Origin of the sequence: Arthrobacter sp. PAMC 25486, assembly GCF_000785535.1 — a bacterium.
Classification (GTDB): domain Bacteria; phylum Actinomycetota; class Actinomycetes; order Actinomycetales; family Micrococcaceae; genus Specibacter.
The window spans coordinates 745,050-802,247 of sequence record NZ_CP007595.1 but is presented as its reverse complement, the minus strand read 5'-3'; the positions used below and the strand labels follow the sequence as shown (position 1 = coordinate 802,247).

General features: G+C 64.6%; 52 protein-coding genes (2 of these 52 running past the window's edge). 31 read left to right on the top strand and 21 right to left on the bottom strand.

Annotation, left to right across the window (positions count from 1 at the left end):
- Together art_RS03815 and art_RS03810 are read right to left on the bottom strand one after the other, a co-directional pair.
- Positions 1-557: the 5' portion of an ABC transporter permease gene (locus art_RS03815; RefSeq protein WP_038462559.1), read on the bottom strand. It extends 241 nt beyond the left edge of the window; the window shows 557 of its 798 coding nt (coding positions 1-557); its start codon is at positions 555-557; its stop codon lies off the left edge, out of view.
- Entirely contained in the window at positions 554-1,264 is a 711-nt protein-coding gene (locus art_RS03810) for an ABC transporter ATP-binding protein (RefSeq protein ID WP_038462558.1), read from the bottom strand. Before art_RS03810 ends, art_RS03815 begins: the two co-directional genes overlap by 4 nt.
- Positions 1,265-1,396: 132 nt before the next feature.
- On the opposite strand from art_RS03810, the gene art_RS03805 reads away from it, so the two are divergent.
- Together art_RS03805 and art_RS03800 are read left to right on the top strand one after the other, a co-directional pair.
- A complete protein-coding gene (locus art_RS03805; protein ID WP_038462556.1) occupies positions 1,397-2,251 on the top strand; it encodes a sensor histidine kinase in 855 nt (284 codons plus the stop codon).
- Positions 2,248-2,946, top strand: coding sequence for a response regulator transcription factor (locus art_RS03800; RefSeq protein WP_038462555.1), 699 nt, complete (start codon positions 2,248-2,250; stop codon positions 2,944-2,946). The genes art_RS03805 and art_RS03800 overlap by 4 nt, the downstream gene beginning before the upstream one ends.
- On the opposite strand, the gene art_RS03795 is transcribed toward art_RS03800, so the two are convergent.
- Positions 2,895-3,302 (bottom strand): hypothetical protein, encoded by a 408-nt coding sequence (locus art_RS03795; protein WP_038462553.1) that lies wholly within the window; start codon positions 3,300-3,302, stop codon positions 2,895-2,897. The genes art_RS03800 and art_RS03795 overlap by 52 nt on opposite strands.
- A gap of 137 nt (positions 3,303-3,439) precedes the next feature.
- Here art_RS03795 and art_RS03790 point away from each other — a divergent pair, with 137 nt between their 5' ends.
- Positions 3,440-3,904, top strand: a complete 465-nt coding sequence (locus art_RS03790) for a GatB/YqeY domain-containing protein (protein ID WP_038462552.1) — start codon at positions 3,440-3,442, stop codon at positions 3,902-3,904.
- A 99-nt stretch (positions 3,905-4,003) separates the two neighbouring features.
- Positions 4,004-4,267 (top strand): hypothetical protein, encoded by a 264-nt coding sequence (locus art_RS03785; protein WP_038462551.1) that lies wholly within the window; start codon positions 4,004-4,006, stop codon positions 4,265-4,267.
- Here the strand turns inward: art_RS03785 and art_RS03780 are convergent.
- Positions 4,264-5,373, bottom strand: a complete 1,110-nt coding sequence (locus tag art_RS03780) for a hypothetical protein (protein ID WP_038462550.1) — start codon at positions 5,371-5,373, stop codon at positions 4,264-4,266. The two genes, art_RS03785 and art_RS03780, sit on opposite strands and share 4 nt — an antisense overlap.
- 181 nt (positions 5,374-5,554) lie before the next feature.
- Between art_RS03780 and art_RS03775 the strand changes: the two genes are divergently transcribed.
- From art_RS03775 to art_RS03760, 4 genes are all read left to right on the top strand, one after another.
- Positions 5,555-7,057: a flotillin family protein gene (locus art_RS03775; RefSeq protein WP_253901462.1), complete on the top strand. Its 1,503-nt coding sequence runs from the start codon at positions 5,555-5,557 to the stop codon at positions 7,055-7,057.
- A gap of 1,135 nt (positions 7,058-8,192) precedes the next feature.
- Positions 8,193-9,296 (top strand): outer membrane lipoprotein carrier protein LolA, encoded by a 1,104-nt coding sequence (locus art_RS03770; RefSeq protein WP_157875137.1) that lies wholly within the window; start codon positions 8,193-8,195, stop codon positions 9,294-9,296.
- Positions 9,293-10,300 carry an ABC transporter ATP-binding protein gene (locus tag art_RS03765; RefSeq protein ID WP_038462549.1) on the top strand — a complete coding sequence of 336 codons (1,008 nt, stop codon included), beginning with the start codon at positions 9,293-9,295 and terminating at the stop codon, positions 10,298-10,300. The genes art_RS03770 and art_RS03765 overlap by 4 nt, the downstream gene beginning before the upstream one ends.
- Positions 10,287-11,135, top strand: a complete 849-nt coding sequence (locus art_RS03760) for an ABC transporter permease (RefSeq protein ID WP_038462548.1) — start codon at positions 10,287-10,289, stop codon at positions 11,133-11,135. Before art_RS03765 ends, art_RS03760 begins: the two co-directional genes overlap by 14 nt.
- 38 nt (positions 11,136-11,173) lie before the next feature.
- On the opposite strand, the gene art_RS03755 is transcribed toward art_RS03760, so the two are convergent.
- Positions 11,174-12,106, bottom strand: coding sequence for a threonine/serine dehydratase (locus tag art_RS03755; RefSeq protein WP_038462547.1), 933 nt, complete (start codon positions 12,104-12,106; stop codon positions 11,174-11,176).
- A 161-nt stretch (positions 12,107-12,267) separates the two neighbouring features.
- On the opposite strand from art_RS03755, the gene art_RS03750 reads away from it, so the two are divergent.
- The 3 genes from art_RS03750 to hrpB all read left to right on the top strand — a co-directional run bounded on the left by art_RS03750 (position 12,268) and on the right by hrpB (position 16,461).
- Entirely contained in the window at positions 12,268-12,933 is a 666-nt protein-coding gene (locus art_RS03750) for an MBL fold metallo-hydrolase (RefSeq protein WP_038462546.1), read from the top strand.
- 487 nt (positions 12,934-13,420) lie between these two features.
- Positions 13,421-13,744, top strand: coding sequence for a putative quinol monooxygenase (locus art_RS03745; RefSeq protein WP_038462545.1), 324 nt, complete (start codon positions 13,421-13,423; stop codon positions 13,742-13,744).
- A 20-nt stretch (positions 13,745-13,764) separates the two neighbouring features.
- A complete protein-coding gene (hrpB, locus tag art_RS03740) occupies positions 13,765-16,461 on the top strand; it encodes an ATP-dependent helicase HrpB (RefSeq protein ID WP_038468570.1) in 2,697 nt (898 codons plus the stop codon).
- Between the two features lie 112 nt (positions 16,462-16,573).
- On the opposite strand, the gene art_RS03735 is transcribed toward hrpB, so the two are convergent.
- The 4 genes from art_RS03735 to art_RS03720 are packed head-to-tail and all read right to left on the bottom strand — an operon-like array spanning position 16,574 to position 19,483.
- Positions 16,574-17,452, bottom strand: coding sequence for an SDR family oxidoreductase (locus art_RS03735; RefSeq protein WP_052135969.1), 879 nt, complete (start codon positions 17,450-17,452; stop codon positions 16,574-16,576).
- On the bottom strand, positions 17,449-18,009 hold the full coding sequence (locus art_RS03730; protein WP_038462544.1) for a Dps family protein: 561 nt from the start codon (positions 18,007-18,009) through the stop codon (positions 17,449-17,451). The genes art_RS03735 and art_RS03730 overlap by 4 nt, the downstream gene beginning before the upstream one ends.
- Positions 18,010-18,047: 38 nt before the next feature.
- Positions 18,048-18,668 (bottom strand): L-threonylcarbamoyladenylate synthase, encoded by a 621-nt coding sequence (locus tag art_RS03725; RefSeq protein WP_038462543.1) that lies wholly within the window; start codon positions 18,666-18,668, stop codon positions 18,048-18,050.
- A gap of 44 nt (positions 18,669-18,712) precedes the next feature.
- Positions 18,713-19,483, bottom strand: a complete 771-nt coding sequence (locus tag art_RS03720; protein ID WP_038462542.1) for a YggS family pyridoxal phosphate-dependent enzyme — start codon at positions 19,481-19,483, stop codon at positions 18,713-18,715.
- Between the two features lie 207 nt (positions 19,484-19,690).
- Here art_RS03720 and art_RS03715 point away from each other — a divergent pair, with 207 nt between their 5' ends.
- Positions 19,691-22,105: a transglycosylase domain-containing protein gene (locus tag art_RS03715; protein ID WP_253901461.1), complete on the top strand. Its 2,415-nt coding sequence runs from the start codon at positions 19,691-19,693 to the stop codon at positions 22,103-22,105.
- A gap of 88 nt (positions 22,106-22,193) precedes the next feature.
- Complete coding sequence (locus art_RS03710) at positions 22,194-22,622, top strand: universal stress protein (protein ID WP_038462541.1); 429 nt, start codon at positions 22,194-22,196, stop codon at positions 22,620-22,622.
- 94 nt (positions 22,623-22,716) lie between these two features.
- On the opposite strand, the gene art_RS03705 is transcribed toward art_RS03710, so the two are convergent.
- Both art_RS03705 and cyoE read right to left on the bottom strand, forming a co-directional pair.
- Positions 22,717-23,271, bottom strand: coding sequence for a hypothetical protein (locus art_RS03705; RefSeq protein WP_157875136.1), 555 nt, complete (start codon positions 23,269-23,271; stop codon positions 22,717-22,719).
- Positions 23,272-23,453: 182 nt separating this feature from the next.
- Entirely contained in the window at positions 23,454-24,527 is a 1,074-nt protein-coding gene (gene cyoE / locus art_RS03700) for a heme o synthase (protein ID WP_052135966.1), read from the bottom strand.
- 221 nt (positions 24,528-24,748) lie between these two features.
- Between cyoE and art_RS03695 the strand changes: the two genes are divergently transcribed.
- Together art_RS03695 and art_RS20795 are read left to right on the top strand one after the other, a co-directional pair.
- Positions 24,749-25,294, top strand: a complete 546-nt coding sequence (locus art_RS03695; RefSeq protein WP_038462540.1) for a hypothetical protein — start codon at positions 24,749-24,751, stop codon at positions 25,292-25,294.
- Positions 25,295-25,484: 190 nt separating this feature from the next.
- Complete coding sequence (locus art_RS20795; RefSeq protein WP_052135965.1) at positions 25,485-27,872, top strand: HNH endonuclease signature motif containing protein; 2,388 nt, start codon at positions 25,485-25,487, stop codon at positions 27,870-27,872.
- A 100-nt stretch (positions 27,873-27,972) separates the two neighbouring features.
- Here art_RS20795 and art_RS03680 read toward each other — a convergent pair whose 3' ends face one another.
- Together art_RS03680 and art_RS03675 are read right to left on the bottom strand one after the other, a co-directional pair.
- Entirely contained in the window at positions 27,973-28,395 is a 423-nt protein-coding gene (locus art_RS03680; RefSeq protein WP_157875135.1) for a pyridoxamine 5'-phosphate oxidase family protein, read from the bottom strand.
- A 55-nt stretch (positions 28,396-28,450) separates the two neighbouring features.
- Entirely contained in the window at positions 28,451-29,545 is a 1,095-nt protein-coding gene (locus art_RS03675) for a LacI family DNA-binding transcriptional regulator (RefSeq protein ID WP_082000510.1), read from the bottom strand.
- Between the two features lie 245 nt (positions 29,546-29,790).
- Here art_RS03675 and art_RS03670 point away from each other — a divergent pair, with 245 nt between their 5' ends.
- The 3 genes from art_RS03670 to art_RS03660 are packed head-to-tail and all read left to right on the top strand — an operon-like array spanning position 29,791 to position 33,091.
- Positions 29,791-30,924 carry a Gfo/Idh/MocA family protein gene (locus art_RS03670; RefSeq protein ID WP_038468550.1) on the top strand — a complete coding sequence of 378 codons (1,134 nt, stop codon included), beginning with the start codon at positions 29,791-29,793 and terminating at the stop codon, positions 30,922-30,924.
- Between the two features lie 2 nt (positions 30,925-30,926).
- Entirely contained in the window at positions 30,927-32,186 is a 1,260-nt protein-coding gene (locus art_RS03665) for a dihydrodipicolinate synthase family protein (protein ID WP_082000081.1), read from the top strand.
- The gene (locus art_RS03660) at positions 32,183-33,091 is read left to right on the top strand and encodes a sugar phosphate isomerase/epimerase (protein ID WP_038462537.1); all 909 of its coding nucleotides are present in this window, start codon (positions 32,183-32,185) and stop codon (positions 33,089-33,091) included. Before art_RS03665 ends, art_RS03660 begins: the two co-directional genes overlap by 4 nt.
- On the opposite strand, the gene art_RS03655 is transcribed toward art_RS03660, so the two are convergent.
- From art_RS03655 to art_RS03640, 4 genes are all read right to left on the bottom strand, one after another.
- Entirely contained in the window at positions 33,081-34,253 is a 1,173-nt protein-coding gene (locus art_RS03655; RefSeq protein ID WP_173425217.1) for a sorbosone dehydrogenase family protein, read from the bottom strand. The genes art_RS03660 and art_RS03655 overlap by 11 nt on opposite strands.
- Before the next feature lie 156 nt (positions 34,254-34,409).
- Entirely contained in the window at positions 34,410-35,045 is a 636-nt protein-coding gene (locus tag art_RS03650) for a hypothetical protein (protein WP_038462535.1), read from the bottom strand.
- Between the two features lie 393 nt (positions 35,046-35,438).
- A complete protein-coding gene (locus art_RS03645) occupies positions 35,439-35,783 on the bottom strand; it encodes a hypothetical protein (protein ID WP_038462534.1) in 345 nt (114 codons plus the stop codon).
- 292 nt (positions 35,784-36,075) lie between these two features.
- On the bottom strand, positions 36,076-36,345 hold the full coding sequence (locus art_RS03640) for a GlsB/YeaQ/YmgE family stress response membrane protein (RefSeq protein WP_038462533.1): 270 nt from the start codon (positions 36,343-36,345) through the stop codon (positions 36,076-36,078).
- A 189-nt stretch (positions 36,346-36,534) separates the two neighbouring features.
- On the opposite strand from art_RS03640, the gene art_RS03635 reads away from it, so the two are divergent.
- The 5 genes from art_RS03635 (at position 36,535) to art_RS03615 (ending at position 42,463) form a co-directional block, all read left to right on the top strand.
- The gene (locus art_RS03635) at positions 36,535-38,283 is read left to right on the top strand and encodes a long-chain-fatty-acid--CoA ligase (protein WP_038462532.1); all 1,749 of its coding nucleotides are present in this window, start codon (positions 36,535-36,537) and stop codon (positions 38,281-38,283) included.
- A 103-nt stretch (positions 38,284-38,386) separates the two neighbouring features.
- A complete protein-coding gene (locus art_RS03630; protein ID WP_038462531.1) occupies positions 38,387-38,764 on the top strand; it encodes a VOC family protein in 378 nt (125 codons plus the stop codon).
- 143 nt (positions 38,765-38,907) lie between these two features.
- Positions 38,908-39,951 (top strand): LLM class flavin-dependent oxidoreductase, encoded by a 1,044-nt coding sequence (locus art_RS03625; protein ID WP_038462530.1) that lies wholly within the window; start codon positions 38,908-38,910, stop codon positions 39,949-39,951.
- Between the two features lie 93 nt (positions 39,952-40,044).
- A complete protein-coding gene (locus art_RS03620) occupies positions 40,045-41,280 on the top strand; it encodes a pyridoxal phosphate-dependent aminotransferase (protein WP_038462529.1) in 1,236 nt (411 codons plus the stop codon).
- Between the two features lie 109 nt (positions 41,281-41,389).
- Complete coding sequence (locus art_RS03615) at positions 41,390-42,463, top strand: LLM class flavin-dependent oxidoreductase (RefSeq protein WP_052135964.1); 1,074 nt, start codon at positions 41,390-41,392, stop codon at positions 42,461-42,463.
- A gap of 62 nt (positions 42,464-42,525) precedes the next feature.
- On the opposite strand, the gene art_RS03610 is transcribed toward art_RS03615, so the two are convergent.
- Positions 42,526-43,527 carry a pirin family protein gene (locus tag art_RS03610; protein ID WP_038462528.1) on the bottom strand — a complete coding sequence of 334 codons (1,002 nt, stop codon included), beginning with the start codon at positions 43,525-43,527 and terminating at the stop codon, positions 42,526-42,528.
- A gap of 292 nt (positions 43,528-43,819) precedes the next feature.
- Between art_RS03610 and art_RS03605 the strand changes: the two genes are divergently transcribed.
- A complete protein-coding gene (locus art_RS03605) occupies positions 43,820-45,223 on the top strand; it encodes an inorganic phosphate transporter (RefSeq protein ID WP_082000080.1) in 1,404 nt (467 codons plus the stop codon).
- Positions 45,220-45,474, top strand: a complete 255-nt coding sequence (locus art_RS03600) for a hypothetical protein (protein ID WP_038462527.1) — start codon at positions 45,220-45,222, stop codon at positions 45,472-45,474. Before art_RS03605 ends, art_RS03600 begins: the two co-directional genes overlap by 4 nt.
- A gap of 180 nt (positions 45,475-45,654) precedes the next feature.
- Here art_RS03600 and art_RS03595 read toward each other — a convergent pair whose 3' ends face one another.
- On the bottom strand, positions 45,655-46,113 hold the full coding sequence (locus art_RS03595; protein WP_038462526.1) for a hotdog fold thioesterase: 459 nt from the start codon (positions 46,111-46,113) through the stop codon (positions 45,655-45,657).
- A 115-nt stretch (positions 46,114-46,228) separates the two neighbouring features.
- On the opposite strand from art_RS03595, the gene polA reads away from it, so the two are divergent.
- Together polA and art_RS03585 are read left to right on the top strand one after the other, a co-directional pair.
- Positions 46,229-48,883, top strand: coding sequence for a DNA polymerase I (polA, locus tag art_RS03590; protein WP_301537961.1), 2,655 nt, complete (start codon positions 46,229-46,231; stop codon positions 48,881-48,883).
- Between the two features lie 16 nt (positions 48,884-48,899).
- Complete coding sequence (locus art_RS03585; protein WP_052135963.1) at positions 48,900-50,249, top strand: GNAT family N-acetyltransferase; 1,350 nt, start codon at positions 48,900-48,902, stop codon at positions 50,247-50,249.
- Here art_RS03585 and art_RS03580 read toward each other — a convergent pair.
- On the bottom strand, positions 50,246-51,034 hold the full coding sequence (locus tag art_RS03580; RefSeq protein ID WP_216699580.1) for an ABC transporter permease: 789 nt from the start codon (positions 51,032-51,034) through the stop codon (positions 50,246-50,248). The genes art_RS03585 and art_RS03580 overlap by 4 nt on opposite strands.
- A 269-nt stretch (positions 51,035-51,303) precedes the next feature.
- Here art_RS03580 and rpsA point away from each other — a divergent pair, with 269 nt between their 5' ends.
- The 3 genes from rpsA to art_RS22850 all read left to right on the top strand — a co-directional run bounded on the left by rpsA (position 51,304) and on the right by art_RS22850 (position 54,071).
- A complete protein-coding gene (gene rpsA / locus art_RS03575) occupies positions 51,304-52,782 on the top strand; it encodes a 30S ribosomal protein S1 (protein ID WP_038462525.1) in 1,479 nt (492 codons plus the stop codon).
- Between the two features lie 137 nt (positions 52,783-52,919).
- On the top strand, positions 52,920-53,222 hold the full coding sequence (locus art_RS03570; RefSeq protein ID WP_038462524.1) for a hypothetical protein: 303 nt from the start codon (positions 52,920-52,922) through the stop codon (positions 53,220-53,222).
- 213 nt (positions 53,223-53,435) lie between these two features.
- Positions 53,436-54,071: a DUF805 domain-containing protein gene (locus art_RS22850; protein ID WP_052135961.1), complete on the top strand. Its 636-nt coding sequence runs from the start codon at positions 53,436-53,438 to the stop codon at positions 54,069-54,071.
- Positions 54,072-54,123: 52 nt separating this feature from the next.
- Here the strand turns inward: art_RS22850 and art_RS03560 are convergent, their stop codons facing one another.
- A complete protein-coding gene (locus art_RS03560) occupies positions 54,124-54,843 on the bottom strand; it encodes a YigZ family protein (protein WP_038462523.1) in 720 nt (239 codons plus the stop codon).
- Between the two features lie 87 nt (positions 54,844-54,930).
- Between art_RS03560 and art_RS03555 the strand changes: the two genes are divergently transcribed.
- A protein-coding gene (locus art_RS03555) for an AAA family ATPase (RefSeq protein WP_052135960.1) crosses the window boundary here: on the top strand, positions 54,931-57,198 show its 5' portion. It continues 897 nt past the right edge of the window; 2,268 of the gene's 3,165 nt are visible here — the first part of the coding sequence; the start codon lies at positions 54,931-54,933; its stop codon lies off the right edge, out of view.

The window sequence follows — 57,198 nt, the reverse complement described above, 5'->3', positions numbered from 1 at the left end:
ATGCCGCTCCTGGCCAGCGCCGTGATGGAGAAGGCGAGCAACCCCATCAATGCCCAGTACAACGCTGTGCCCAATGAGCGGTTGACGGCTTCGGCAGTCGTCACCGTCTCGGTTCCCGCGTCCCCGATGATGGCCTGCGCCAGGGCGATGTTGCCGGGAATCGTGACGAGGGCGGCCAGGACGACGAAACAGAGAACCACCGCGGCCTTCGCTGTGAAGAGCATCAGGCGTTGCGGGGCGACAGCCAAGGTGGTGCTGATCTGCCGGGCGCCGCCGGATTCGGCCCGGTCCGCCGTGTATTCGCTGCCGATCGCCGTCACACCGATCACCACGGCACCAACGACGCCGACAATCGGCATTGCGGTGAATCCCGCCTCGAAGGCAGAAGTGTCCGCAACCATCTCGGGCGTGCCCGCTGCAACGGCACCGCGTACGGTGAATGCGTTGAGCACGGTGATGGCCACCGAGCCGAGCAGTGCCACGGCCACTCCGGCCCACGCCGCGGGCAAGGTGGCCGTTTTGCGGAGTTCGGCCAGGAAGAGATTTCCGATTCTCACAGCTGTTCCTCCGCCCCGCCGGTGAGGCCGAAGAAGGCATCTTCAAGCGAAGCAAAGCCCGCGGTCACCTGCGAAACCGCTCCGGCAGCGACGACTCGACCGGCCGTGATGATGACAAGGTCGTCCGCAATCTCTGTCACCTCAGCCATGAGGTGGCTGGACAACAGCACCGTGCCGCCCGCATCCGCCTGGCCGCGCAACAGCCCGCGAATCCAGCGGATGCCCTCCGGATCCAACCCGTTGACGGGTTCATCGAGCACCAGAGCCGCCGGTTCACCGAGCAGCGCCGCTGCAAGGCCGAGGCGCTGGCCCATGCCCAATGAGAACTTGCCGATCCTTGTGCGTCCGGAGCCGGCAAGTCCCACTTGCTCCAGCACCTCGTCCACACGGCGTTGGGGGATGCCGCCGGTGCGGGCCACCCAAGCCAAATGGTTACGGGCGGTGCGGGAGCGGTGGGCGCCTGAACCGTCCAGCATGGAGCCGACAGTTCGCAGTGGATCGTGCAACTTGCGATAAGGATGGCCGTTGACGAGGGCTGTGCCAGATGATGGGCGGTCCAGGCCGAGCAGGATGCGCAGGGTTGAGGACTTCCCCGCACCGTTGGGCCCGAGGAATGCCGTGACCCGCCCGGGCAGCGCCTCGAACGTGACATCGGAGAGTGCGGTATGGGAACCATGGCGTTTGCGCAGTGAGTTGAATTGAAGCATGGTTCCATCCAATCCCGGCCCGGCAACCAGGTCACCGGACCAGGGACTGCACTTCTCCAGCTGTCCTCGGACCCTGGTCCCTCAGACCCTGGTCCGATGCCCGGCTGCGGAACGGACGGCTAGCATGGTGGGATGGAAAATGACCGGCCCCTGTGGCGTTCACGCACTGGGCTGGTGGCGGCGGCACTTTTGCTTGTCCTTGGACTGTTCATGCTGACGATCGGCATCGACAGCCCTGCCGCGAGTGCTGCCGTCCTGGCCGCTGCGGTCATCGCCGGTATTGCAGTAATTGTCTGGACGCAGTTGCGTATCCGGACAGAACGACGGCTTCACGAAGATGCCGTCGCCACCTGGGCGGCCGAGCGTGCAACACAGGCTGAACGCCTGCGGATTGCGGCCGAGCTGCACGACCTCGTCTCGCACGGCTTGGGGCTGATTACTGTTCGCGCTGCCGCAGCCCGCAGTGTGCAGGGTCCGGCGGGGGTGCTGGAACGCTCGGACGCGCTGGCGGACATTGAGCATGCCGGGCGTGAGACCACCACGGAGCTGCGCCGCATGCTCAACGTGCTCCGGGACCCGGGTGCAGCACCGTTGCGCCCGGCCGAAACCCTGGCGGACCTCCCCTCGATTATTCAGGCAGCGGAAGACGGCGGCCTTGTGGCAACCCTGAACATGGAGAAGATGGGTGACGTGGCACCTGGCGTCCAGCTCACCATCTGTGCCGTGGTGCGCGAAGCACTCAACAACTCACGCCGGCATGCCGGCCCGACCCGCGTGGTGGTGGAGGTACGGCGTGAAGGTGAGATGGTCGTCGTCGTGGTTCAGGACGGTGGCCCCCAGGGAGGCTGGCAGCCTCAGCCCGGCGCCGGGCACGGCCTCGAGAACCTGCGCGAACGACTCGCCCTCCTCGGCGGGACACTCCACACTTCCACCACCGGACAGGGATTCACGCTGACCGCCCGCATCGCAGACCAGGGGAATCCATGACTGCCGAGCTTGCTCCACCGGACATCCGCGTGCTGATCGCCGACGACCAGCCGCTGCTGCGACACAGCCTGGCACTGCTCATCGGTGGCGCCCCGGGCATCGCCGTCGTCGGAGAAGCGGCCACCGGCCGGGAGGCCGCAAGCGTCGCCAGGGAACTTGTGCCTGATGTGATCGTCATGGACATCCGCATGCCCGACGGCGACGGCATCCAGGCGACCCGGGAAATCACCGCGGATCCCACGCTGTCAGGCTGCCGGGTCTTGGTGCTGTCCATGTTTGAACTGGACGAGTACGTGTACGGCGCGCTGCGGGCCGGTGCCAGCGGTTTCCTGCTCAAGGATGCCCACCCGGACCAGCTGCGGGACGCGATCCGGCGCACGCACGCGGGGGAGTCGTTGTTTGCGCCCGCCATCCTCACCCGCCTCGTGGAGCATTACGTCAGCCGTCCGCATGCCGTCCCTGCGGCGGAGCTGGGCGGGATCACCAGCCGCGAAACCGAGGTGCTCACGCTGGTGGCCCGGGGACGCTCGAACGACGAGCTCGCCGCGGAGCTGTTCATCTCGATCAAGACGGTCAAGACACATATTGGCAGCCTCCTCGCAAAGCTTCATGCACGCGACCGTGCCGGATTGGTCATCGCAGCCTACGAACGGGGCTTGGTCACGGCGGAACATGCCATGGGCCGGGGGCAGTGAATCAGGGCCGCACCTGCGAACTGGCCGAACCCCCAGCTACCGCTGCTCGCCCTGTCATCCGGCACAGCCCGGAACGAATACTCAATCGCGGAACTAGTCGGCTCCCGGCCCGGCAACAATTCCTGATCGGTTTCGGCCGCGCCGGCCGATGGGTGCCAGTCCCGACCGACGCTTTTGCCCTTGGACGCCCGGACGAGCCTGCCGATCACTCCAACGGCGACGGCGTGTGTGAGGCCCAGCGAAAGGGTGACCCCCGGCAATTCCGGCCGGGCGGCCATCATTGCCCCGGCGACGAGCAGCAGGACCATCGCCACCCAGGCGGCCATCTTCCAGACTCGGTTGTTTTTCCCAGCCATGACTACCCCCTTTGCCGCCAGCAGAGGCCCCGCCTCCAGGTTGTCTGCCCGGGCGTGCAAAGGCGACGCCGCCGGAGGGAGGATAATTGATGGGAATGGCCGCGAGGCCAGCACAGTTACCAGACTTAGGGGAATACATGTCCACGCTCAAGCAAACACTCAAGTCCGACGTTATCGCGCACATGAAGGCCGGCAACAAAATTGCCCTGACCACCGTCCGCAACGTCTTGGGCGAGATTGAAACGCGTGAAAAGGGCGGCAAGACCCCTATTGAGTTCGACGACGCACAAGTCACCACGCTGCTCCAGAAGGAAGCGGCCAAGCGACGCGAAACGGCAGCCATCTACACCGAAGCCGGCGAGCCGGACCGTGCGGCGGCCGAAGTTTCTGAGGCGGAGGTCATCGAGGCCTACCTGCCCCAGCCTCTCAATGCTGAGGAAGCCGCCGCCATCGTTGACCGCATCATCACCGGCCTTGAAGCTGAACAGGGCGCGCTGTCCATGAAGCAGATGGGCCAGGCCATGAAGCCGATCACCGCTGAGATTGCCGGCCGTTTTGACGGCAAGGCCATTTCGGAAATGGTTCGCAAGCGCCTGCAGTAACACCCGCCACACCAGCTGCACGGTGTCCGGCAACGCGCCGGATGCCGTGCGGCTATGCCACGCCCACGCCATGAACCCCCATACCCACAAGGAAACCCCATGATTCACCTCACGCAGAACAGTGACGGATTTGTCCACATGAGCAGGAAATTTCCCGCCACAACACCCATCACCATCACCTTCAATGACGGCACCACGGGCGAGTACACGGGCAGGCGCATGAACGAGATCTACGATGCGGCCCTTGCCGCGTACAGGCTTGGCAACAACATGGATGCCAAGGGCTTCAACCGGAACGAGACGAAGATCCACCGGCGAAACGCCGTGGACCACGTCCCGGTTCAGTCGGGCATGCCGGCCTAGCGCGGCGTCTTGCGGCGCCGGAACTCCCACCGGCCAACGCGCAGCATTGGCTCCCAACCGCCCCCGTCGCCGCGGTCATGGCCGTCGCATGCCTGGCCGTCGCGGCTGCCGCCGATGGCGCCAGCTGCGGATTTGGCCGCAGGCCCTGCGTCCCAATCCGTCGTGGCCTCGGCCAGGATCGCCGCGCATTGCGCCGCCGTCTCATTGGAAATGTACTGGCGGCGGGATTCCAGCAGGGCCTTGCTCAGATCACAGAAATACTGGCCACCGGTCGCGGCCAGTCCCAAAAGGCAGGCAACAGCCCAGGCCAAGGCCAGCGAATAGTCTCCGTCGCCCGCGTTCGCGGCAATGAGTTCCCACACCGTGAAGAACAGTGAGAGCCCGGCCAGCAGCGCAAATGGCAGAATCCATTTCCCCGCAGTGATGCGATAGTTGAGCAGCATGTTCCGCTGAAAGTTCCGGGTTCGTGCCCGGTGGTGCGGTGCGGACTGCAAATACCGCAACTGCTCAATGAACCGCGGCCGCTCGGAGGACTCGTGCGCGGTGAAGAAGAAGTCAAAGTCCCCACCGGTGAAGGCGCCTGCACGTTCCTTGTCCAGGTCGGTCCGGAGCTGGTCAAATTCTCCCTTGTAATGCGCAATTTGGCGGGAACTTTCAAGTGCGCCAAGCTTCCACGCATGGTTGAGGTCGGCAAGCATCTCTGGAAAGCCCAGCCGTTCCTTTTTCGCGAGTATCTTGGCGGTGAGCAGGATGGCCAGGGAGTAGAGAGCTGCGGTCACCAGGGTGGCCGCGATTCCGGGCAGGTCCAGGGGGCTGAGGGAACCCTCCGCCCGGTCAATGTGGCCCGCAGCCAGACTGGAGGTGATCCCCATGATGTAGTTGGCAACGAGTGTCAGCAGGCCAATGATCAGCACCGTGTAGAAGAACATCCGGCGGTTGGCCCGCATTTCCTGGTTGTCTCCGGCCACCACGGCCAGCTTTCGGCGCTGGCGGGCGTTGTCCAAGATTTGCACCGCAATCGACACGAGGCAGACGAGCAGGAAAATGATGATGAGCACCGGCCCGTCATCTTCGATAACGATGCTCAAATCCCCTGTGTCAGTCATTGTTTGCCTTCGCTCTGGACGACCGATAGCTCAGGCTACAGCCTGCAGTAGCGCCCGGCCACAATATGCCAACACGTTACTCGACATTAATGGCGAAAAGCCGCGTCGTCCGTAGGATGGTAGCCACCAGGCGGGCCGTCAAGTCTCAGCGGGACCGCCGTGAAACCCGAAAGGTCTCATTTTGTCGATTTTGGCCCTCATTCCCTTGTTCATCGGCCTCGGCGCGCTGGTGGTCGTCATCATCATCGGGGCGATCATCTCCCGTATGGCGCTGCACATTGCCAGCCCCGACCAGGCGCTGGTCATCTCCTCCAAGGACAACAAATCCCAGCCGGACCCCAACAGCCAGCGCGTGGTGTTTGGCCGCATCTTCATCAACCCGTTCACGCAGCGCGCCTACCCCCTCTCGCTCGCCTCACGCCAGGTGTCGCTGAAGATTGAGGGCATCTCCAAGAACGGCATCAAGCTCCATCTCACCGGCGTGGCGCAGGTGAAGGTGGGTGGCGATGCAGAGTCCGTGCGCAAGGCGGCCCAGCGCTTCCTCAACCAGCAGGACGCCATCGACCACTACACGCAGGAAACGCTGTCCGGTTCGCTGCGTTCCATCGTGGGCACCCTGACGGTGGAATCGATCATCAAGGACCGGGCCACCTTCGCCAAGAGCGTGAAGGAGGAGGCCGAGCATTCCATGCATAACCAGGGCCTGGAGATCGACACCTTCCAGATCCAGTCGGTCGATGACGAAACCGGCTACCTGCGCAACCTGGGCCGCCCCGAAGCCGCCCTGGCCGAGAAGAACGCCAAGATCGCCGAAGCGCAGTTCTTGCAGGAAGCCGAGCAGGCCAAGGCCATTGCCGACGAGCAGGTCGCCCTAGCCCAGCAACAGCTGATCATCAAGCGCGCCGAGCTCAAGGAAGAAGCCGACGCCCGCCAGGCACGTGCCGACGCCGCCGGCCCACTGGCCGCGGCGGAGCAGCAGGAGCAGGTCATCATCCGTGACCAGCAGGTAGCCCTGCGCCGTGCCGAACTGCGTGAAAGGGAGCTTGACACTGAGGTTCGCAAGCCGGCAGACGCAGACAAATACCGCTTGATCCAGCAGGCTGATGCCAAGCTGGAAGAACGACGCCGGGCCTCCGAGGCCGCCGAAATCGAGGCCACCGTTGAACTCGCCAAGCGTAAGCTCACGGCCGAGGGTGACAGGGTTGCAGCCGAGGCAGACGCTGCCGCCAACACGGCGCGAGGCAACGCAGACGCCGCAGTGATCGAGGCACGCGGCCGCGCAGACGCCGCCGTCATCAAGTCCATGGGCCAGGCTGAAGCCGAGTCCAGGGAGGCCAAGGGTGTGGCAGAGGCTGCAGGCATCGCCGCCCAGGCCGAGGCCTACGAGAAGTTCAACGAGGCTGCCATTCTCAGCAAGGTCCTGGAAGTTCTGCCGGCCATGGCCCGCGAGGTTGCCGCTCCGATGGCAGCCATCAAGGACATGACCGTCATCTCCAACGACGGCGCCAGCCAGTTGAGCAAGAACGTCTCCAGCGGTGTTCAGGAGACAACGCAGCTGATCAAGGACACAACCGGCCTTGACATCATCAGCCTGCTGCAGGGCATGGTCGGCGGGAAGGCCGATGCTCCCGTCAGCGAGTCGCTCGCCAGCACCAATCACAAACTGGCCGACCCAGTGGAATAACAGTCCCCAACCACGCACGACGGCGGCGGCTCACCTCAGGTGGGCCGCCGCCGTCGTACGTGCCCCCAGCAGCGCTTTACCTTCAGGGCGTTCGGTTTACGCGTGGCGAGACGAGCCCGATGACCGGTCCACGTTTGATGATCGCTGCGACGTCGCTGATGTCTGTGATCCAGTCATGAACTTCGGGTGCCACAAGCTTGAAGAGTGCGTTCATATCGGCCAAACGCCCCGTGACACTCGTTGAAGCGCTTGAAACAGGTTCAAGGTGGGCAAGCTTGTTCCTTAAACTGACTGCGGACATGAGTCATCTAGAGACGTCTGCCCGGGCTGTGCCACGTGGGAAGCCTCGATGCAGATAAGGAGTCCAAAGCGTACTTTTTCGGGCTTTGGGGGTGCTGAGGAATTGCCAGAAACCAAACGAGAACCTAGCGATGACCAGTCCATGGGTGGCCGCGGTGCCAACTGGGAGTCAAGGGCGTTGCGAACGGCAACTTCCACAGGTGCCAGCTCCCGAAGGATTGCCGAAGTAGGCTCCGAGTTCCAAGCGTAGATTTCCATGTCCAGCGAGTGATCGCCGGAAGCCAAGTACCGATATTTGTTGTAGCGGTGTTCCGACAGCCCTGCAATGGCCTGACCAGGGGTGGGAACATCGGCCTGTGGCAATCGTTCAGGCGTCAATAGTAAACTCCGGGGGCACTACGGGATCGGTCCTCTGTTCAATGGTTTGCGATTCGAATAGGAAGCGTAGTGCATAGAAGGTATTGAAGGGTCCACCCTGGTGGGCCCTTTCTTCTGTTAAAGCTCTTGTTCGATGGAACTGGGTTTGCGGTTAGCGGCCAAAATGTGTGGATGGTCCAGACAATTTCGACGGCGGCTACTCACCTCAGGTGGACAGCCGCCGTGGTGCTTCTCTCACCAACGCTGCAGCACTTTCTGGGTGTTTTCCCGGACGCTTCACATAAATCGCACAAGCGAAACGACCACGGCCTCCGCGCAGTGCAAAACGTGCTGCAGCGTTCCGAAAAATGGGCCGTTAAGTGCTGCAGCGTCATAAATCGAAGGGGATACGTGGGGCTAGCTGGCACGGTGGGGCGTAGTCTGGTGTTATGTGTTCGGTCCGGAGGATTGGAGCGCCATGAACAGCCGCTGGGTGAAGTGGATACCTGCTGCGGCGATGCCCGCAGTGATCGCCGGGGTGGTGATTGCTGGCCCGTTACAGGCTGCGCCATCCACTGACTTACCTGACAAAACTCCCGAGCAGGTCATTGCCATGGTTGCTGCCAGCCGTGTCACCGCATTCTCCGGCACCATCAAACAGGGAGTTGCTCTGGGACTGCCAGAACTGCCTGCCACCGGACCTTCCAATGCCTCCTCTGGAAGCGACGGCCTGGGCCAACTCGTTGAGATGCTGAGCCAAGACCACGCGGCCCGGGTCTATGCCGACGGCGCCACGAAGCAGCGCATTCAAGTGCTGGACGTCATGGCTGAGCGCAATGTGGTCCGCAATGGCCGCACTATTTGGACTTATGATTCGTCAGCCAACGAGGCCACAAAAATCACGCTCCCCGAACACCCGGCAGGCATCACCGACATTCCCGCAGCTCCTGTCATGAGCCCGGCAGACCTCGCCACCAAGTTATTGGTGGCCCTTGACCCATCCACCACAGTGTCTGTGGGACCTGAAACAAGCATTGCCAACCGGGCCGCCTATGTCCTGGCACTGACGCCCCGGACACCGGACACCTTGGTCGGTACAATTTCCGTGGCAGTTGATGCCCAGACGGGGATTCCACTCAGCGTTGCCGTCTACCCGCAGGGCTCAGACACAGTGGCCTTCCACGTGCAATTCACCCAGCTCGACCTCAAGGCACCGCCCGCTTCAGTATTTGCCTTCACACCACCAGCAGGCGCCACCATGAGCGAGCATGGCATCCCAGCGCCTGATGCCGCAACGCACAACCCCAGCACCACGCCACCCTCCTCGAGCCAGCTAGGGGAATCGGACAATCCCCAGGTCAAGGTCAGCGGTACGGGCTGGGCCGTCATCGCCGAGACTCCGGCTGGCACTGTTCCTGCAGAGCAGCTGACCAACCCGGCACTGCAGGAAATACTGCACCAGGTGGACGGCGGCCAGGCGCTGGAAACCACGCTCTTTAGCATCCTCATCACCCCAGACGGCCGGGTCTTCAGCGGTGCCGTACCCGTTGCCGCACTACAAGCTGCCGCGGCGGGCCAGTGAGCAGCCCTGCAGCCGGCAGCGCGGATAGCGCGGGCAACGGCACCGCCATTGAAACCCGTGGACTGACCAAGAGATTTGGTGCCCAAACCGCCGTCGGAAATCTGGACCTGAAAGTACCTGCCGGTTCCGTCTTTGGCTTTCTGGGCCCGAACGGTTCAGGGAAAACCACCACCATCCGCATGCTGCTCGGGCTGATCACGGCCACCAGTGGGGAAGCCGACGTGCTGGGCCGCCACATGCCTGCCAGAAGCGATGCCGTTCTGCCGCGCGTCGGCACACTCGTGGAAGGGCCGGCGTTCTACCCCTTCCTGTCCGGCCGCGCCAACCTCGCCCGGCTCGACAGCGCCGACCGGCACGCATCCCCGGCCACCCGCAAGGCGCGCGTGCAGGAGGCCCTGGAACGCGTGGGGTTGCAGGCCGCAGCCAGCAAAAAGCTCAAGGCTTACTCTCTCGGCATGAAGCAGCGGCTGGGCCTGGCCAATGCCCTCCTGCAGCCGCGCGAGCTCATGATCCTGGACGAGCCCACCAACGGCCTGGATCCCCAAGGCACGCGCGAGGTCCGCAGCCTGGTGCAGTCCCTCGCCGCGGCCGGCACCACCGTTTTTGTCTCGAGCCACCTCCTCGCCGAGGTCGAACAGATCTGCACGCACGCGGCCATCATGCGCAACGGCTCCCTCGCAGCCCAAGGCACACTGGAAGAGCTTCGTTCCGCCGGTCGGTCCCGTGCCACCATCCTGACGCCCGACGCCGGAGCTGCCCTTCTCGTGCTGTCCCACCTAGGGCTGGTCCCCGACACGGACAACAACGCAAGACTGTCTGAGGGTGCCGGACCGGCCCTCGAGGTCGCAGCCTGGCTGCCCGAAGAAGGCGCACCCGCTCCCGAAGCGATTGTCGCCGCACTCGTCTCAGCCAAGGTGCGGGTACGTGGCTTCTCCGTGGCAGCAGAAAGCTTGGAAGACCGCTTCGTCGAGCTGACAGGAAGTGGCTTCAATGTCGCCCAGTGATAAGAGCCCGTCGCCGAGGGGTTCAACCCTTCCCTTGTTGCGCAGCGAACTCTCCCTCATGTTCCGGCGCCGCCGGACCTGGGCCATGCTGGCGGCCTTGGCCGCGATCCCCGTCCTGATTGCCATCGCCGCCAAGTTCCGCTCACCGTCGCATGCTGGGGACGGCCCACCATTTTTGGACCGGGTCACCCAAAACGGATTGTTTGTGGTGCTCACCGCCATGGTTCTGTGTGTACCTGTGTTCCTGCCCCTGACCGTGGGTGTCACGGCTGGCGACACGGTGGCGGGGGAGGCCAACATGGGTACCCTGCGCTATCTGTTGGCGGCACCCAGCGGCCGCTTCCGTCTCCTAGCGGTGAAATATGTGGGAGCCGCCGCATTCTGTGCGGCCGCAACAGCCGCCGTCGTACTGGCAGGGAGCATCGTTGGGCTCATCCTCTTCCCGTCGGGGCCCGTTCCGTTGCTCTCCGGCACCATGGTGAACGCGTGGGAGGCTGAGGGGCGGATCCTGTTGGTGGGGGCGTATGTGGTGGTGTCGCTGCTGGGATTCGCGGCCATTGGACTGTTCGTTTCCACGCTGACGGACATGCCGGTAGGGGCCATGGCTGCCACGGTGGTGCTATCCATCGTGGCCCAGGTACTGGGTGCGCTGCCGCAGCTGGATTGGCTGCACCCATGGCTTTTCACCAACTATTGGATGGGTTTTGCAGACCTGTTGCGTGATCCCATTGTCTGGGGCTCGTTCGGCAGCAACGCCGTGCTGCAGCTGGGCTACATCGCCGTGTTTGGGGCGCTGTCGTATGGCCGCTTTGCCACGAAGGACATATTGTCCTGAGCCCCCGTGGTGCGGCACCGAACTACAGCCGGGCTGCCCTACAAACCGGCTGGGTCTGTATTCGCGCCACACAGGATGACTGCCACGCGTTCGCCGGCCGCGGGTGCGTAGGCACCGAACTGCAGGGCCGCGTAGGCGGCCGCGGCACCGTTTTCCAGAACGATCCGGTAGTTGTCCCACAGAAATTGCCGGGAGGCGGCGACCTGTTCGTCGTTGACGAGGACGCTTTTCACACCCGTACGGACGGCCACACCGAATCCGATGTCACCTATGCGGCGGGCACCCAGCGAGTCGGCCGCGAGGCCGGAAACTGAAACGTCTACGGGCTCCCCGGCGGCCAGCGCGGCGTGCAGGCTCGGCGCATTCTCTGGCTCCACGGCAACAACCTTTGCCTGTCCCTCCAATGCAGCAGCGATTCCGGCCATCAGTCCGCCGCCGCCCACAGCGACAAGAACGGTGTCAACGCCGTCCAGCTGGCCAAGCAGCTCGAGCCCGATAGTTCCGGCGCCGGCGGCGATCTCGGGCTGGTCGTAGGCATGGCAATAAACCGCTCCGGTGCGCGCAGCATGGGCCATCGCCAATTCATAGGCGTCGGCATATTCCGCCCCCTCCTGTACGACGGCAGCCCCCGCCGCGCGCAGCTTGGCCACCTTCACAGCGGGTGACGTGAGCGGCACAAACACCGTTGCGGGAACGCCCACGGCGGCTGCAGCATAAGCGTTCGCCAGCCCGGCGTTGCCGCCCGAGGCGACCACGATGCCAATCTCCGGGTCGAGTTCGCCCCGCTCCTGGCAGCCTAGGATGCGGTTGAAGGCGCCGCGGGCCTTGAAGGTGCCCGTGTGCTGCAGGAATTCGCACTTGAGCCAGACCTCGGCGGGGGAGTGGCCGGCATCGAGCATTAGGACGGGAGTGGTGCGCACCCGCCCCGCAATACGGGCGGCGGCCTGGTCAACATCTTCGCGGGTGATCATGGAGGGCTCCTGGCAGGCGGGCCGCGGCGGGTGGCGCACACGGACAGAACCAGTCAAGGATATGGCCGCCGCCCTCGCGCCGTCGAACATTCTGCTCCTTCAGCCGCATCCTGAGATTATCGCCGTCGCTTGCCATCTCCCAACTTCGCTACGCTTGTGCCATGACTGTTGATTCTTCGCTAATCCATGATCTTCCCAACCACACTGTGCGCCGTGCCGTTGTATCCGAAATGCAAAACAACATCTACCTGATCACCGCGAAGGCCACCGGAGAGCAAATCCTCATCGACGCCGCTGACGACCTTCCCGCCATCAACGCCCTGCTCGCCGATGCGGCAACGGACGCCGGCGTTCCCGCCAGACTTGCTCTGATCGCCACCACGCACCAGCACTGGGACCATGTACGGGCACTCGCGGAGCTCAAGGGCCAGGAAGGCGTGCCTACCGCGGCCGGCGCCGACGACATTGCCGGTATCGAGGCGGCATGCGCAGTCACCACCGAACAGCCGCTGCAGCAGGGCGACATTGTGCACGTCGACGGCATTGATCTTAAGGCCATCCAGCTGCGCGGCCACACCCCCGGCTCCATCGCCTACGCGTTGACGTTCGACGGCGGGACCCTGATCTTCAGCGGTGACTCGCTGTTCCCGGGCGGTGTTGGCAACACGGAGCAGGATCCGGCACGGTTCACGCAGCTGCTCAGCGACGTTGAGGAGCGCCTCTTTGACCAGTACCTGGACGCGATCGTATTGCCCGGCCACGGCAATCCGACCACGCTGGCCGCGGAGAGGGACTCCGTGCCGGAATGGCGTAATCGCGGCTGGTAAACCGGAGGCCGACCGCAATGGCTTTTCCTGTGCGCTGACAGCGAAGTTGTCCTTGCGCATGGCGAAACTTTCCATGAGGCATGCGCCTGCGTAGGCCGAAAGTTTGCGCATGCCGGGGGTCGGCGGGTGTTCGTGCCACGACGACGTTGACTATGCGCAGCATGGAAGGGCAGCATGGCACAGCTGTCGTAGTGGCGCAATACCCGGCACAGGGCATGCGCACTTCCAAAGCCCACCCGCTCCCACCGCTCGCAAGCTCCGCGGCGGGCCCGTCGCGGCCGTGGGCCCACGTTGTGGCCCCTCGGCCGGTAGCGCCTCCCACCCTCCCCAAACTCGCTACGCTCGTTTGTGGCCCCTCGGCCGGTAGCGCCTCCCACCCTCCCCAAACTCGCTACGCGCGTTTGTGGCCCCTCGGCCGGTAGCGCCTCCCACCCTCCCCAAACTCGCTGCGCTCGTTTGTGGCCCCTCGGCCGGTAGGCTTGGAAGCATGTACTTTATTGTTGTGAAATTCCAGGTCAAACCCGAATCCGCCGAGCAGTTCATCGACATCGTGACACCGTTCACGCAGGCCACCCGCGCCGAGGCAGGCAACCTCTGGTTCGACTGGTCACGTAGCGTGGAGGACCCCAACGAGTTCATCCTCGTTGAGGCGTTCCTTGACGACGAAGCCGCAGGCCTGCACGTGAACAGCGACCACTTCAAGGCGGGCCTGGAATCCATGCGCCCCGCTTTGGTCTCAACACCGAAGATCGTCTCCCGCAAGGTTGACGGGGACTCCTGGGGCGAGATGGGCGAACTGCAGATCGGCTAATTTCCTTGTCCAATTCTCCCGTGAACGGACTCCCTGACGGCCCGTTCACCCTTGCCGAGCTCGGGCAGGGGCTGGTTTTTTCCCAGTCCCTGCCCGAGCTGGCCAGGATCCTGCGCGGCCCTGCAAGCCTGGGAGCCTGCATTGATGAACCCGCAACCGCTGGTGCCGCCGCCGTCGTTCAGGCCCCGCCCGGCACCGGCAAGACGACGCTCGTGCCGCCGCTTGTCGCCAACGCCCTCAACGCCGGCCCCGCACGCAAAATCATCGTGACCCAGCCGCGCCGCGTCGCCGTCCGCTCGGCCGCCCGCCGCCTGGCCACCCTCGACGGCACGCCCCTGGGCACCAAGGTCGGCTACACCGTCCGCGGCGAAAGCCACACCGGGGCTGGCACCATCATCGAATTCCTCACCCCCGGCATCCTCCTGCGCCGCCTCCTGCGCGACCCGGGCCTGGAAACCGTGGCCGCCGTCGTGCTCGACGAGGTGCACGAACGCGGCCTGGACACCGACCTCCTCTTGGGGCTGCTCGGCGAGGTCCGCCAACTGCGCGGCGACCTCACACTCATCGCCATGTCCGCCACCCTCGATGCCGCCCGGTTCGCCCGGCTGCTGGGAACGGACGACGGCGCGTCCCCGGCCCCGGTGGTCGACTGCCCCTCTGCGCTGTTCCCCCTCGAGATCCAGTGGGCACCGCCTGCCCGGCCGCGCATGGACCAGCGGGGGATCACGCGCTCCTTTCTTGACCACGTGGCGGACACGTCAGCCTCCGCCCACGCCACAGCCGTGGCCGCGAACCCCGATGTTGATGCCCTGGTGTTCGCCCCGGGCGCCTGGGAAGTGGGGCACATCGCCTCACGGTTGCGCGCCACCACCCGAAACACCGACGTTTTGGAACTGCATGGCCAGGTGCCTGCCCGGGAACAGGACAGGGCGGTTTCGGCGCGGGAACCCGGCGGGTTGCCGCGCATCATCGTCTCCACTTCGCTGGCGGAATCGTCGCTGACGGTGCCGGGGGTGCGGCTCGTTATCGATGCAGGTTTGTCCCGTGAACCCCGGCGCGATGCCGGCCGCGGCATGACGGGCCTCGTCACGGTGTCAACTTCACGTGCCTCCGCCGAACAGCGGGCGGGGCGTGCCGCCAGGCTCGGTCCCGGAACCGTGGTCCGCTGCTACGACCAGAAGACGTTTGCCGCGGCACCGGCGGCGCCCATGCCGGAAATCGCCGTGGCCGATCTTAGTGCAGCGGCGCTGACCCTTGCCTGCTGGGGTGCGCCCGGAGGCGCAGGACTGCTGCTGCCCGACCCGCCGCCGGCCCAGGCCCTGCAATCCGCCATCGAGGTCTTGACGGGAATCGGTGCCGTGGACACTGCCGGACACGCCACCGCACTGGGCAAGAAGCTGGCCGACATCCCGGCCGATCCCCGGCTGGCCCGTGCCCTGCTCGACGGTGGCGCTGTTGTGGGTGCCTTAGCTGCGGCTGAAGTTGTAGCTTTGGTAGCAGGAGACGGCCGGGCCCCGGGTGCCGATCTCACGGCGCTGTTGGCCGCCCTTCGCTCAGGCCGCGATCCCGGCGCACGGCGCTGGAAGCAGGAGGTGGCGCGGCTGGAAAAGTTGGCCCACCAGGGCGGCTCCACGAATGCTGCACCCGCCACGAAGGGCGCCGCTGACTCAACGAAGGCCGCTGCCCCAGCGCGTGGCGCGACGGTGGTGCCGGAGGTGTTGCGTTCAGAGGCGCTGGGCTTCGTCGTCGGGCTTGCCTTCCCGGACAGGGTTGCCCGGCTCGTCGCGGGTGCGGCCGGGAACCAGTATCTGCTGTCCTCGGGCACGCGTGCCGGGTTGCCGGCCGGCAGTCCGCTGGCCGGGCACGAGTGGCTTGCCGTGGCCGAGGTGTCCCGTGCGCAGGGCCGGGACGCTGCCGGCACGGGCGCCGTCATCCGTGCCGCGGCACCCCTGTCGCGGGAACATGCCGAGGCGGTTGCCGCCCACCTGCTCCAGGATTCAGTGCTCGCGCAGTTCACCAACGGCAAGGTTTCGGCCAGGCGGGAACAACGGCTGGGCGCCATTGTGTTGGCCTCCACCCCCGTGAAGCCGACAGCCGAACAGGGCCGTGCAGCCGTTGCACAAGCCTTGGCGGTCGATGGCCTGGGCGTGCTGTCCTGGCAGGGAACTGCCCATGCGCTGCGTAGCCGCCTGGCACTTTTGCACCGGGAGTTGGGTGATCCCTGGCCGGATGTCAGCGATGGTGCCCTGCTTGCACGACTGCCGGAATGGCTGGGTCCCGAACTGGAATCGGTGGCTGCCGGCCGCGCGCTGTCGGCCCTGTCGCTGACGGAGCCGCTGCGCCGGCTGCTGCCCTGGCCCGCCGCGTCAAAGCTGGGGGAGCTGGCGCCGGAAACACTGGCCGTCCCCAGCGGCTCCCACATCCGGATTGACTATCCAGAGGTGTCCGACGGCGGCCCTCCCGTTGTCGCTGTTAAGCTGCAGGAATGCTTCGGGCTGGCGGAGACCCCGCGGCTGGTGAACGGCCGGGTCCCGGTGCTGTTCCACCTGCTGTCCCCGGCCCGGCGCCCCCTGGCCGTGACCGACGACCTCGCGTCCTTCTGGAACGGACCCTACGCGCAGGTGCGGGCCGAGATGCGCGGTCGCTACCCCAAGCACCCGTGGCCCGAGGATCCGTGGACCGCCCCGGCAACGGCAAAGGTCAAGAGCCGGATGTAACAGGGAACACGACTTGCCGGCAGCGTGGGCTCCCGGAGCGGGGATGGATTTCGGAGGCCGCCCGCGGCCGAGGAAATCTTACTGCCCGCGAGGGAGCCCACGCTGCCGGCGCCTACTTCTGTTCCAGACTTGTCCCTTTCACTGACGCCGCCCGCCACTCATTGTTGGACAGGTGCGAACTTGCCTGCGCACCCACCGGACCCATTCCGCCGTCGACCGCCCAGCTCGCGCCGGTGACATAGCTGGCGGCAGGGGAGGCCAGGAACGTGATGACGTCGGCGATTTCATCCGCCGTCCCGGCGTGGCCCAGCGGGATGCCCGGCCGGGGGATCGCGTGTGGATGGCGGGTCTCCGACGCCGGCAGGTGGGTTGCAATCTCGCCCGGCGCCACGGCGTTGACCGTGATGCCGTGCTCGGACAGCTCCACGGCAAGGGTCTTGGTGAGCCCGTCGAGCCCAAATTTTGAGGCGCAATAGGCGCCGTAGCCAAACCGCGGCTGCTTGGCGTGGATGCTCGTCACCACCACGATCCGCCCGCCGGCACCGCCGGCGAGCAGCAATTTCGCGGCAGCCTGCAGGCACAGGAACGCTCCGTTGAGGTTGGTGTCAAGAATGCGTTTCCAGTCCTCGTAGTCGGTGTCCACGACGGACCGGGTCAGGCCCACGCCCACGTTGTTGACGAACACGCCCAGGGAGCCGAGTGACCCTGCCAGCTGCTCAACGGCCGGGGCGCAGCTGGGCAGGTCGGTGGTGTCCAACCACATGGAATGTGCCCGACGGCCCAGCGCCTCGACGGCCGCGGCCGTCTCGTCGGCACCGGAGGGGGAATCGTGCCAGGTGAAGCCCACATCGAATCCAGCGGCGGCCAGTGCCAACGCCGTCGCCTTGCCAATGCCGCGGTCGCCACCCGTGACGATCGCCGTTCGCGGATAGGCGGGCCGGGACGCCGATGCTGCGGGGCCAGGAACGGGTACCGCCATGGCGGCGTTCACTTGGCCTTGTTGGCTGCCGAACGTTCGGTCTTGGCCCCCGCATTGGCGAGGTCTCCGGCGTCGTCCTCCAGGTGGGCGCGCATGAACCATTGGAACAATTCCAATTGGGCACATTGGTTGATGACCATGTCCTCGGTGATGGGATCAAGCTCGCCCACGGTGGCCAAGGTCTTGCGGTGGCTGGAGAGAAAACCGGTGTAGACCAAATCCAGGGCGGCCAGATGCGCGGAGGTGTGGGCACGGCCAATGGAATAGTCATCCCATGAACGGGCGGCAACCAGGGCACCAGGCAGGCCGTTGGGGGAGACGCCCAGTGTGGCAATGCGTTCGGCCGTCTCATCCACCATGGCCCGGACCAGCTCGATCTGTGGGTCCAGCATCTCGTGGACGCTGATGAAGTCGCGGCCCACCACGTTCCAGTGCGCATGCTTGAGTGTGAGCGCCAGGTCGTTCAATGCGTGCAGCCGCGACTGCAGCAACTCCGCGACCTTGTGCCCATCCTGCAGCGACAACCCCGGAACCGTGTAGCCGGTGTGTGTTGTTCTCTTCGTAACCATCGCAAAACTCCCTTGTTTCAGATTGGTGAAGGCAAAACTTACTCGAAGCGGCTGGGATCGCCCATTCCGTGCCGCACCACCTCGGCGTAGCCGCTGGAAAAATCAATCACCGTTGTGGGTTCGGCACCGACTTCACCCGACTCAATCACGGCGTCGACGACATGGTCAAGGGTTTCCTTGATCTCCCAGCCCTGCGTCAGCGGCTCCTCCTCGTCGGGCAGCAGCAGCGTGCTGGAAAGCATCGGCTCGCCCAGCTCCTGGAGGATGTCGTGAATCAGCCGGCTGTCGGGAATGCGCACGCCCACCGTCTTTTTCTTCGGATGCGCCAAGCGCTTGGGCACCTCCTTGGTGGCCGGCAGGATGAACGTGTACGGCCCCGGCGTGACGGACTTGATGCTGCGGAAAATGTCGTTGTCGACCATGACGAACTGCCCCAGCTGCGCAAAGTCCTTGCACACAAGCGTGAAATGGTGCTTGCTGTCGAGCCGGCGGATCGCCCTGATGCGGTCAAGCGCCTCCCGGTTGCCCAGCTGCGCACCGAGCGCGTAACAGGAATCCGTGGGGTAGGCGATCAACCCGCCGGACTTCAGGATGTCCACGATCTGGCTGACTGAACGTGCCTGGGGATCGTGTGGATGGACGTCAAAGAATTTAGCCATGCCATGAGCATACGACTCCTCCGGCCGTCGCGCCGCCATTGCTGCTACATGTCCGGTTCGTCTGGCCAATAGTAGCTGTCAGGCAGCGCCCGTGCCCCAAAAATCGCCTGCCCCACCCGCACCACCGTGGCACCCTCCTCAATGGCCAGTTCAAAGTCACCCGACATGCCCATGGAGAGTTCCTGAAGTTCGACGCCGGCCGGCACGTCCTGCTGCCCCTGCTCCCTGAGCCGGTGGAGGGTTTGGAAACAAGCCCGCACACGGGATTCGTCGGGGCTGTTGCTGGCAAGGGTCATGAAGCCCTTGACCCGCAACCGCTCAAAGGCCGGCAGCTCACGGATGAAGGCGGCCACTTCAGCGGGCGGCAGACCGAACTTGCTGTCCTCCCCGGACGTGTTGACCTGGACCAGCACCTCCAGGGTCCGGCCCTCCACCGCCAGGCGGTTGTTGAGTGTCTTGGCCAGGCTGAGCCGGTCAAGGGCCTGGAACTCGTGGGCGAATTGGGCCACAAACTTGGCCTTGTTGCTTTGCAGGTGCCCGATCACATGCCACCGCAACCCGGGCACGTCCGCCAATTCCCGGCTTTTGCGCAGCGCCTCCTGGACCTTGTTTTCCCCCAGATCCGTGCACCCGGCAGCGATGGCCAGGCGGAGCCTGTCCGAGTCAACGGTCTTACTCACGGGCAGCAGCCGCACCTCATCCGCCGAGCGGCCCACCCGTGCCGCGGCCGCGGCCATCCTGCTTTTCACGTCCGCCACATGGCGCTGGAAGTCCTCCACGGTGGTGGCGGTGGAGTACTGTGGCTGCGCTGTCATGGCTGTCGCTTTCGCTCGTCGCCAGCTGTTTTCCGGCTCATGGCCAAGCTAACACGGGGCTGTGACATTATTCAGCTCGTTACAGCTGTTCACGGCATTTTCAGGAAACACCCATCTAAGGGGAGGAAGCTGGAAAATGCGCTGCGCCATCGCGTGTGGCAGCACTGCTTGTGTTGGGCAGGACAAGAACTGAGGGGTATGCGGGCCATGGCCAAAGGAAAGATGCGTGAACTGGGGCTCTCACCCGGAGGCCAGGTGTCCAACCTGCTCCGGCTTTTCCTTGTCTGCGGTGTTGCGGGTGTCCTTGTGGCGGCCCTGCTCTCCCCGCTGGGCATCGCGGCCACCGCAGCAGTGGGCGGTGCCGACAAATTCCTGTCCGTGGTCCCCGAGAACATCAACTTCAGCGCCCCAGCCCAGACCAGCACCATCCTTGCCTCCGACGGCTCCACCATTGCCACCCTCTACGCCCAGGACCGTCAAGTGGTGGGCCTGGAGCAAATGTCGCCGTTCGTCAGGGACGGTGTCGTTGCCATCGAGGATGCCAGGTTTTATGAGCACGGGGGAGTCGATGCCAAGGGCATCATCCGCGCCGCCCTGGCAACGCTGAACGGCAGCCGGCAAGGCGCCTCCACCATCACCCAGCAGTACGTCAACAACATGTTGATTGAGCAGTTGGTGGCCAACGGCAAAACCGACGAGGCCAAGCTCGGTGCCGAGAAGACCCTGGCAGACAAGGTCAAGGAAATTCAGATGTCCATCGGCCTGGAGAAAAAAATGTCCAAGGACGACATCCTGGCCGGCTACCTCAACATCATCTATTTCGGCAACGGAGCCTACGGCATCGAGTCGGCGGCGAAACTGTACTTCGGCACCACGGCCAAGGAGCTGACCCTGCCGCAGGCCGCAGCCCTGGCCGGGGTGGTCAACCGCCCGTCGTACTACGATCCCGTCACCGCCCCCGACAAGGTGGTGGAGCGGCGCAACGATGTGCTGAACAGGATGCTGGCCCAGAAGAAGATCAGCCAGGCGGACCATGATGGCGCCATTGCGGCTCCCCTGGAACTGCACCTGACGCAGAGCGCCCAGGGCTGTGCCGCGTCTGCCTCGGCCCCTTACTTCTGTGACTACGTCCAGCAGTTGATCCTGAACGACCCCGCGTTTGGTGCCACGCCGGAGGAACGCACCAAGTTGTTGTTCCAGGGCGGGCTGACCATCAAGACCACCCTGGACGCGGGCCTCCAGCAGGTTGCCCAGTCACAGGCGAGTGCCACGATGAGTGCCACCGACCCACTCCAGCGCGGAGCCGCCGTCGTCAGTGTCCAGCCAAACACAGGCAATGTGCTCGCGATGGGGCAGAACACGGTGTACGACCCGGCCGAGGCGCCAGGGAACTACATGGGCAATTTTGCACTGCCCGTCACCGATGCCAGCGGCCAGCCGCTCCATGGTGCGGGCGGCTTCCCGATCGGCTCGACGTTCAAGCCGTTTGTGTTTGCCGAATGGCTCAACAGCGGGCATTCGATGATGACGAGCATCAATGGTGCCGTGCGTGAATACCGCCAGGACTTCCCGTGGAAGAACAGTTGCGGCACCACCACGGGCGTGTACGATCCGAGCGTTTCCGGAAGCTTCCTGCTGCCGAATGACGATCCCAACCACTACTTCTCCATGAGCGCGGAGGAGGGGCTGTACCGTTCGATCAATACGGTCACCTTCCAGACGGCCACGGCCTTGGACTTCTGCAACATCCAGAAAATGGCAACCTCTGCCGGGCTCAAGGACGGCCGGACGAACGCGCCCTACGACCTCTCCAGCATCGCCAACCTGATCGGCACCCAGAGTGTGGCCCCGATCGACATGGCCACGGCCATGGCCACCTTCGCCAGCGGCGGCATCCGCTGCAACCCGATCGCGTTGACCTCCGTTGTGGACGCGGCCGGCACGTCCTATCCCGTGCCGGGCGCCGACTGCCAGCGGACCATGAGTCAGGACGTGGCCTCCGGAGTCACCTACGCCCTCAAGAACGTGCTGACCATCGGCTCCGGCTACTACGTTCCCCTCGATGACAAGTCCAACGCCTTTGCCAAGACGGGAACCACCGACGGCAACGTGGACACGTGGACCATCGGTGCCACCACCGGCGTTGCCACCGCCTCCTGGTTCGGCAGCTACAAGGGCACCGGCCCCGAGTGGGTCAACCAAAACATCATGATCAACGGAAAGTATTATCTGGGTGTTGACGGCGCCGACCTGGCCGGCTCCCAATGGGCTGCCGTCATGAACGCGGCAGCCACCGGCCCGGCCTACGCCGGCACTCCCTTCAGCCAACCGCCGTCGTCCATGCTGGCGCCGACAGCACCCCTCGTCTCCGGGGTCAACGATCCCAAGCCCGGCGACTACGTGCCCCCCGTCCAGCCGGTGCGGCCGGAGCCCCAGCCCACGCAGGCGCCGGAACCCACGGAACCCACGGCACCCACGCAGCCGGAGCCGACCGCCCCCGCCGAGCTTTCGCAGCCCGACGAGCCGGCACCGCCTGCCCAAACCAGCGAGCCGGCGCCAGCGGAGCCGGCACCTCCTGCCGAGCCTGCACCTTCTGCGGAACCGGTGCCGCCACAAAACTAGCCGCGACGCCGCCTTAACTTCGTGCTTTGACGTTTGTACGGGAGAATGGAAAACAACGGGAACGGCCCGTTGTCCGAAGGAGGCTCCCTTGTCTGAAGTCACATCCGAGGTTCGTATAGTCGTTGGTGTTGACGGTTCCACTGCGTCTGTCAATGCTTTGCAGGAAGGTGCCAAACTGGCTGCCGAGCTCGGTGGCGTGGTTGATGCCGTGGCTGTCTGGGAGATGCCCACCAAACATGCCAGTTACGCGGCACTTGGCATTGGCAACTTCGAAGAGGGCGCCCGGCAAGTCCTGGCCGACGCCCTGTTTCAGGCCTTCGGCGACAACGTCCCCGCCTCCGTTTCCGCCCGGCTCATCCAGGGCTCTGCCGCCACGGGTCTCATCTCCGTGGCCGAGGGGGCGCGCATGCTCGTGGTTGGCCGACGCGGGCACGGCGGCCTGATGGGGCTGTTGCTGGGCTCGGTCAGCGCCTCCGTTGTCAACCAGTCGCCGATCCCGGTCCTCGTGGTCCAGTAACTTCTTTCGCTGCCTCCTGCAGGGCCAGCCCTACCTCTTTCAGGGCCAGTTTCCCGCGGGCACGCACATGAAGCACGACGGCGGCGACTCACCTTTACGTGTTGGCCGCCGCTTTTTCGGCGGTCGCCAAAGCGAGTGCAAGCTCGGTGACGGATCGCTGGTAGGAGGCAACGGCGTCGTCCGTCAGGGGAATGGCGGGGGTGAGCTGCTCAGCGGCGGCCATGCTGCGGACCAGCGCTGCAGTCTCGGGCAGGTGGATGTTGGTCATGGCCGGGAATTTGCTGGCGGTGTCGGGATCCAGGAGGTAGCAGGCCCAGTGGTCGATGAGCCCCTGGTGCTGTTCGGCGGCAGTGGCAAGGCCTGCCTGACGTTGCGCGCGGTGTGCGGCCAGCAACGCCAGGGCCCGTTGGCGACGCAGAAACAGGTGCATGGCAATCGCGGCCGACGCGGCCAACACCAGCAGCACAATCGAGGAAAGATTGCTCGCCAAAGCCGGGATCAGGATCATGGGTGCCAGCACGCACAAGCCCGTGAAGGTGTACCAAAACGTGGAATCAGGATCATTATCACGCTCGGCGCGAGTCCTGGCCAGCCACACGGTTGCGGCGGCAGTCACAGCCACCAACATGGCGAGAATGAGGAAACTCATCTGCAACACCTCCCGGAGCAGGACCCGGTCAGCGTCGACCGGACGCACTAAACAGGCCCAGCAGTTGTGGCCTCTTACTCCATTGCATGCCCAATAATGCTGCAGGTCAAGGGGTAGCAATGTACAGGCTGATGTGGGCGGTGCGGTGGGGGCTGATTTGGGCGGATACCGGGCGGTCGCGGTTACGGCAGTCGCGGTCCCACGGAGAGCATGAGGGAAATCGCGAACATCATCATCAGTGCGTAGCGGAACATGAGGCGGGCCCAGCGGTCGTGGTCGGTGGCGCGCAGCCCGCGTACAGCCAGGACGAGCCAACCGGTGCCGAGGATGCCCATGACCGCCGTGTAGACCCAGCCGGTGTAGCCAAAGGGCTGGGGCAGCACCGAGACAACCACAAACAACACCGTGTAGACAAGGATCTGCGCCACCGTGTTGGGGATGCCGCGAACCACCGAGATGACGGGCACGTTGGCGCGGGCGTATTCGGCCTGACGGTAGATCGCGATTGAGTAGAAGGCCGGCATCTGCCAGACAAACAAGATCAGGAAGACGATGACGGCGCCCGCGTCGATGGCGTTGCTGGCGCCGACGTAACCACCGAGGATGGGTGCCGCGCCAGAAACACTGCCCACGAGCGTGCCATGAATGGACAGGCGCTTGGACAGCATGCCGTACAGCACAACGTAGGCCAGGAAGCCGCCGATCCCAACACCAACCACCAGTGCGTTGGTCCAGGCCACCAGGATTGCCATGCCGGCCAGTAACAGGACCGCGGAGTAGATCAGCGCATTGCGTGCACCCACGCCCCCGGTGACGGTGGCGCGTTTTTTGGTGCGGGCCATGAGGGTGTCAATGTCACGGTCGAGCACATTGTTCAGGACGCAGGCCGAGCCAATGACCAGGGTGGTGCCGAGGCATACCGCCAGGAACAGCAGCCAGTCGATAGGTCCCGGGCTGGCGAACAGGAAGCCCGCAGCCGCCGTGAGCACATTGCCGTACAGCACTCGTGGTTTCGTCAGCGAGTAGTAGCGCAGCAGCGTCGACCGCCAGGATGCGTCCGTGGCCCGCGCGGCCAGCGCACTGTCCTTGCCGTCAAGCGCCGGATGCGCCGGACCATTTTCGAGTGCGCCGTCAAGTGCGCCGCCGAGCGCCGGATCCGCAGCTCCGCCGTCGCCACCGCGGCTGCCAATGCCCCCGCCGCGTGCCTCAGGTGACTTTGCCTGCCCTGAGGGGCTGGACGAACTGCGCGTGGTCATGGGGGAGCTCCAAGGGTGGTCAGTAATTGTGTTCAGCCTATCCCCGAAGGTCACGATCGAATCATTAAGGAGACCTGCATAACGTTTCCCTATCCGGTCCCAGTACCCGTAACGGTTGGGCGGATTTTTGCTCCCTACTGATGCGCCGCAGGCAGGGGAGTAATAGCGTAAGTATCACCCCCACTTCCGTGGGGCCAAAGTTCCCAAAGAGGGTGTTTCCCATGAAGTTCTTCAAAACCTGGCTGGCAGTTGTGGGGCTGCTTGCCGCATTCTTCCTTGTCGGCCCGGCGCCGGCCCAGGCCGCCCCGTATTGCGGCATCACGTGGGGTTCGCTGGCCAAAACGGCGGGCATCGGTTCCACCGCCACCATCACCAATGTGCGGGCCGGTCGGCACGCCTGCTTTGACCGCATGGTCATTGACATCACGGGCCATGCCACCGGATACAACGTTAGGTACGTTTCGAACGTGACCTCACCCGGCAGCGGCATGACCGTTCCGCTGCGGGGCGGCGCCTACCTTCAGCTGACGGTGCTGGCTCCGGCCTACAACGCCTCCGGCAACGCGACCTACCAGCCCGCCAACCGCAATGAGCTGGTCAACACGAGCGGTTATGCCACGTTCCGCCAGCTGGCCATGGCGGGAAGTTTTGAGGGCAGGACCACCCTGGGCCTGGGCGTTCGTGCCCGACTGCCGTTCCAGGTTTTCCTCCTCGACGGCCCCGGGAACTCCACCCGCGTGGTCGTTGACGTGGCCCACCGCTGGTAGGCGCCGCTGCCTCTGTAAGGCGGGTTTCGCCGTCGTACTTCGTTGATGTACGACGGCGGGACTCGCCTTTTCCCTGTTCCCCAGCTGCCGCCGGGGTACTTAGGGGCGCTGCCGCGGGTGTCTAGAATATTTGTTTGGGAAGATTTGCGAATCCATTGCTTTACAGGTTGATGGGATCTATAATTGTGGTATGGGCGATTCACTGGAATTCCCGACGGATCGGGAAGAGGCATCCACCACAGTAAGTGTGGCGGAGCTGATCGATGCTCTCGCCTTTCCTGTCATTGAACCACTCGCCACCGACATGGGTGCCCTCTCAGAACGCCCGCCCCTGCCGGTGCCCGGAGAATCCGGCCCTGCCTCCTTGTCCCAGCTCGATGGTGTGAGGGCGTTGATGGACGGGTGCGGGGAGGCCATTGCCGCGCTGAGAAGGCAGCAAAACCGGTGTGCCGCGCTCGTGGCCGTCATGGTGGAACGCCTGGAATCCACCGCCGTGCTTGAAGGTGGCCTGCTCTCGCTCGACTGGTGGCAGAAGGGTTGCTCCCTTGACCAGATCTGCGCGGAGCTGGCCACCATTCTCCACGTCTCTGAAGGTGTGGCGGGGCGGTTGATAGAACAGTCGCTCACGTTGGTGCGCACGCTGCCGGCGTCCATGGAACAGCTGACCGTGGGGGAGCTGGGCTGGGACCATGCGGTGGTCATTGCCGAGGAGACCTCCCTGCTGCGGGCGGCCGGCATTGCACAAGAGACCATCGACGCCTTCGAGCAGTGCTTGTTGGGGCACGCGGTCCGCAAGACACTGCCCAGCTTCCGCTCCACCGCGCGGCGGCTGCGCGAACGCCAGTACCCGGAAACCATCACGGCACGCACCCGCCGCGCCTATGCCGACAGGAACCTGCGGGTCAGCCGCGGCTTTGACGGCATGTCCTGGCTAAGCCTCTATGCCCCGTCGCCCACCATCGAGGCCATCTGGGACCAGTGCACCTACACAGCCCAAGCCGCCCAGGGCTCCCACGAGGACCGCACCCTGGCCCAATTGCGGGCGGACATCGCGGCCGCCCTGTTATTGCGTCAGAGCATGGACGAGAACAGTATCCACAGCCCAGCCCTCCAGGACGTTCGACTATCGGATGATGCTGCCGGGTGGGGCTGCAACGGCACCAGCGCGGGCAGCGCCCAGGGCAATGCTTCCAGCTCCAGCGCGGGCGGCTCCCCGCATAACGGACCCGGCACTGATATGAACAACAGCACCTTCACCTCCGATCTTGGGCCCGCCGGCCACTGCGGTCTAAACTCTCCCTCAGGCCCAGTGGGCACGTACTTTACCGGGGCCGCCGAGTCGGGCACCATTGAGTCTTGGCCCTGGTACCTGCAGTCCGAACCGGACCCCTGCGGTGAAGGCGCATTTCCTGACCCGAACCGGTACGGCTGTGTCTTCTACCCGTGGCAGGTCCCGCGATTTGACGATCCTGACTACACCGACCCGGCCTTTAGGGAACCGGATCCCCGCAACTCCCCGCAGTGGCACTCCACGGCGCAACTGCCCGTGCTGACTCCTGCGGGAACAGGCGGCCCCGAAATGGTGAACGGCACCGGGGGTGACCCACATGCGGCAGTCGCGGCCGGTCCCCGGGGGAGAACTGTGCCCAGTCCTGGTGGTAGCGAGCAGTGGCCTCCATTGCCGCACGTCACACCCGTGGTGTTGATTCCTGTGCTGTCGATGCTCGGGGTGACGAACGAACCCGCGTGGCTGGAAGGGGCAGGTCCCATCAGCATGGAAGTTGCCCAGCGCTTGGCTTCCCAGGCTGGCAGCATGCTTCGGTTGCTGGTAGATCCCATCAGCAACCAACCCCTTGACATCGCCCCGGACCGTTACCGGATCAGTGAGGCCATGCGCACGCAGCTGCGCATCAGGGACGAATACTGCCAGTTCCCCGGCTGCAACACCAAGGCCGTCAACTGCGAGGTCGACCATGTCAAGAGCTTCGAAAGCGGCGGGCGGTCCATTTACAACAACCTTGAACACCTGTGCGCACACCACCACCTCGTCAAACACTTCAAGGACGACAAGGACAGGCACGGCAAACTCAGGTGCATCGACGAGCCTGAACGGCAAGGGTTGCGCCTCAGGGGCTGGACGCCGCGCATCGAAGATGGCGGACGGATCTCCTGGACATCACCGTCAGGCAGGTACTGCCCGCCCGACCTTGACGAGCCACAGGCACCGGCCTACCCGAAATGGCTGAAGAAACTCATCAGCCGGGCCCACACGGAACAAGACAGCAATGCCTGCCGTGCCGACTCGGCTCACACAGACCAGGATTGCACCACCCCAGCTCCCACCGATACGAACCCCACCGGCCTCTCACCCACCGGCCTGTCTCCCACCGATACGGAGGCACTGGAAGCCTTGGCCCAGGATACGGCCCGGGATCCTGTCGACGAGGAGGTCTGGGACTTCAACAACCTCCCGGAGCCGCCCGAGGCATCACCGTACGACGCAGAGGACAACGAAATCCTGACCAGGCTCGCCATCGAACACGCACTCAGCCACCCTTGGCTGGGACTCGCAGCATAGCCGGCTCGGGCCAGGCCCCTGCTGGGCAACACCTCTTCAGCCCGAGATCCGCCGGACTAAACCCCGCCGGACTAAACCCCGCCGGGCTAAAGTTCGCTAGTCAGAAGCGCTCCGGCTCGGTTCCCAGTTCGAAGCGGATGCCGCGCACGCTTGAGGGCGTAATTTCCACAAAGGTGTACTTGAGCGTCTTCAGCCAGGGGGCCAGTGGAAGTTCGCTGGCGGCGTCGATCTCTGTTTGCGATTCCAGCACCCGCGCAGTGCCCTTCAGGACCACACTCCAGGCTTCGTTCTCGGCCAAGCCGTCGATCTCGAAAGCCACTGTGTCATTGATGGTTAGTTCGGCGAGTTTTGTTCCGGGGTTCGTGCGAATGAGTAACTTGCCATCATGTGCCAAGTAATTGATGGGGAAGATGTCGGGCTCGTTGGCAACGCTGAGCGCGAGTCGGCCAAAGCGTGTGTGCTCAAGGAAGCGCCAGGCATCGTCGCTGGCCATGTCGCGTCCGGGTTGCTCATCAGTAGTCATGCTGTGATTATGCCGCATTCCCTGCGCGAATTCCCGTCCCTAACCTCCGGCAGTGCTAATTGCCGCCGGCGCTTTCACGCAGCACAACCTGACCGGTGACACTCGTGGGCGTCTTAGCATCGGGGACCAGCGCCAACTGCGCCGCGATCTGGCCCATCTCCTCCAACGGCAGCCGGTAGGTGGTCAGACCTGGGAAGTGGTCGCGTAGTGTGGGAATGTCATCGAAGCCGGCCACTTGGACATCCTCGGGAATCCGCAGACCTCTGGTCCGCAGCGCCGCCATGGCCCCGAGCGCCATGACGTCATTGGCGGCCAGAATGCACAGCGGCCCCGCGGAGTCTGTGTCTTCGGAGCCGCCGCCCTTGTAAGCGGAACCGCCCGTTGCCGCGCCACTGCCGTCCGTGAGGGCACCTGCGGTAGGACCGTCGAGGAACTCAAGGGTTGAGTCGAAGCCGCCCTGGCTCGTGAATTCCCCGTGAACGACGGCGACCGGCGCAAGTCCGGCTTCCTGCAGGCGGTCCGTGAAGCCTGTGACGCGGATACGGGCCGTGTTGCGTTCGGCGGGGCCGGCCAGGATGACGAAGCGGCGCTGGCCGCGGGCAGTGAGCGCTTGGACCAAGGCTCCGGCGCCGTCGTGGTTGTCCACGTGCAGCACCCGGGCGTCGGGAATCTCGGTGGTTCCGATCGTGACTACGCGGCCACCGTTGGAGATGTATTGGGCCAGCGCCTTGCTGAGTCTGGGGTCCTCCTCCAGCAGGCGCGAGGCGGCAAGGATGATGGCGTCAGTACGGTAGGAGATGAAGGCATTCACCGCAGCCAGCTCGGCGTCGCCGGGGGAGTCGCCGTCGTGTTCCAAGTCGGTGCCGGCCAGCAGCACCTGGTGGTTGGCGGCCAGAGCTGCCTGTTGCACGCCGTGGGCGATGGTTGAAAAGTATGGGTCGGCAATGTCATGGACCACCAGTCCCACCAAGCCAGTCGACTGCCGTGCCAGGGCCTGCGCCTGGGCGTTGGCCACGTAGCCAAGTTCAGCGGCAGCAGCCTTCACCCGTTCAGCGATCTCCGCGGCCGGCGTGCGGGACGAACCGTTAATGACACGCGAAGCGGTGGCTAGCGACACGCCGGCGTGTCGGGCAACCTCTGAGAGTTTCACGGCCAATTGAGCATCCTTTGACGAAGACTTGTGAGGGGAAAAGTTCTTGTTCCTTGACCCGGTGATAAGTTCAGCATATATTGGAAAGCGCTTTCCAAACTTAAGCCACGCCGGACTTTCCGGTAACGGCTCTCAACAACTTCCGGGAGAACCACGTGACACTTACTGCTTCCAACGAGCAAACTGCTGTACAGACCACCGCGGCTGGCGAAGGCGCCGGCACACAGAAGGTCATCCGCATTGCCATGAACGGCATCACCGGCCGCATGGGCTACCGCCAGCACCTGCTGCGCTCCATCCTGCCGCTGCGCGAGTCCGGCCTGACCCTCGAAGACGGCACCAAGGTGGCCATCGAGCCCATCCTGGTGGGCCGCAACGAATCCAAGGTCCGCGAACTGGCCGAGCTGCACAACGTCGAACACTGGACAACGGACCTGGACTCGATCATCGCCGACCCCACAGTCGACGTCGTCTTTGACGCTTCCATGACCAGCCTGCGTGCCGCCACCCTGAAGAAGGCCATGGCCAACGGCAAGCACATCTTCACCGAGAAGCCCACGGCCGAGACGCTGGAAGAAGCCATCGAGCTGGCCCGCATCGGCCAGGCCGCCGGCATCACCGCCGGCGTCGTGCACGACAAGCTGTACCTGCCGGGCCTGGTCAAGCTGCGCCGCCTCGTCGATGAAGGATTCTTCGGCCGCATCCTCTCGATCCGCGGCGAGTTCGGTTACTGGGTGTTCGAAGGTGACCACCAGGCCGCCCAGCGTCCCTCCTGGAACTACCGCAAGGAAGACGGCGGCGGCATGACCACCGACATGTTCTGTCACTGGAACTACGTCCTCGAAGGCATCATCGGCAAGGTCAAGACCGTCAATGCTAAAACTGCAACACACATCCCGGCGCGCTGGGACGAGCAGGGCAACGAATATGCAGCTACTGCTGACGACGCCGCCTACGGCATCTTCGAGCTGGAAACCCCGGCCGGAGATCAGGTCATCGGCCAGATCAACTCCTCATGGGCCGTGCGCGTCTACCGCGACGAGCTCGTGGAATTCCAGATCGACGGAACCCACGGCTCTGCAGTCGCCGGCCTGAACAAGTGCGTTGCCCAGCAGCGTGCCCACACCCCCAAGCCCGTCTGGAACCCGGACCTGCCCGTCACCGAATCCTTCCGCTCACAGTGGCAGGAAGTTCCGGCCAACGCCGACCTTGACAACGGTTTCAAGCTGCAGTGGGAAGAGTTCCTGCGCGATGTTGTCGCCGGCCGCGAACACCGCTTCGGCCTGCTCTCCGCAGCCCGCGGCGTGCAGCTGGCCGAGCTGGGTCTGCAGTCCTCCGACGAGCGCCGCACCCTGGACATCCCGGAAATCGAGCTCTAACCATGACCATCACCTCAACTCAGAGCATCACGCTCACCCTTCCGCTGCCCACCGGCGAACTGGAAGCACTCACGCTTAACGCGACCGGCCCGTGGCGCAAGCCCACCGAGCTGATCACCTCTCGCAAGGTGTACGCCGCAGCGCACGTCACTCCGAAGGTGCTGGGTAACAATGTGCCCGGCGCCCCGGCCGATATCGACTGGGACGCCACCCTGGCCTTCCGCCGCGAGCTGTGGAGCTGGGGCGTGGGCATTGCCGACGTCATGGACACCGCACAGCGCGGCATGGGCCTTGACTGGGCCGCCACGCAGGAGCTCATCAACCGTTCCGCCGCCGAGGCCGCGCTCATCGCGACGCCGGAGCGCACGGTCCGTGACCTCCTGGCCTGCGGCGCCGGCACCGACCAGCTGGACCCCGCCACGGTGGAGCCAGGCGAGGCCGGTCTGGCCGCCGTGCTGGCCGCCTACCGTGAGCAGATCGCCGTCATCGAGGCCTCCGGTGCGAAGGTCATCATCATGGCCTCGCGCGCCCTGGCCAAGGTCGCCAGCGGCCCCGCGGACTACCTTGCCCTCTACGGCACGCTGCTGTCCGAGGTCAAGGAACCTATTGTCCTGCACTGGCTGGGAACCATGTTCGATCCTGCCCTGGCCGGCTACTGGGGCAGCGACGACGTCGCCGCAGCCACCGCCACGTTCCAGCAGCTCATCGAGGCACACGCCGCGAAGGTTGACGGCGTGAAGGTTTCCCTGCTCGACGCCGGTCATGAAGTTGCGCTGCGTGCGTCGCTTCCGGAGGGCGTGCGTTTGTACACGGGTGACGACTTCAACTACCCCGAGCTGATTGCCGGCGACGGCACGCACTACTCGGATGCGTTGTTGGGCATCTTTGCCGCGATCACCCCCGCCGCCTCAACTGCTTTGCAGGAGTACGACGCCGGCCGGCCCGCCGAAGCACGTGCCATCCTCGATTCCACGCGGGATCTTGGGCTGCACATCTTCGAGGCACCCACGTACTACTACAAGACAGGCATCGCCTTCCTGGCCTGGCTCAATGGCTTCCAGGCCGGTTTCCAGATGATTGGCGGCCTGCATGCCGGGCGCGACGTCAACCACCTGGTCAAGCTGTTCCGCCTGGCCAACACGGCAGGGCTGCTGCTGCAGCCTGAGCTGGCCGCCACGCGCATGGCCGGTTTTCTGAACGCCGCCGGCGTTGCCTCGGAGGTCAACACGAACGCCGCAGTCCTGGAAGGGGCCGACGCATGAGGACCTTCGAAAAGCTCTCCATCAACACCGCAACCATCAAGCAGGCCTCCCTTGCGGAGGCCCTCGACCTCAGCGTTGCGGCAGGCCTGAAACACATTGGCCTGTGGCGCGACAAGGTGGCCGAAGTTGGCCTGGAAACAGCGGTTGAGATGGTCAAGGCGTCCGGCCTGCAGGTCTCCAGCCTGTGCCGCGGCGGCTTCCTGACAGCAGCCGATCCGGCCGGCCAGGCCGCCGCCCTTGAGGACAACAAGGCCGCCATCCTGGAAGCGAAGGCACTCGGCACCACCGAGATCATCATGGTGGTGGGCGGCCTGCCCGACTTCAGTGTTTCACCCGGTGCCGTCGACGGCGGCGGCGGGGCAACCGCCGTCGTCGGTGGCAAGGACATAGTCTTGGCCCGCCAGCGCGTGGCCGACAGGCTCGCCGAGCTCGTCCCGTTCGCCCTAAAACACGGCGTCCGCCTGGTCCTGGAACCGCTGCATCCCATGTATGCGGCCGACCGTGCGGTGCTCTCAACCCTGGGCCAGGCCCTGGATTTGGCAGCGCCGCACCCGGTTGAGGCCGTCGGCGTCGTGGTGGACACCTTCCACGTCTGGTGGGATCCGTCCCTGCAGGAGCAGATCGCCCGCGCCGGCGCAGAGGGCCGCATCGCCTCGTACCAGGTGTGCGATTTCACCCTGCCCATCGCCTCCGATGCGCTGCTGTCCCGCGGTTTCATGGGCGACGGCGTCATCGACTTCGCGTCGATCGGTGCGTGGGTTGCCGAGGCCGGCTACAACGGTGTCGTGGAGGTGGAGATCTTCAACGCGGATATCTGGAACCTGCCGTACGCAGAGGTAGTTGACACCGTGAAAGCGCGCTACGCCGAACTGGTGGCCCCGCACCTGGCCGTTGTCAGCGTGTAATCTCCACGATTTTATCGTCGCCCGGCATCGGGTCGCCACGGCCGTCTGTGTTGTTCGTCAGGACAAGCAGGCGGCCGTCGGGCGTTAAGGCGACGTCACGCAGGCGTCCGAGCTGGTGGGTGAGGCGTGCATGGGCGGAGGGTGCGCCGTCGAGCGCTATCTGCCACAGCCGTTCCCCACGCAGCGCCGCCATGTACAAGGTGGTGCCGGCGATGGCGATGCCGCTGGGGCTGGCCTCGGACGTGGGCCAGGTAAGGACCGGGTTGGTGAAGTGCCGGTCGGTGTCCTTGCCCTCGACCAGTGGCCAGCCGTAGTTGTTGCCGGCCGTGATCTGGTTCAGTTCATCCCACGTGTTTTGACCGAATTCTGAGGCCCACATGCGGCCGGTTTCATCCCAGGCGAGGCCTTGGACGTTGCGGTGGCCCAGGCTCCAGACCGGGCTGTTGGGTAACGGATTGCCGGTGGGGACGTCGCCGTCGCGCGTGGTGCGCAGGATCTTGCCGCCCAACGAGGCAGGATCCTGGGCGTTGTTGCGGTTGCCGGCATCTCCCGTGCCCGCGTAGAGCATGCCGTCGGGGCCGAACGCGATCCGGCCGCCGTTGTGGTTGCTGCCCTGGGGGATGCCGGTGATGATGGGGGTGGCGGGACCAAGGGTGCGGCTGCCAGTTTCACCCAGCAGCGGCATCCGCACCACACGGTTATCCTCGGCCGTGGTCAGATAGGCGAACAGGTCAAAACAGGGGTTGTTGGAATCCAACAGTTCCGTGCCGGGGCAGGAACCCACCTGCATGGCCAGTCCCAGCAGCCCGCCCTCGCCCTGGTGCACGACGCCGGGCACCGTGCCCACAGTTTGTTTCCCGCCGTTGGGTGCCACGTCCACAATCTGCCCCGAGTCACGTTCGCTGACGAGCAGGTGGCCGTCTGCCAGCCCGACCATGGACCATGGAGAGTCAAGTTCGGTGGCCTGCTCAATAACTGCGACGGGGCTCTCGGTAACGGCGGGGCTTGCGGTGGGGAACGGGGCCGGTGACTGGCAGGCCGACAGCGCTGCCACGGTCATGACCGCCGCGCACCCAGCCCCCAACAGGCGGCACCAAGCCCCAATCCGGCGCGGGCGCCCAGTGGGCGAAGATTGCGCAGTGAGGTGCGTCGTCGCATCCATGACCCCAGCGTAACGGAACGATTCATGCAGGGCAGCCCTCCGCCGTCGTCCATTAAAGAACTGTGTCGCAGCTATTGGACCGAAAACCCGGAATATCGGGGCAATCAGGGGGCAATCAGTCCATCAGCTGCGACACAGATCTAAAAATGAAAAGGGTTAGCGGCCCTTGATCGTGATGCCGTTGCGGGTCATCGACTCGGCGTACGCCTTGGTCGATTCGAGCAGCCACTGCTCCTGGCGCTCGGGGGAGCCGGCAAAGCTGCGCCCGGACAGTGAGCGGACCTTGTAGATGCCGAAGCCGCGCTTGTACAGCATGGGGCCCTGGGCCTTCAGGAGCTGGTCCGCCAGACGGTGGGCCTCGGTGCCGTGCGCAATGAGGGCCGAGGCGCGGGGGACCAGGGTCAGGAACTTGACCAAGGGGCGCAGGCCGGCCTCGATCTGGGGGGCGGTCAAACGGCCGTTGGCCTCACCCGGCGTGAACCACGGGTGGACGTTCCACGGCATGACAATGCTCGGGCGCAGTCCCAGCTGCCAGTGAATGCCCAAAAGGCGGGTGGCTGCCTGCTCATCTCCGGCAGTGACAAAACCTGTCGAGTCCAGTTCTCCCACATTGGAGAACAAGCTGATGATCTTACATTCGTCAACATCGTGAACCGGGTCCACATAAGCCACTTTCTGCTCGGGCCGGGCCTCGGCCAACGCGTCGCAGAGTTCGGTGATGGGAGCAATGTTCTCGTCGTATCGACGATTCCAGAGCTGTTCACGCAATGATTCAGTAGCCACGGATGTCATTGAGGCTTAGTTCTCCTTGAGGGTGAGGTTGGATTCGGAGGCTGCCCAGCGGGGCGAATGTCCGACCTCTCATCCTAGCAATTTTCCCCGGTCCATGGGCCCTCCGGGATGTGCTAAGGAGTATCCAAAAATGCTGATTGTGAGAATACCAACAGGCCAAAAATGCTTATTTGACGCCTCGCGATGGAGGAATGGCTGGAGCTTTCGCCTGTGGACATTCAGAGGAACTTGTGAGTGGGTGACCCCATCTCGGATACGACCTGTCTTGACCATGGTGCCCACACTCGGGCGGTGTTGTCCAACGTCGAGGCCGTGGCGCCTGGCGGTTCGCGAGCTCAACGTGGTTAGCGGGCAGCTGCCAGGAAATCCTGAGCCAGGTGCCACGGCCGCAAGCTATCGGGTGCGGCGGCGGTTCCGCAGGGCGGTCATGGCGATCGCCGCCGCACCTGCAACCGCCAGCCACCACGGTGCCCGCGCCTCGGTTGACCCACTGGCCGGACGGTCGCCCTCGGAGGCCAGATCAGGTCGCAGCTCACGGCCTTGCGCCACCAGTGCCAGCTGCTTCCCACGCTTCTTCACACTTGTCAGGGTGTCCCGTGGCGGCAGCTGCAATTGCACCTCAGCCTTGATGCCGGCCTGCAGCTGACGTGCCCGCTCCAGTTCCGCACCCACCTCGGCCAACGACAGAAGTGCCACCGTGGCGCCAACACTGATCCATCGGAACTTGGGTTGGCGCACATTGGCCGTGACTGTAGTAGAGGACCGCAATGGGCACGATTGCGAGGATGCCCAGCACCCGCCACTTGGCAATGTTCCACACCGTGCGTGCAGCAGCTCCGATGCCGAGCACCTCGCCCACCGCGCTGGCGACGGCACTTCGGCTGGGGTGTCTGGTTTGCGGGTAACGGGCGGGGGGATCTTCCGGGCTGGGTGCCGCAGCGTTCAGTGCGGAGGCACCCGGAAGAGCAATGTCAGGGACCGAAGTACGCGCAGTGCTCTGTCCCGTTCTGTCATCGAGTACGGGCTGCCGCTAGGCAGACGTCTTCTTCCGGCCGGTGATGGCCCCATATATCCCGGCGACCACCAGTCCGCCAACGATGGCCAAAATCCATGATCCCAGGCTCCAGAACCTCATGTCACCGTTGTTGAAGAGCAAGTTCCCGATCCAGCCGCCGACAATTGCCCCGACGACGCCCAGTATGAGGCTCGTGAGCCATCCGCCGCCCACGTGGCCCGGCATGATGGCTTTGACAAGTGCCCCGACGATCAGGCCCAATATGATCCATCCAATGAATCCCATGACTAACTCTTAATAGATGACTATGTAGTGAAAGTGCTGCTGTTCATAGGGCGTCCGGCCCGCATCGACAGCTGCAGGAGCCGTCGACTGCACGGGCCGTTGGCTCCACGCTAGCCACGCAGCTCCGGAACGTCCAGCGTGCAGGCGGGGAAAGTTTCAAAAACGCTGCACAGGCGGCAAGATGGACCCATGCAGCCAAACAACACCCCAGACGCAGACCCCGGCACAGCAGCGACGAACTCCACCAACGCCGCCGGTCCCGCCCAGCAGCCCTGGGTCAGGAATTACCAGCCCGGCGTCCCGGCGGAGATAGAACTGCCGGATGAATCGCTCGTGGAGATGTTTGAGCGCTCAGTCCAGGAGGCTGGCGAGCACCCCGCCATGGAATTCTTTGGCCGCCGCACCAGCTACCGGGAGCTGGGCGAGCAGGTGGCCCGTGCCGCCGAAGGCCTGCGGAAGCTGGGCGTGCGGGCCGGGGACCGCGTGGCGTTGATACTGCCCAACTGCCCACAACACGTGGTGGCCTTTTACGCGGTGCTGCGGCTGGGCGCCGTCGTGGTTGAACACAATCCGTTGTATACCTCCAGGGAACTTCGCCACCAATTCGAGGACCACCGGGCCCGGGTGGTGATCGCCTGGAACAAGGTGGTTCCCGCCATCCAGGAGTTCCCGGCCGATGTCACGATCGACACGATCGTTTCAGTGGACCTGCTGACCGAATTCCCGGCAGTCAAGCGGCTGGCGCTGAAGCTGCCGTTGAAGAAGCTGCGTGAGACCCGCGCCTCACTGAGCGCCCCCGCCCCCGGCACCCTGCCGTGGCAGCAACTACTCTCGGGGCCCTCCATTGATCCGGCGCATCCCCGCCCCGCGGTCACGGACCTGGCAGTGATTGGCTACACCTCGGGCACCACGGGCCACCCCAAGGGTGCCATGCTGACCCACCTGAACCTCTACGCCAACGCGCTCCAGGGTGAGGCCTGGATGCACGGCGCCGAGCAGGGCAAGGAAGTCCTGTACGCCGTCCTGCCCATGTTCCACGCCTTCGGCATGACCCTGTACCTGACCTTTGGGATCCGCAAGCAGGGGCTCCTGGTGCTCTTTCCCAAGTTCGACGCCGATCTGGTGCTGGTCGCGATGAAGAAATCCCCGGCCACCGTTTACTGCGCCGTACCGCCCATCTACGAACGCACCGCCCTTGCAGCCAAGGCAAAGGGCGTGTCCCTGCGCTCCTGCAAATTCTGCATTTCCGGTGCCATGAACCTGCCCGATCATGTGGTTGAGCTGTGGGAATCGGTCTCCGGCGGACTGCTCGTTGAGGGCTACGGCATGACCGAATCCTCCCCGGTGGCCCTCGGCAACCCCTTCGCCGACACCCGGCAGACGGGCACCATTGGCGTGCCATTCCCCTCAACGCTCATGAAGGTGGTCGACCTCGACCGGCCTGCCGAAGAGGTGGCCCAAGGCGTCGCGGGGGAGCTGCTGCTCAAGGGCCCGCAGATCTTCCAGGGCTATTGGAACAACCCCGAGGAAACCGCCAAGACCCTGACCGAGGATGGCTGGCTGCGCACAGGCGACATCGTCACCATGAACGAAGGAGGCTTCACAACCATCGTGGACAGGGCCAAGGAACTGGTCATCACTGGCGGCTTCAACGTTTCGCCGTCCGAGGTGGAAGCCGTGCTGCGCCAACATGCCGACGTCGTTGACGCGGCAGTTTTTGGCAAGACAGTCGATCGCGGCGGAGAAATGGTGGTTGCCGCCGTCCAGCTCGCACCGGGAGTGACACTGGATGAGGCCGCTCTTCGGGCCCATTGCAAGGAGCTGATGGCCAGGTACAAGGTACCGGTGCGGGTCGTTGAGATCGCCGACATGCCCCGGTCCATGCTGGGAAAGATCCTGCGCAAGCAGGTCAAGGAGCAGTCGCTGCCGCTGCTGTAGGAGACGCTGCTGCCAGGGTGGTGGGCGGCACGGGTCTTTCCCGTGCGGCCGTGCACGGCTAGGCTGAAACCTGGTGGGGGCACCCGAAAGGAGGTGTTGTGCCATGTTTGGAAACAGCAAGGCGTTCGCTGGATTCTCCGTAGACACCACCGCGGCAGTCCGCGACTTTTACGCCGGCACCCTGGGCCTGGAGGTGACGGAGGACCACGGCAACCTTCGACTGCACCTGCCCGGCGGCGGTTCGGTACTGGTCTATCCAAAGGGGCCCGCCCACGAAGCGGCCTCATTCACCGTCCTGAACTTTCCCGTGCCCGACGTCGAAGGTGCGGTGGACGCGTTGGCGGCGGCCGGCGTCGTGCTTGAGCATTACAACGGCACCCCCATGGAGACCGATGCCAAGGGCGTTTTCCGCCAGGGCGGCCCGCTGATCGCCTGGTTCAAGGACCCGGCTGGCAACGTGCTGAGCGTCGTGCAGGAGTAGCCTCGGCCCGTGCCACAGTTTGCGGGTGCCACCTGCCACAGGTGCCGACCATTTGCCCATATCGTCTGTTGCAAATATGATCTGTAGAGCAACGCATGTTCGGGCCGAGGCACGGCGCCGGAATAGGCCAACGTGGAGGCATCGTGGAAATCGGCGCATACAGTTTTGGCGACACACCCCGGAACGCAGATGGCACAGCACGCGCCACCGCTGATGGGATCCGCAACCTCTTTGAGGCGATCGTCCACGGTGACCGGGTGGGCCTGGACTACTTCGGCGTGGGCGAACACCACACCGTGTCCATGCCTGCATCCTCACCCGGAGCCATGCTGGCTGCCGCGGCCGGTGCCACGAAAAACATCAAACTCGGCAGCGCCGCCAGCATCATCAGCACCGACGACCCGGTGCGGATCTTCCAGCAGATGGCCACAGCCGATGCGGTCTCCGGCGGGGGGCGTATCGAGATTACGGCCGGACGCGGCTCCTCCATGGAAACGTTCCCGCTGTTTGGCTACGAGCTGCGTGACTACGACCAGCTCTACGCCGAAAAGCTGGAGCTGCTCATGGCCATCAACAACGCAGGGACCGAAAGCGTCAGCTGGTCCGGCAGCGTGCGGCCCACCATTGAGAACCTGGCCGTCGTCCCGCGGCCGGTCCAGGGGAAGCTGCCGCTATGGATCGCAACCGGCGGCAGCCCGGCGTCGTCCGCCAGGGCAGGACGGCTGGGGCTTCCGGTTTCCTACGGCATCATTGGCGGCGCCCCGCACAGGTTCGCGGCACTGGCCGACCTCTACCGGCAGTCCGCCGCGCAGGCGGGGCATGAGAGGGCTGATAGCAAGGTTTCGGTGGCGGCGCTGGGGCTCGTTGCCCCCACAAAGAAGGAGGCGCTGGAGCGTTTTTACCCCGGCTGGCACAACCTGAATATGGAGATGGGCCGGCTGCGGGGCTGGCCTGCCCCGGACAAGAATGCCTACCTGGCCCAGGCCGAGGCGCCAGGCGCCTACTACGTGGGCGACCCCGACGAGGTGGCGCAGCGGATCGTCCACCTGCACGGCTACATGGGCCACATGCGCCACTTCCTGCAAGGCGACATCGGCGGGCTCCCGCAGGAACACCTGCTGGAATCCATCACCCTGCTGGCCACCGAGGTCAAGCCGCGCGTGGAGCGGCTGCTCGCGCAGAAGTAGCGGCAGCCCACACCGAGACGGAGACGGCGCAGACCCGGCCGCAATATGGACCGGTTCGCGCCTTGCCGGGGCGCATATGTGAAGATGGATGGTATGCGCCCCATGCAACATTCTTCCAAGTTAGCCAACGTCCGGTACGAACTTCGCGGCCCCATCCTGCATGCGGCCCAAAAAATGGAGGCGGAGGGTCACCGCATCCTTCGCATGAACCTGGGTGACACCGCCCCGTTCGGCCTTGAAGCGCCGGAATCGATCGTCGTTGACATGATCCACCACCTCCGTGGCGCGCAGGGCTACAGCGATTCCAAGGGCATCTTCTCGGCACGCACCGCCATCTCGCAGTACTACCAAACCAAGGGTTTGATGAGCATTGGCGTGGATGACATCTTCGTCGGCAACGGTGTCAGCGAGCTGATCTCCATGACGCTGCAGGCATTCCTGGAAAATGGCGACGAGGTCATGATCCCGGCACCCGACTACCCGCTCTGGACGGCCTCGGTGACACTCACCGGCGGTGTCCCCGTGCACTATTTGTGCGATGAGGACAACCAGTGGTGGCCCGACATGGCCGACGTCGAGGCGAAGATTACGCCCAAAACCCGTGCCATCGTCATCATCAACCCCAACAATCCCACCGGCGCCGTCTACCCACGCGAAATCCTTGAACGCTTTGTGGAGCTGGCCCGCAAGCATGACCTGGTGATCTTCTCGGACGAGATTTACGAGAAGATTCTGTACGACGGGCGCAGCCACATCCACCTGGCCTCGCTTGCCGACGATATTTGCATGCTCACCTTCAGCGGCCTGTCCAAGGCCTACCGCATGCCCGGCTACCGGGCAGGCTGGGTGGCACTCTCCGGACCCCGCGCGGCGATGGCCGGTTTCAAGGAATCCCTGGAACTCATCGCCTCCCTGCGCCTGTGCTCCAACGTCCCGGCCCAACACGCCATCCAGACCTCACTCGGCGGCTACCAAAGCATCAACGACCTCACCAAGCCCGGCGGCCGGCTCCGTGACCAGCGCGACCTCGCCTCCCGGCTGCTCAATGCACTCCCCGGCGTCTCCTGCGTCCCCGCAGCCGGCGCCATGTACCTGTTCGTGAAGCTCGATCCGGTCCTGTACCCGATCGAATCCGATGAGAAGTTCGTCATCGACCTGCTCCAGGACCAAAAGATCCTCGTCTCCCACGGCACTGCCTTCCACTGGCCCACGCCCGACCATTTCCGCTTCGTGATTCTGCCCTCCGTCAGCGACATTGAGGAGGCGGTGCGGCGCATCTCCACCTTCCTTGCCGTCTACCGAAGCAAGGCCGCCCTCGTCGCCAAGTGATCCCAACGTGTTCCCCGACGATTCCCCACGTACGGCCGGGAATACTTTTTAGCGTCCTCCGGTTCTCCAGGTAGATACAAACGCATATTTATTTGAGATTGGACGGAACATGGCTCACACCAACCCCGCACCCCCTACAACTGATCCGGGCAGCATCGAGCTTGGCCTGGACACCTTCGGGGACATGATCCTTGATGCGGACGGCGCACCCAAGCATGCCGCACAGGTGATTCGTGACGTCGTCGAACAGGCCGTCCTGGCCGACAAACTGGGTGTTGATTACTTCGGGGTCGGGGAACACCACCGTGACGACTTCGCCATTTCCGCCCCGGACATGGTGCTCTCGGCCATCGCCGGTCAGACGGAACGGATCCGCCTGGGCTCGGCCGTGACGGTGCTAAGCTCGGACGATCCCATCCGCGTGTTCCAGCGTTTTTCAACGCTCGACGCCGTTTCTTCCGGCCGCGCAGAGGTGATCCTGGGCAGGGGGTCCTTCACGGAGTCTTTTCCACTGTTTGGCTTTGACCTGGCCCAGTATGAGGAGCTGTTCGAGGAAAAGCTTGAGCTGTTCAACGAGCTGCGCAAGCAGGGCCCGGTTAGTTGGAGCGGGAACACCCGCCCGGCGCTGCACAGCCAGATGGTCTATCCCCACACCGAGACCGGCACGTTGAAGTCCTGGGTGGCCGTCGGAGGAAGCCCGCAATCGGTTGTCCGCGCCGCACAGTACGGCATGCCGTTGATGCTGGCGATCATTGGCGGGGAGCCGCTGCAATTTGCACCATTCACCGAGCTGTACCACCGCGCCCTGAAGGAATTTGGCCAGCCGGAACAGCCCATTGGCGTCCACTCGCCGGGCCACATCGCCGAAACGGACCAGCAAGCCATGGACGAGCTGTGGCCGCACTATGCAGCCATGCACCACCGCATTGGCCCTGACCGCGGCTGGCCGCCACTGAGCCGCGCCGAATTCGATGCCACCGCCGGTCCCCGCGGCGCGCTCATGGTGGGGTCGCCCGAAACGGTGGCCAACAAGATCAGTACCGTGGCCAAGGCCCTGGGACTGTCCCGCTTTGACCTGAAATACAGTCACGGCACACTGCCGCACGAGACGATGCTCAAGAGCATTGAGCTGTACGCCACCGACGTTGCCCCGCGCGTGCGCGAAAACCTCGCCAAAGCGTAGCCGGCAGCAGTATCCATTGAGAATGGCTGCAGGGACGCGTTTTCGCCGCGGGCCGCTCGTCGTCAGCTCGGATTGGCCCGCGGGCGCAATGCCACGGTGGGTAGCACCGGGGCCGGCAGGGGGGCGTCGGCCTGCCCGGTCGGGAGGCTGAAGTTCGTGACATCGTCAAAGTCGCCGGGGGCCTGCGCCCCAATGGTGGCCTGCCACGCCGCACGGAAGGCCACGATTTCCTCATGGCTGCGGCCCACAAAGTTCCACCACATCACAATTGACTCATTCAGCGGCTCCCCGCCAATGAACAGCAGCCGCACGGGGTCCTGCCCGGCTACCAGCTCAACCGTTGAACGGCCCATGCCAAGGTAGGCCAGCTCATTCGTCGCAACCGGTGCACCGGCAATGGCGGGCGAACCGGCATCCACCAGGAAACCGTGTTCAAAGCCTGGGGCGAGGTCGAGCGTGAGGGAAGCTCCGGCGTCGAGCTTGATCTCGGCGCCCACCATGGGCGTGAACGTCTCAACGGGGGAGCGTTCGCCCAGCACGGCTCCCATGAAGACGCTGACGACAGCGCCCTGCAGCACCAGCGGCGTGGGAGCGTAGTGGGTAAACGCGGGCTCAACAAACCGGTCCGCCTGCGGCAGGGCCAGCCACAGCTGGACACCATGCAGCAGGCTCGTGGTGGCGGTTGAATATTCGGAGTGGCTGATGCCGCGCCCCGCAGTCATCAGGTTCAACTCGCCGGGCCGTACCAGGGCGTGATGACCGGCGCTGTCCGCGTGCTGGATCTCCCCGGAAAACAGCCAGCTGATGGTCGCCAGGCCGGTGTGCGGGTGGGGCGGCACTGCCATGCCGGGGGAGGTCGACACGTCGTCTGGGCCATAGTGATCAACGAAACACCAGGCGCCGATGAGCGAGCGGCGGCGCTGCGGCAGCGTCCGTCGCACGGTCATGGCGCGGGGCCCGCCCAAGGGGACGAGGCGGGGGGCAAGAATTTCCACCCAGGCCGCCAAATTCCCGGGATCGCTGGGGCAGACCAACTCGACGGGACTGCTTTCAACGTTGCTCATAACAGGTTTCCTCACAGAAAATGGCCGGGTGCTGCGGCAAGTGCAGGTGCTGGAGCGAACCATTCCACCGGCCCTTTGGATCATGCTAACCCGGCCAGGTGGCGCAACGGTTAACCCGCCGTTCACCTTCCGTTAACCCATTGAGGGGACGCAGGACACCACGGGAGGCAAAATCATCGTAGGATCGTATCGGTTGGGTACGCCAGCATGTTCCAGGACGTGCGCGCTGACACTGCTTTCCCACCCAAATTTTCGTTGTCTTGCTTTTTGCCTCCTCTAGATTGGACCGCGGGTGGATCTCACCTTCATGGTCGTGCTTGTCATAGCACTGGCCCTTTTCTTTGACTTTACGAACGGCTTTCACGACACAGCCAACGCCATGGCAACCCCCATTGCCACCGGTGCCATCAAGCCCAAGACAGCTGTGGCCCTGGCCGCGATCTTGAACCTGGTGGGAGCCTTCCTTTCAACCGAGGTGGCCAAGACCATTTCCGGGGGCATCATCAACGAGGGCGGGCCCAACGGTGTCGCCATCACTCCGGAAATGATCTTCGCCGGTTTGATGGGCGCGGTGCTGTGGAACCTGTTCACGTGGCTGCTCGGCCTGCCGTCAAGCTCCTCACACGCCCTGTTCGGCGGCTTGATCGGAGCGGCCATTGTTGGCACCTGGTCCTTCGGGGCAGTGAACTTTATGGTGGTTGTCTCCAAGGTGCTGCTGCCGGCCCTTCTGGCCCCCGCCATCGCCGGTCTGGTCGCCTTCCTGTGCACCAAGCTGGCTTACTCCATCACCAAGCGTTCCGACCCCGATTCCGGTGACAAGCTCACCCAGAAGCGCGGCGGGTTCCGTCGCGGCCAGATCTTCAGCTCCTCGCTGGTGGCTTTGGCCCACGGCACCAACGACGCCCAGAAGACCATGGGTGTCATCACCCTTGTCCTTGTGGCATCGGGGCTGCAGACGGCAGGCACCGGCCCGCACATCTGGGTCATCACCGCTTGTGCACTCGCCATTGCCGGAGGCACCTACGCCGGCGGCTGGCGCATCATCCGCACCCTGGGATCCGGACTGACAGACGTCAAGCCCGCACAGGGCTTCGCGGCTGAAACCAGCACCGCGGCCGCCATCTTGGCCTCCAGCCACCTGGGCTTTGCGCTCTCCACCACGCACGTTGCCTCAGGCTCCGTCATTGGCTCGGGGCTTGGCCGCAAGGGCGCAACCGTCCGCTGGGGTGCCATTGGCAAGATCGGCATCACCTGGCTGTTGACGCTCCCCGCCGCCGCCTTGGTGGGCGGCCTGGCAGCCCTGCTGATCCGCACCGGCATTGTCGGCATTGTCATTGTCGCCGTGTTGGGGCTGAGCGCCATCCTGATCATGTTCGTCCTCTCCCAGCGCGAGACAGTTGATCACAGCAATGCCATCAGCGACGTCGACGCAGTGGGTGAGGCCATGCACATCCCCAGCAAGAAGGAGCGCGACCGCCTCGCCGTCAAGGCACGCGCCGCACAAAAGGTTGCCGAAAAGGCGGCCAAGCGTGCAGCAGAAACCGATGCCGCCCGCGCCGCAGCCCAGACAGCCCTTGACCGTGCCGACACGGCCGTGCTCAAGGCGATGACGAAGGCTGCCGCAAACGCGCACGATCCCAAGGACCAGTCCGCCAAGGGCAAGGCTAAAGTCGACGCGAAGAAAGGCAAGAAATGATTGACTGGTTTGGATTTCTCACAGTGGCTCTCACAACACTGATCGGCGCCGGATTCGTCGTCACCATGTACTCCCTGGGCGTGCGTTTCACGGCGGTCAGCGGCGACGACACCGGCCGCAGCAACCTTGCCGCCAAGTGGGGCGCCTACGTCTGCTTTGGCTTCTGTGTCCTGGCCGTCGCGTCAGGCATCATCTTGATCGTGCCGGCCCTGAGCAAGGCCGCCGAAACGATTCTGGGCAATATCTTCTAAGCGCAACTTTTTCCAGGCGCAGCATTTTCCAGGACTTCCGCCTCCGCGCAATCGCTCCACGTACGACGCCGGGCACTCACCTTTCGCTTGAAACGGAAAGGTGGGTGCCCGGCGTCGTTGGTTAACGAGGTGGTGCCGGTCGGGGTGCTCGAGTTGGTGGCGCGGTTTAGTCGGCGCGGTTTAGTCGGCGAGGATCATGTTGGTGATCCGGCAGGTGGACAGGCGGCGGCCGGCCTCATCCGTCATGACCACCTCGTGCGTAGCGAGCGTGCGGCCCAGGTGGAGGGGGGTGGCCGTGCCGGTGACCAGGCCACCCGAGGCGCCTCTGTGGTGGGTGGCGTTAATCTCAATCCCCACCACCTTGGCGCCGGGTCCGGCATGGAACGCGGCAGCAAAGGAGCCCAGCGTTTCGGCTAAAACTACGTGCGCACCGCCATGCAGCAACCCCGTCACCTGCGTGTTTCCCTCAACAGGCATGGTGGCCACCATGGACTCAACGGACATGTGCGTGAACACAATGCCCATCTTCTCAACCAGGGTCCCCACGCCGTGATGGCCCAGCAGGGAATGGTACTCGGCGGGGACCCCTGCGGCGAGGAGTTCGGTGGAACGGGGGTGTGGTGTGGATTTATCGCTCATGATGACTAGGCTTGCACCTGTGAGTGATTCTGCCAAGACGGCCCCCCAGTCCACTGTTGCAACAACCCCCGTAAACGGGCCCTCCGCCGAACTTCCGGACGGTCAGACGCCCCGGATGCTGGTCATCGACGGCCACTCCATGGCGTTTCGGGCCTTTTACGCCCTGCCGCCGGAGAACTTCGCCACCGACACCGGCCAGCACACCAACGCGGTGCACGGCTTCACCTCGATGCTGCTGACCATGATCCGCCAGCAAAAACCCACCCACGTGGTGGTTGCCTTCGACCTGGACACCCCCACGTTCCGCTCCCTGGAGTACACCGAATACAAGGGCGGGCGCAACAAGACGCCGGAAGAGTTCTACGGGCAGATCGACTTGATCATCAAGGTCATGGCCGCCATGCGCATCCCCACCATCTCGGTTGACGGCTTCGAGGCGGATGACATCATCGCCACCCTGTCCACGCAAGGCGAAGCCGCCGGCTGGGACGTCCTGGTGGTCTCCGGTGACCGTGACGCGTTCCAGCTCATCACCGACAAGGTGCTTGTCCTGTACCCCAAGAAGGGCATCTCCGACATCCCTCCCATGGATGCCGAGGCCGTGGAGACCAAGTACTTGGTGCCGCCCAACCGCTACTCCGACCTCGCAGCACTGGTGGGCGAAACCGCCGATAACCTGCCCGGCGTGCCCGGCGTCGGCCCCAAGACCGCCGCCAAATGGCTCAAGCTGTACGGCGACCTCGACGGCATCCTTGAGAACGTTGATGCCATCGGCGGCAAGGTGGGCGAATCGCTGCGCGCGCACGTCGATGACGTCTTGCGCAACCGCCGCCTGAACCACCTCCTGCGCGACATGGAGCTGCCCGTCGCCATCACCGACACCGTGCTGCAGTCCCCGGACCGCGAGGCTGTGGAAGAACTGTTCGACGCACTGCAGTTCAACACCCTGCGCAAACGCCTTTTTGACCTCTTCGGCGAGGAAGAAGCCGAGGATACCGGGGAAGCCCACCCCGTGCCCGCACACCAGGTGCTCACCGAGGCGCCCGCCCTGGAGGCGTGGCTTGCAGCCACCCCGGCCGGCGGCACCGTGGCCGTTGACGTGCTCAGCGAAAAGGCCGGCCTGGCACACGAGGCGGTTGCGGTGGCGCTGGTACGCAACGATTCCGCCGTCGTCGTTGAACTGGGAACCGCCGACGAAGCGCTGGAGTCCGCGCTGGCCGCCTGGCTTTCCTCCGCCGCGGCCAAAGTGGTGCACGAGTACAAGGAGGCGCTGAAGGCGCTGTCGGTGCGCGGGCTGGCGCTGGGCGGGGTGGTCGATGACTCGTCCCTGTCCGGCTACCTCATCCAGCCAGACCGGCGCAGCTACGAGATCGCCGAACTCAGTCAGGTGCACCTGAAGGTGTCCTTCGAGGCCGGCGGCGGGGACTCCGGGCAGCTCGATCTGGGCCTGGAGGGCGACGCAAAATTTGCCGACGCCGTCCAGCGCGGCTATGTTGCGCTGCTGCTGAGCGAGCACTTCGCCCCGATGCTGGTGGAGCGCGGGGCTGACGGGCTGCTGCGCGATCTTGAACTGCCACTTGCCGCCGTCCTGGCACACATGGAATTGACCGGCATCGACATTTCGCAGGAGCGCCTCACCACCCTGCTGGAGGACTTCACGGCAGCCATGAACGCGGCCCAGGAGGCTGCCTTTGCCGCGATCGGGCACGAGGTCAACCTTGGCTCGCCCAAGCAGCTGCAGGAGGTCCTGTTCGAGGAGCTCGGCCTGCCCAAGACGAAGAAGATCAAGACCGGCTACACCACCGATGCCGCCTCGCTGAAGACACTGCTGGAAAAGACGGGCCACGAATTCCTGGCCCAGCTCATGGCCCACCGTGAGGCGTCCAAGCTGAAGCAGATGGTGGAAACCCTAAAGAAGTCGGTGGCAGAGGACGGTCGCATCCACACCACCTACGCCCAAAATGTTGCCGCCACGGGACGGTTGTCCTCCAACAACCCCAACCTGCAAAACATCCCCATCCGCTCCGAGGAAGGCCGGCGCGTTCGCGACATCTTCGTCGTCAGCGAAGGCTACGAATGCCTCCTGGCCGCCGACTACTCGCAGATTGAAATGCGCATCATGGCGCACCTGTCGGGCGATGCCGGACTGATCCAGGCGTATGCCGAGGGTGAAGACCTGCACCGTTATGTGGGCTCGCACGTGTTCGGTGTGGCACCCGAGGACGTCACCTCCGCCATGCGTTCAAAGGTCAAGGCCATGTCGTACGGCCTGGCCTACGGGCTGACCAGCTTTGGCCTGTCCAAGCAGCTGGAAATCTCCGTCGACGAAGCCCGAACATTGGTCAAGGACTACTTCGACCGCTTCGGCGGCGTGCGGGACTACCTGCGCGGCGTCGTCGAACAGGCCCGCATTGACGGCTACACCTCCACGATCGAGGGCCGCCGGCGCTACCTGCCTGACCTGGCCAGCACCGACAGGCAGCTGCGCGAACTTGCCGAACGTGTGGCCCTGAACTCCCCGATCCAGGGGTCCGCCGCCGACATCATCAAGCACGCCATGCTGGGTGTTGATGCGCAGCTTTCATCGCAGGGCCTGAAGTCGCGGATGCTGCTGCAGGTCCATGATGAATTGATCCTCGAGATCTGGCCCGGCGAGCTCGACGCCGTCAAGGCCCTCGTCGTTGAGCAGATGGGTGCGGCCGCGCAATTGCAGGTCCCCCTTGAAGTGCAGATTGGCCTGGGCGCCAGCTGGAACGACGCCGGACACTAACGAAAAAGGACCCTTCATGAGCATCGAACGCACCGCCACACACCAGCGCAGTCCCCGCTCGTTCCCGTACGAGCTGCGGACATTTCCCTCACGCGTGGTTGACGGGGAAGTGCCCGACGAGGTGGCGAAATGGCAGCAGGCCGTTTCGCTCGGCTTCCACGGCAACTCAACCGGGACGGGCGAGGAAACCAGGACCTACGCGACCGGCGAGCAGGTTGACGGGCGAATGTCCACCGGCGCCTACCTCAAGGATGCCGCGGCACCTGCAGGGGCCTGGGGCATAGACTACCCCGTCGCCACCTACGCTTATCACCGCAAAACCCTGAACGTGGGTGGCGGGACGTTGCTGCCGGTCCACCAGATCACCGCCGTAACCGTTCGTCCCAGCCACCGTCGTCGTGGTTTGCTGCGGGCCATGATGGGATCCGACCTTGCCCAGGCCAAGGCGGCCGGTATTTCCATCGCCGCGCTGACGGCGTCGGAAGCCACCATCTACGGGCGTTTCGGCTTCGGCGTGGCAACGGATGCCTGCGACATTGAGGTCAGTGTCAAGGGCGGCCTGGAGTTTATCGTGCCAGCCGCCGCGGCCCAGGGCATGGTGGAAATTGCCGACGCCGTGGTGGTCCGGGATCTGCACAACGAGATCTTTGCCCGCGTTCACACCGCCACGTACGGGTCTATCGGCCGGCAAGACATGTACCGGCTCTCCGCCTCCGGCCAGGGTAACTACGGGTCGATGGATCCGGTGAAGAACATCCGCGCGGCGCTGCACTATGACGCCACCGGGACCGTGGACGGCTATGTGACGTACAAGCCGACCGACGACCACACCCGGCCCACGGTGGAGATAGTGGACCTGTTGGCGGCCACGGATGACGCCTACCTGGCACTGTGGAACTACCTGGGCTCCCTTGATTTGATCGACGTCATCACGTGGGGCATGGCGCCCGTGGTGGATCCGCTGGAATGGTCCATGGCGGCCAAGCGCCTGTACAAGCGCACCGCCACGGAAGATCACCTGTGGCTGCGCATCCTGGACACGCCGGGGGCGTTGGCAGCCCGCGCATACGCCGCGGACGGCAGTGTCACCCTCCATGTGGGTGACCCCCTGGGCCATGCCTCCGGCATTTTCCGGATAACGGTGGTCCATGGGAAGGCCACCGTCACCCGCTGCCCCGAGGACGGTTCGGTGCCCTTTGGGCTGAGCATGGGCGTGAGCGAACTTTCCAGCCTGTACCTGGGCGGTGTCAGCGCCAGAACATTACAGGCCGCAGGCCGTGTGCGCGAGGAGGAACAGGGCGCCGTCGCAGAGTTTGACACCCTGTTCGCCACGAAGGAATCCCCGCACTGCCTGACGAGCTTCTAGCGCGGCGTTTTCCCCGCCGGTATGTCGCGGGGCCGGGTCCGGGGCCGCGTCCATGCGCCGGCGCAGCTAAGCCACAACGTGGTTGCGGCGGCGCCGGCGTTGACCAGGAGCAGCGACACCAGCACCAGCAACTGGATCAGGCCCGCGTCCAGCGGCGCGGCACCACCTAAGATCATGCCCACAAAGGCGCCCGGCAGCGTGACCAGCCCGGCCGTCCGGGTCTGGTCAATTGATGGCAGGACGGCCTCACCTGCCACCGGCCGCCCCACCATGGCACGGGCGGCCTGCCACGGGAAGCCCAGTGCCACGGCCGCCTCCACCTCGCCCTGGCGTAGCGCCAGTTCGTCGCGGATGCGTCGCCCGGCCAACGTCACACTCGTCATGGCCCCGCCAATCTGCTGGCCAAGGACGGCGATGATGGCCAGGGCACTGAACGGCAGCACACCAAAGGCAAACATCATGAGCGCCACCGGAACAACACCGGCGGCAAGGGGCACGGCCGCCAGCCACCAGCGACCGTCGGGAGCCACCCTGCGGCCCGACGTCCACACGCCAACAAGGAACATCAGTGCCACAAAAGCAAAGGCCAGCGGCCCCTTGTCCGAAAGCCAGGCAATCACGAGCGCGACGGCGGCCAGCTGGATGAGTGCACGGACGCCGGCCACCAGCATTTGCACGGGGGAGCGGCCCAGGGCAGTGCGCCACACCACGGCGGCCAGTCCAAGCAGCACGGCAAGGAGGAGCCACGCATTGGGACCCAGAACAAGGAGTGTTGAACCTTCCACAAGGGCCATTATGGCAAGCCATCGGGCCCCGTACGCAGGGCACAAGATCCACTTTGCACTACCACTGCCGAACAACTAGACTAAATGGGCATGTAATGCGTGCCTTGGGTGCTCAAGAAGCGCCCGGGTTGCACATTGTAGGCAGCAAGAATCCGCAGGAACCCCTGCAACCATAATAATTTTCGGATCCACTCCGGCAACCACGCGTTTTTTCGCGGCCTTGCTACGGGTTCGACGAATCCAACTATCCACATCGGAGCCCCTACTACATGACCATCACCACCCCCGAGAAGACGAGTACTCCTGTTGTCGCAATCAACGACATTGGTACTGCTGAAGAATTTCTCGCCGCTGTAGATGCAACCATCAAGTACTTCAACGACGGCGACCTCGTCGAAGGTATTGTTGTCAAGGTTGACCGCGACGAAGTTCTGCTCGACATCGGTTACAAGACCGAAGGTGTCATCCCCTCCCGCGAGCTGTCCATCAAGCACGACGTTGATCCCGGTGACGTTGTCGCCGTTGGCGATCAGGTCGAAGCCTTGGTCCTCACGAAGGAAGATAAAGAAGGCCGACTGATCCTCTCCAAGAAGCGCGCGCAGTACGAGCGTGCCTGGGGCGACATCGAGAAGGTCAAGGAAGAAGACGGCGTCGTTACCGGTACCGTCATCGAAGTGGTCAAGGGTGGTCTTATCCTCGACATCGGCCTGCGCGGCTTCCTGCCCGCATCGCTCGTCGAGATGCGCCGTGTGCGCGACCTGGCTCCCTACATCGGTCAGCAGATCGAAGCCAAGATCATCGAGCTGGACAAGAACCGCAACAACGTTGTGCTGTCCCGCCGTGCCTGGCTCGAGCAGACCCAGTCCGAGGTTCGCTCCACGTTCCTCAACAAGCTGGAAAAGGGCCAGGTTCGTCCCGGCGTTGTTTCCTCCATCGTCAACTTCGGTGCATTCGTTGACCTGGGCGGCGTAGACGGCCTCGTACACGTTTCCGAGCTGTCCTGGAAGCACATCGACCACCCGTCCGAGGTTGTCGAAGTTGGCCAGGAAGTCACCGTCGAGGTGCTCGAAGTGGATCTGGACCGCGAGCGTGTATCGCTCTCGCTCAAGGCTACGCAGGAAGACCCGTGGCAGACCTTCGCCCGCACCCACGCCCTCGGGCAGGTTGTACCGGGTAAGGTCACCAAGCTGGTTCCGTTCGGCGCGTTCGTTCGCGTTGAAGACGGCATCGAAGGCCTGGTTCACATCTCCGAGCTGGCAGTGCGCCACGTTGAGCTGGCCGAGCAGGTTGTCTCCGTTGGTGACGAACTGTTCGTCAAGGTCATCGACATCGACCTGGAACGCCGCCGCATCTCGCTGTCCCTCAAGCAGGCCAACGAGGGTGTCGACGTCGACTCCACCGAGTTCGATCCCGCACTCTACGGCATGGTTGCCGAGTACGACGAAGAGGGCAACTACAAGTACCCCGAGGGCTTCGACCCCGAGTCGAACGAATGGCTCGAGGGCTACGAGAACCAGCGCGCCGTTTGGGAGCAGCAGTACGCTGACGCCCAGACCCGCTGGGAAGCACACAAGAAGCAGGTTGCCGAGCACGCTGCAGACGATGCAGCTGCCGACAACGCCGGTGAAGGTGGCGAGTCCGCAGGGACTTCCTACTCCTCCGAGCCTGTTGCCACCGATTCAGGCGCCGGTACGCTGGCATCTGACGAGGCACTCGCCGCTCTGCGTGAGAAGCTGACCGGAAACTAATTTCCGCTGTCGCGTCCACCCAACTCTTGGGTGGACGCAGCTGTGAACGGGTTCTCCACCTTCGGGTGGGGGACCCGTTCCCTTTTAATCCGCACCACTTGATCCGCACAACCTTGCACCGCAAACAGGAGCAACCCATGTCCATTGATAACTGGCTGAAGGTCACCCGGCCCGACGACGGCGAGACGGTTGGCTATCTTGCACCCCTGGCAGCCGACTACTCGCTGCTGCAGCCCCGCACCCTGCTCGGTCACGCGCTGGGCACGGCAACGGATTTCCTGGACGGTGAGGAGCGACTGGCCGCACATGGCATCTCCGAGCTGGCCGAACGGTGGCAGTTGCAGGACGCCCCCCCCTTGAGTTGCGTTCCGGTGTCTGTATCCTTGAGGTTTCACCCGACGGCATTGTGGTGGCCCAGGCCGAGCTGGTCAAGGCCCTGATTCCCAGTGAACGTGTCACGGTGCCGTGGCCCGACGTGGTGGAGCGTCTTACCAAGTACGACGGCGGCCCGCACCTTATGCGGTCCGCCCACCCCGCGCCGGTCCCCGAAACCCGCTGACCAAACCCGCTGGCGAATCCCGCTGAGGAATCCCTATTGTCGGTGCCGCCCGATATGATCTCTGTAGTAGACAATTCCAAGGGGGAACCACCCAATGTCCTATCCGGAACAAAATCCGCAGGAACCCAAGGTGCTGCCGGGTTATTTCAGCCCCGCAGCGGCACCACCCCAGGCCGAACAGGCACCGGCCGCTCCAGCGGCGCCGCCGTACCCGCCTGTTCCGCAGCCCGAGGCGCAGTACCAGCCGGCGTACCTGTTCGGCAACGTCCAGCCCAACGGGCAGCCGCAGCAGTACGGGCAGCAGCAGGGCCAGCCCAGTGCACTGTCCCAGCCTCTCTACCCGGCCTCATTCCTGGAGTCCATGGGCCGCTTCTACGGCAAGTACGCCACATTCAGTGGCAGGGCGAGCCGCAGCGAGTTCTGGTGGGTCCAGTTGTTCATGGCGGGGCTGTTCTTCGTCGGTGCCATGTTCAACGCCGTGACCGGTGCCGACTGGGTTGCGGGAGTGTATGTGATGTTCGTGCTCGGCAGCATCGTGCCCTACATTGCCCTGACCTTCCGTCGGCTGCACGATGCCAACTTCAGCGGTGCCCTGGGTGCACTGTGGCTGGTGCCGTATGTGGGATTCCTGATCGTGGGCATCCTGGCGCTCATGCCCAGCAACCCGCAGGGCACCCGATTTGAGAAGGTCCTTGTGAGACCGGCACCTTACGGGCAGCAGCGATACTAGCCGGGCACTGTCCGGACGGTCCGGCCACGATGGCACTGTCAAGACGATGGCGTCAGGACACCGCGCGCAGTCGCGTGTCAACCCACTCGGTGCCGGCCGCGGCCAGTGTGCAGCGGCCGGCCGTGAGTGAGGCCAGCCGTTCCCCGGCGGCGGTGATCGCGTGTTCGTTGTCGGGGAGGGCCAGCCCCACCTGGGTGTTGACGGCATCGTAGTCATTGCCGGTCATGACGTATCCAGAGCTGCGCAGCTCATTTTCCAGCCGCCCGGCCTCCGCATGCGGCACCGCAACAACGAAACGCTGCAGCCTGTCCCGGCGCACGAGCGGCGCGGCGTCCAGGGCCGCACTGACGGATTCCGAGTAGGCCCGCACCAGTCCACCCGCCCCCAGTAGGATGCCGCCAAAATAACGCACGACGACGGCGCACACGTCACTGAGGTCAGCGGCCCCTCCCGCTGTGAGGGCTGCGGGACGAGTTTCGCGTTTCAAGAGTGCGTCCAGCATCGGGATCCCGGCCGTGCCTGATGGCTCGCCGTCGTCATTGGAGCGCTGCACCCCGCGGTCCGGGCCGATCACGAAGGCCGAGCAGTGGTGCCGTGCGTCGTAGAATTCCTTCCGCAGCTCAGTCACGAGTTTGCGTGCGGTCGCTGCCTCCTCGACCCGGCGCAGCACCGTGATGAAACGGGAGCGTTTGATGGTGAGCTCGTGGCGGAAATCGGGCCCGGCGGCGAGTGCGGTGTACGTGTTGGGGCCGGGCGTCGCTTGGGAAATCATCACGCTGCAATCCTATCCGCGCATGCGGGCCGGTGGGATAATTGTGTGGTTCGCGATGGTCCTCCAAATGCCGAGAGGCGGCGTCCTGTGTTGCGGCTCTACTTTTTGGGCGAGCAGCGTGTCAGCGAAGAAGCGGCGTCGGATGCGCCGTCACTCCTTGTTGGCCGTGCCCTGGAAATTTTGGCCGCCCTGGTGGTGAATGCCGGCAGGCCGCAGGAGCGCGAACGGCTCGCCGGTCTCTTGTGGCCCGAGTCCAGCGACCGGCAGGCCAGGACGAATTTGCGACGGGAACTGCACGGCCTGAGGCAGCTGCCCGGCGTCGCCGGCTGCATCCACATGGACGGCACGGCGCTTGTCTGGCGGGACGGGCCGGGCTGCAGCGCCGACCTGCGCGACTTTCGTAGCAACAGCGAGCTGGCCATGCACTCCGGGAGGAACGGGGAACGCGGCGGACTGCTGCACCACGGCTTCCTCGCCATCAATTCCTACACCGGAGACTTGCTGCCGGGGCTTTACTCCGAGTGGGTCCTGGCTGCCCGCGAGTCACTGCACCGCGAGTGCGTGGAGCTCTGCGACCTGGTGTCCGCAGCTGGTGCCGTAGTGGAACCGGGTCGCGCCCAGGCGGCGGCACGCCGTCGCCTGCAGCTGGAACCGCTGGAAGAAGCGGGCTACCAAAAACTCATGGAGCTGCAATCGGCGGCGGGGGATGCCGCAGCTGCCGTGCGAACCTATCACCGGTGCTCGGCCACACTCGAACAGGAACTGGGCGTGGCGCCCGGACCGCGCACGCGCGCGCTGGCCCGCAGCCTCCTGGGTTTCATCCCGGTGCCGAGGCCCGCAGGCGGCCGGGCCGTCATGACCCTGCTGCCCGGTGTCCGGACAACACGCCCCGTCGGGAGGGAGGACCAGCTTTCGCAACTTCAGCAGCGGTGGGAGCGTGCCTGCGCCGGCAATCCCGGGCTGGTGCTGGTCACTGGCGATGCCGGTGTCGGCAAGACCCGCCTGCTGGCAACACTGTTGGCCGCGGCAACTGCCGGGAACGCCGTCACCGCGTACGCCCGCTGCTTCGACGGGGCCGGCAGCGTCCCGTTGTCCCCGGTTGCGTCATGGCTGGGGAACGCACCCTTCCGGACTTTCGACGGCGGAGGTGCCTCTCGCCGGCGCGGTGACGCCGGCGGCCCGGCACCGGGGCGCAGCGCCGGTTCCTCCTCCGAGGGCAACGCCGGCGTGGTGGCGGAACCCCAGGTGCCCCACTACTGGGCAGGGGCGGCCCTGGCCGATGCATGGCGGCGCCGGGCCTTCCATGAGGACCTCGCCCGGACCGTCCTGGCCCCGTCGCGGCCCACCCTCCTGATCTTGGACGACCTGCAGTGGTGCGACGAGGAAACGCTGGACTGGCTCGCGGTGCTGTTCGCGCTGGCCGCGGACGCACCTGTGCTGGTCGCGGCCGCGGCACGGGTTGACGAGCCTGCGGCCAACACCGGACCGGCAGATTCCCTGAACGCCTTGCGCAACGGGGGGTGGGTCCAGGAATTGGCGCTCCCTCCCCTGAATGCCACACACACCGCCGAACTGGCTGCGTCCATACTTGACAGGGACCTGTCAGAAGACGAGGTGGCCCTGCTGCACGCCGCGACCGGGGGCTACCCGCTCCATGTTGTTGAGACGGCACGGGGCATGGGCGGCGCCACCCTGACTGAGGTGCTCGCCGGTGGTGCAGCTGGGGCAGGAGTGCTGAGCCGCCGCTTTGAGCAATGTTCCCCGCAGGCACGGGACGCAGCCTCTCTGGCGTCGGCGATTGGCCGTGGGTTTAACCTCGGCACGCTGGCACTTGCCTGGCCCGGCAGTGAACAATCCCTGGTGCGCGCCGTCGATGAGTTGTGGCGCCGGCGCATCCTGAGGGAGCAGCATGGCGGCTACGACTTCAGCCACGACCTGCTGCGCGACTGCGCCTATGGCCTGGTCTCGCCGCCGCAGCGCTGGCTGCTCCACAAGGCACTGGCCCGCGCACTGGAAGCCCAGCACCCCGACAACAGGGACGCCGTGGCGGCCCAGCTGGCGGAACATTACTGCAGGGCCGGGGACGCTGACAAGGCGGTGGCATATTTTGTCCAGGCCGGGGACGCCGCGACACGCATGTTCGCCAATGCCCGGGCCGTTGCCAATTATCAGGCCGCCCTGAACCTGCTCGCGGTGCAAGACCACCCTGAGTCCACCTCGAACAGAGAACTGGACGTACTGCTGCACCTGCCCCAACCGCTGACAGCACTGCGCGGCTATTCGTCGCCAAAACTGCGCAAGACCTTGGAGCGCATCGTTGAACTGGCCGAGGCGGCGGGCCGTCCCCGGGTGGTG

What these genes read in the sequence shown, in the direction of transcription:
- art_RS03810 (WP_038462558.1), bottom strand. Translation starts at nt 1,264, where the DNA reads ATGCTTCAATTCAACTCACTGCGCAAACGCCATGGTTCCCATACCGCA.
- art_RS03805 (WP_038462556.1), top strand. Translation starts at nt 1,397, where the DNA reads ATGGAAAATGACCGGCCCCTGTGGCGTTCACGCACTGGGCTGGTGGCG.
- art_RS03800 (WP_038462555.1), top strand. Translation starts at nt 2,248, where the DNA reads ATGACTGCCGAGCTTGCTCCACCGGACATCCGCGTGCTGATCGCCGAC.
- art_RS03795 (WP_038462553.1), bottom strand. Translation starts at nt 3,302, where the DNA reads ATGGCTGGGAAAAACAACCGAGTCTGGAAGATGGCCGCCTGGGTGGCG.
- art_RS03790 (WP_038462552.1), top strand. Translation starts at nt 3,440, where the DNA reads ATGTCCACGCTCAAGCAAACACTCAAGTCCGACGTTATCGCGCACATG.
- art_RS03785 (WP_038462551.1), top strand. Translation starts at nt 4,004, where the DNA reads ATGATTCACCTCACGCAGAACAGTGACGGATTTGTCCACATGAGCAGG.
- art_RS03780 (WP_038462550.1), bottom strand. Translation starts at nt 5,373, where the DNA reads ATGACTGACACAGGGGATTTGAGCATCGTTATCGAAGATGACGGGCCG.
- art_RS03770 (WP_157875137.1), top strand. Translation starts at nt 8,193, where the DNA reads ATGAACAGCCGCTGGGTGAAGTGGATACCTGCTGCGGCGATGCCCGCA.
- art_RS03760 (WP_038462548.1), top strand. Translation starts at nt 10,287, where the DNA reads ATGTCGCCCAGTGATAAGAGCCCGTCGCCGAGGGGTTCAACCCTTCCC.
- art_RS03755 (WP_038462547.1), bottom strand. Translation starts at nt 12,106, where the DNA reads ATGATCACCCGCGAAGATGTTGACCAGGCCGCCGCCCGTATTGCGGGG.
- art_RS03750 (WP_038462546.1), top strand. Translation starts at nt 12,268, where the DNA reads ATGACTGTTGATTCTTCGCTAATCCATGATCTTCCCAACCACACTGTG.
- art_RS03745 (WP_038462545.1), top strand. Translation starts at nt 13,421, where the DNA reads ATGTACTTTATTGTTGTGAAATTCCAGGTCAAACCCGAATCCGCCGAG.
- art_RS03730 (WP_038462544.1), bottom strand. Translation starts at nt 18,009, where the DNA reads ATGGTTACGAAGAGAACAACACACACCGGCTACACGGTTCCGGGGTTG.
- art_RS03725 (WP_038462543.1), bottom strand. Translation starts at nt 18,668, where the DNA reads ATGGCTAAATTCTTTGACGTCCATCCACACGATCCCCAGGCACGTTCA.
- art_RS03720 (WP_038462542.1), bottom strand. Translation starts at nt 19,483, where the DNA reads ATGACAGCGCAGCCACAGTACTCCACCGCCACCACCGTGGAGGACTTC.
- art_RS03715 (WP_253901461.1), top strand. Translation starts at nt 19,691, where the DNA reads ATGGCCAAAGGAAAGATGCGTGAACTGGGGCTCTCACCCGGAGGCCAG.
- art_RS03705 (WP_157875136.1), bottom strand. Translation starts at nt 23,271, where the DNA reads ATGAGTTTCCTCATTCTCGCCATGTTGGTGGCTGTGACTGCCGCCGCA.
- cyoE (WP_052135966.1), bottom strand. Translation starts at nt 24,527, where the DNA reads ATGACCACGCGCAGTTCGTCCAGCCCCTCAGGGCAGGCAAAGTCACCT.
- art_RS03695 (WP_038462540.1), top strand. Translation starts at nt 24,749, where the DNA reads ATGAAGTTCTTCAAAACCTGGCTGGCAGTTGTGGGGCTGCTTGCCGCA.
- art_RS20795 (WP_052135965.1), top strand. Translation starts at nt 25,485, where the DNA reads ATGGGCGATTCACTGGAATTCCCGACGGATCGGGAAGAGGCATCCACC.
- art_RS03680 (WP_157875135.1), bottom strand. Translation starts at nt 28,395, where the DNA reads ATGACTACTGATGAGCAACCCGGACGCGACATGGCCAGCGACGATGCC.
- art_RS03670 (WP_038468550.1), top strand. Translation starts at nt 29,791, where the DNA reads ATGAACGGCATCACCGGCCGCATGGGCTACCGCCAGCACCTGCTGCGC.
- art_RS03665 (WP_082000081.1), top strand. Translation starts at nt 30,927, where the DNA reads ATGACCATCACCTCAACTCAGAGCATCACGCTCACCCTTCCGCTGCCC.
- art_RS03660 (WP_038462537.1), top strand. Translation starts at nt 32,183, where the DNA reads ATGAGGACCTTCGAAAAGCTCTCCATCAACACCGCAACCATCAAGCAG.
- art_RS03655 (WP_173425217.1), bottom strand. Translation starts at nt 34,253, where the DNA reads ATGGATGCGACGACGCACCTCACTGCGCAATCTTCGCCCACTGGGCGC.
- art_RS03650 (WP_038462535.1), bottom strand. Translation starts at nt 35,045, where the DNA reads ATGACATCCGTGGCTACTGAATCATTGCGTGAACAGCTCTGGAATCGT.
- art_RS03640 (WP_038462533.1), bottom strand. Translation starts at nt 36,345, where the DNA reads ATGGGATTCATTGGATGGATCATATTGGGCCTGATCGTCGGGGCACTT.
- art_RS03635 (WP_038462532.1), top strand. Translation starts at nt 36,535, where the DNA reads ATGCAGCCAAACAACACCCCAGACGCAGACCCCGGCACAGCAGCGACG.
- art_RS03630 (WP_038462531.1), top strand. Translation starts at nt 38,387, where the DNA reads ATGTTTGGAAACAGCAAGGCGTTCGCTGGATTCTCCGTAGACACCACC.
- art_RS03620 (WP_038462529.1), top strand. Translation starts at nt 40,045, where the DNA reads ATGCGCCCCATGCAACATTCTTCCAAGTTAGCCAACGTCCGGTACGAA.
- art_RS03615 (WP_052135964.1), top strand. Translation starts at nt 41,390, where the DNA reads ATGGCTCACACCAACCCCGCACCCCCTACAACTGATCCGGGCAGCATC.
- art_RS03610 (WP_038462528.1), bottom strand. Translation starts at nt 43,527, where the DNA reads ATGAGCAACGTTGAAAGCAGTCCCGTCGAGTTGGTCTGCCCCAGCGAT.
- art_RS03600 (WP_038462527.1), top strand. Translation starts at nt 45,220, where the DNA reads ATGATTGACTGGTTTGGATTTCTCACAGTGGCTCTCACAACACTGATC.
- art_RS03595 (WP_038462526.1), bottom strand. Translation starts at nt 46,113, where the DNA reads ATGAGCGATAAATCCACACCACACCCCCGTTCCACCGAACTCCTCGCC.
- polA (WP_301537961.1), top strand. Translation starts at nt 46,229, where the DNA reads ATGCTGGTCATCGACGGCCACTCCATGGCGTTTCGGGCCTTTTACGCC.
- art_RS03585 (WP_052135963.1), top strand. Translation starts at nt 48,900, where the DNA reads ATGAGCATCGAACGCACCGCCACACACCAGCGCAGTCCCCGCTCGTTC.
- rpsA (WP_038462525.1), top strand. Translation starts at nt 51,304, where the DNA reads ATGACCATCACCACCCCCGAGAAGACGAGTACTCCTGTTGTCGCAATC.
- art_RS03570 (WP_038462524.1), top strand. Translation starts at nt 52,920, where the DNA reads ATGTCCATTGATAACTGGCTGAAGGTCACCCGGCCCGACGACGGCGAG.
- art_RS22850 (WP_052135961.1), top strand. Translation starts at nt 53,436, where the DNA reads ATGTCCTATCCGGAACAAAATCCGCAGGAACCCAAGGTGCTGCCGGGT.
- art_RS03560 (WP_038462523.1), bottom strand. Translation starts at nt 54,843, where the DNA reads ATGATTTCCCAAGCGACGCCCGGCCCCAACACGTACACCGCACTCGCC.